The 57,133-nt window shown below is 60.4% G+C and carries 55 protein-coding genes (2 of these 55 cut by a window edge); 35 read left to right on the plus strand and 20 right to left on the minus strand.

The window, feature by feature from the left end:
• A protein-coding gene (locus tag HGP16_RS02165; protein WP_004107124.1) for a DUF1153 domain-containing protein crosses the window boundary here: on the minus strand, positions 1-88 show its 5' portion. It extends 188 nt beyond the left edge of the window; the window shows 88 of its 276 coding nt (coding positions 1-88); the start codon lies at positions 86-88; its stop codon lies off the left edge, out of view.
• Between the two features lie 301 nt (positions 89-389).
• Positions 390-1,184 carry a 3'(2'),5'-bisphosphate nucleotidase CysQ gene (gene cysQ / locus HGP16_RS02170; RefSeq protein WP_168838369.1) on the minus strand — a complete coding sequence of 265 codons (795 nt, stop codon included), beginning with the start codon at positions 1,182-1,184 and terminating at the stop codon, positions 390-392.
• Between the two features lie 328 nt (positions 1,185-1,512).
• On the opposite strand from cysQ, the gene HGP16_RS02175 reads away from it, so the two are divergent.
• The 13 genes from HGP16_RS02175 to HGP16_RS02235 all read left to right on the plus strand — a co-directional run bounded on the left by HGP16_RS02175 (position 1,513) and on the right by HGP16_RS02235 (position 16,241).
• On the plus strand, positions 1,513-2,763 hold the full coding sequence (locus tag HGP16_RS02175; protein ID WP_168838370.1) for a sarcosine oxidase subunit beta family protein: 1,251 nt from the start codon (positions 1,513-1,515) through the stop codon (positions 2,761-2,763).
• A gap of 13 nt (positions 2,764-2,776) precedes the next feature.
• Positions 2,777-3,055, plus strand: a complete 279-nt coding sequence (locus HGP16_RS02180) for a sarcosine oxidase subunit delta (RefSeq protein WP_168838371.1) — start codon at positions 2,777-2,779, stop codon at positions 3,053-3,055.
• A complete protein-coding gene (locus HGP16_RS02185; RefSeq protein ID WP_168838372.1) occupies positions 3,052-6,009 on the plus strand; it encodes a sarcosine oxidase subunit alpha family protein in 2,958 nt (985 codons plus the stop codon). Before HGP16_RS02180 ends, HGP16_RS02185 begins: the two co-directional genes overlap by 4 nt.
• A gap of 7 nt (positions 6,010-6,016) precedes the next feature.
• Positions 6,017-6,571: a sarcosine oxidase subunit gamma gene (locus tag HGP16_RS02190; protein ID WP_168838373.1), complete on the plus strand. Its 555-nt coding sequence runs from the start codon at positions 6,017-6,019 to the stop codon at positions 6,569-6,571.
• Positions 6,572-6,579: 8 nt separating this feature from the next.
• Complete coding sequence (locus HGP16_RS02195) at positions 6,580-6,717, plus strand: hypothetical protein (RefSeq protein ID WP_168838374.1); 138 nt, start codon at positions 6,580-6,582, stop codon at positions 6,715-6,717.
• Positions 6,718-6,790: 73 nt separating this feature from the next.
• The gene (locus tag HGP16_RS02200) at positions 6,791-9,217 is read left to right on the plus strand and encodes an FAD-dependent oxidoreductase (RefSeq protein WP_168838375.1); all 2,427 of its coding nucleotides are present in this window, start codon (positions 6,791-6,793) and stop codon (positions 9,215-9,217) included.
• Positions 9,218-9,526: 309 nt separating this feature from the next.
• Positions 9,527-10,429, plus strand: coding sequence for a branched-chain amino acid ABC transporter permease (locus HGP16_RS02205; RefSeq protein ID WP_168838376.1), 903 nt, complete (start codon positions 9,527-9,529; stop codon positions 10,427-10,429).
• Positions 10,430-10,490: 61 nt separating this feature from the next.
• Positions 10,491-11,825 (plus strand): high-affinity branched-chain amino acid ABC transporter permease LivM, encoded by a 1,335-nt coding sequence (gene livM, locus HGP16_RS02210; protein WP_409526804.1) that lies wholly within the window; start codon positions 10,491-10,493, stop codon positions 11,823-11,825.
• Positions 11,825-12,700 (plus strand): ABC transporter ATP-binding protein, encoded by an 876-nt coding sequence (locus HGP16_RS02215; RefSeq protein ID WP_168838378.1) that lies wholly within the window; start codon positions 11,825-11,827, stop codon positions 12,698-12,700. The genes livM and HGP16_RS02215 overlap by 1 nt, the downstream gene beginning before the upstream one ends.
• Positions 12,700-13,428, plus strand: coding sequence for an ABC transporter ATP-binding protein (locus tag HGP16_RS02220; RefSeq protein WP_168838379.1), 729 nt, complete (start codon positions 12,700-12,702; stop codon positions 13,426-13,428). The genes HGP16_RS02215 and HGP16_RS02220 overlap by 1 nt, the downstream gene beginning before the upstream one ends.
• A 24-nt stretch (positions 13,429-13,452) precedes the next feature.
• Positions 13,453-13,806, plus strand: a complete 354-nt coding sequence (locus tag HGP16_RS02225) for a DUF6867 family protein (RefSeq protein ID WP_168838380.1) — start codon at positions 13,453-13,455, stop codon at positions 13,804-13,806.
• A 183-nt stretch (positions 13,807-13,989) separates the two neighbouring features.
• Positions 13,990-15,111: a branched-chain amino acid ABC transporter substrate-binding protein gene (locus tag HGP16_RS02230; protein WP_168838381.1), complete on the plus strand. Its 1,122-nt coding sequence runs from the start codon at positions 13,990-13,992 to the stop codon at positions 15,109-15,111.
• A gap of 158 nt (positions 15,112-15,269) precedes the next feature.
• Complete coding sequence (locus tag HGP16_RS02235) at positions 15,270-16,241, plus strand: 2-hydroxyacid dehydrogenase (RefSeq protein ID WP_168838382.1); 972 nt, start codon at positions 15,270-15,272, stop codon at positions 16,239-16,241.
• 137 nt (positions 16,242-16,378) lie between these two features.
• Here the strand turns inward: HGP16_RS02235 and HGP16_RS02240 are convergent, their stop codons facing one another.
• Together HGP16_RS02240 and HGP16_RS02245 are read right to left on the minus strand one after the other, a co-directional pair.
• Positions 16,379-17,302 carry a response regulator transcription factor gene (locus HGP16_RS02240; protein ID WP_168838383.1) on the minus strand — a complete coding sequence of 308 codons (924 nt, stop codon included), beginning with the start codon at positions 17,300-17,302 and terminating at the stop codon, positions 16,379-16,381.
• A complete protein-coding gene (locus tag HGP16_RS02245; protein WP_168838384.1) occupies positions 17,295-20,684 on the minus strand; it encodes an ATP-binding protein in 3,390 nt (1,129 codons plus the stop codon). Before HGP16_RS02245 ends, HGP16_RS02240 begins: the two co-directional genes overlap by 8 nt.
• 230 nt (positions 20,685-20,914) lie before the next feature.
• On the opposite strand from HGP16_RS02245, the gene urtA reads away from it, so the two are divergent.
• The 16 genes from urtA to ureG all read left to right on the plus strand — a co-directional run bounded on the left by urtA (position 20,915) and on the right by ureG (position 34,535).
• Positions 20,915-22,204, plus strand: coding sequence for an urea ABC transporter substrate-binding protein (gene urtA / locus HGP16_RS02250; RefSeq protein WP_168838385.1), 1,290 nt, complete (start codon positions 20,915-20,917; stop codon positions 22,202-22,204).
• A 72-nt stretch (positions 22,205-22,276) separates the two neighbouring features.
• Positions 22,277-23,902, plus strand: a complete 1,626-nt coding sequence (gene urtB, locus HGP16_RS02255) for an urea ABC transporter permease subunit UrtB (protein WP_168838386.1) — start codon at positions 22,277-22,279, stop codon at positions 23,900-23,902.
• Positions 23,899-25,059 (plus strand): urea ABC transporter permease subunit UrtC, encoded by a 1,161-nt coding sequence (gene urtC / locus HGP16_RS02260; protein ID WP_168838387.1) that lies wholly within the window; start codon positions 23,899-23,901, stop codon positions 25,057-25,059. The genes urtB and urtC overlap by 4 nt, the downstream gene beginning before the upstream one ends.
• Positions 25,060-25,063: 4 nt before the next feature.
• A complete protein-coding gene (urtD, locus tag HGP16_RS02265; protein ID WP_069613981.1) occupies positions 25,064-25,819 on the plus strand; it encodes an urea ABC transporter ATP-binding protein UrtD in 756 nt (251 codons plus the stop codon).
• A gap of 1 nt (position 25,820) precedes the next feature.
• A complete protein-coding gene (gene urtE / locus HGP16_RS02270) occupies positions 25,821-26,516 on the plus strand; it encodes an urea ABC transporter ATP-binding subunit UrtE (protein WP_168838388.1) in 696 nt (231 codons plus the stop codon).
• Between the two features lie 164 nt (positions 26,517-26,680).
• Positions 26,681-27,502 (plus strand): urease accessory protein UreD, encoded by an 822-nt coding sequence (locus HGP16_RS02275; RefSeq protein ID WP_168838389.1) that lies wholly within the window; start codon positions 26,681-26,683, stop codon positions 27,500-27,502.
• Between the two features lie 142 nt (positions 27,503-27,644).
• A complete protein-coding gene (locus HGP16_RS02280; RefSeq protein ID WP_168838390.1) occupies positions 27,645-27,947 on the plus strand; it encodes an urease subunit gamma in 303 nt (100 codons plus the stop codon).
• Between the two features lie 7 nt (positions 27,948-27,954).
• The gene (locus HGP16_RS02285; protein ID WP_168838391.1) at positions 27,955-28,209 is read left to right on the plus strand and encodes a DUF1272 domain-containing protein; all 255 of its coding nucleotides are present in this window, start codon (positions 27,955-27,957) and stop codon (positions 28,207-28,209) included.
• Between the two features lie 10 nt (positions 28,210-28,219).
• Entirely contained in the window at positions 28,220-28,525 is a 306-nt protein-coding gene (locus HGP16_RS02290; protein ID WP_168838392.1) for an urease subunit beta, read from the plus strand.
• Between the two features lie 22 nt (positions 28,526-28,547).
• A complete protein-coding gene (locus tag HGP16_RS02295; RefSeq protein ID WP_168838393.1) occupies positions 28,548-28,979 on the plus strand; it encodes a lysozyme inhibitor LprI family protein in 432 nt (143 codons plus the stop codon).
• Between the two features lie 17 nt (positions 28,980-28,996).
• The gene (locus HGP16_RS02300) at positions 28,997-29,620 is read left to right on the plus strand and encodes a Urease operon accessory protein (protein WP_168838599.1); all 624 of its coding nucleotides are present in this window, start codon (positions 28,997-28,999) and stop codon (positions 29,618-29,620) included.
• A gap of 3 nt (positions 29,621-29,623) precedes the next feature.
• The gene (gene ureC, locus HGP16_RS02305; RefSeq protein ID WP_168838394.1) at positions 29,624-31,336 is read left to right on the plus strand and encodes an urease subunit alpha; all 1,713 of its coding nucleotides are present in this window, start codon (positions 29,624-29,626) and stop codon (positions 31,334-31,336) included.
• Positions 31,337-31,612: 276 nt separating this feature from the next.
• Positions 31,613-32,473, plus strand: a complete 861-nt coding sequence (locus tag HGP16_RS02310; RefSeq protein WP_168838395.1) for a GGDEF domain-containing protein — start codon at positions 31,613-31,615, stop codon at positions 32,471-32,473.
• Between the two features lie 78 nt (positions 32,474-32,551).
• Positions 32,552-33,028 carry an urease accessory protein UreE gene (ureE, locus tag HGP16_RS02315; RefSeq protein WP_168838396.1) on the plus strand — a complete coding sequence of 159 codons (477 nt, stop codon included), beginning with the start codon at positions 32,552-32,554 and terminating at the stop codon, positions 33,026-33,028.
• 6 nt (positions 33,029-33,034) lie between these two features.
• Positions 33,035-33,715, plus strand: coding sequence for an urease accessory protein UreF (locus HGP16_RS02320; RefSeq protein ID WP_168838397.1), 681 nt, complete (start codon positions 33,035-33,037; stop codon positions 33,713-33,715).
• Between the two features lie 208 nt (positions 33,716-33,923).
• A complete protein-coding gene (gene ureG, locus HGP16_RS02325; protein WP_168838398.1) occupies positions 33,924-34,535 on the plus strand; it encodes an urease accessory protein UreG in 612 nt (203 codons plus the stop codon).
• Between the two features lie 41 nt (positions 34,536-34,576).
• On the opposite strand, the gene HGP16_RS02330 is transcribed toward ureG, so the two are convergent.
• The 7 genes from HGP16_RS02330 to HGP16_RS02360 form a co-directional block, all read right to left on the minus strand.
• Positions 34,577-37,900: an efflux RND transporter permease subunit gene (locus HGP16_RS02330; protein ID WP_168838399.1), complete on the minus strand. Its 3,324-nt coding sequence runs from the start codon at positions 37,898-37,900 to the stop codon at positions 34,577-34,579.
• 14 nt (positions 37,901-37,914) lie between these two features.
• Positions 37,915-39,105: an efflux RND transporter periplasmic adaptor subunit gene (locus HGP16_RS02335; RefSeq protein WP_168838400.1), complete on the minus strand. Its 1,191-nt coding sequence runs from the start codon at positions 39,103-39,105 to the stop codon at positions 37,915-37,917.
• A 391-nt stretch (positions 39,106-39,496) separates the two neighbouring features.
• The gene (locus HGP16_RS02340) at positions 39,497-40,465 is read right to left on the minus strand and encodes an ABC transporter substrate-binding protein (RefSeq protein ID WP_168838401.1); all 969 of its coding nucleotides are present in this window, start codon (positions 40,463-40,465) and stop codon (positions 39,497-39,499) included.
• A 56-nt stretch (positions 40,466-40,521) separates the two neighbouring features.
• Positions 40,522-41,655 carry an ABC transporter permease gene (locus tag HGP16_RS02345; protein WP_168838402.1) on the minus strand — a complete coding sequence of 378 codons (1,134 nt, stop codon included), beginning with the start codon at positions 41,653-41,655 and terminating at the stop codon, positions 40,522-40,524.
• Positions 41,652-42,539 (minus strand): ABC transporter permease, encoded by an 888-nt coding sequence (locus HGP16_RS02350; RefSeq protein ID WP_168838403.1) that lies wholly within the window; start codon positions 42,537-42,539, stop codon positions 41,652-41,654. Before HGP16_RS02350 ends, HGP16_RS02345 begins: the two co-directional genes overlap by 4 nt.
• Before the next feature lie 2 nt (positions 42,540-42,541).
• Positions 42,542-42,877, minus strand: coding sequence for a hypothetical protein (locus tag HGP16_RS02355; RefSeq protein ID WP_168838404.1), 336 nt, complete (start codon positions 42,875-42,877; stop codon positions 42,542-42,544).
• 204 nt (positions 42,878-43,081) lie between these two features.
• Complete coding sequence (locus HGP16_RS02360) at positions 43,082-43,873, minus strand: ABC transporter ATP-binding protein (RefSeq protein ID WP_168838405.1); 792 nt, start codon at positions 43,871-43,873, stop codon at positions 43,082-43,084.
• Positions 43,874-43,994: 121 nt separating this feature from the next.
• Between HGP16_RS02360 and HGP16_RS02365 the strand changes: the two genes are divergently transcribed.
• Complete coding sequence (locus HGP16_RS02365) at positions 43,995-44,408, plus strand: cupin domain-containing protein (protein WP_168838406.1); 414 nt, start codon at positions 43,995-43,997, stop codon at positions 44,406-44,408.
• A gap of 135 nt (positions 44,409-44,543) precedes the next feature.
• Here HGP16_RS02365 and hydA read toward each other — a convergent pair whose 3' ends face one another.
• Entirely contained in the window at positions 44,544-45,998 is a 1,455-nt protein-coding gene (gene hydA, locus HGP16_RS02370; RefSeq protein WP_168838407.1) for a dihydropyrimidinase, read from the minus strand.
• A gap of 48 nt (positions 45,999-46,046) precedes the next feature.
• Entirely contained in the window at positions 46,047-47,300 is a 1,254-nt protein-coding gene (locus HGP16_RS02375; RefSeq protein ID WP_168838408.1) for a Zn-dependent hydrolase, read from the minus strand.
• 297 nt (positions 47,301-47,597) lie between these two features.
• Here HGP16_RS02375 and HGP16_RS02380 point away from each other — a divergent pair, with 297 nt between their 5' ends.
• The 3 genes from HGP16_RS02380 to HGP16_RS02390 all read left to right on the plus strand — a co-directional run bounded on the left by HGP16_RS02380 (position 47,598) and on the right by HGP16_RS02390 (position 49,158).
• A complete protein-coding gene (locus HGP16_RS02380) occupies positions 47,598-48,248 on the plus strand; it encodes a TetR family transcriptional regulator C-terminal domain-containing protein (RefSeq protein WP_168838409.1) in 651 nt (216 codons plus the stop codon).
• A 147-nt stretch (positions 48,249-48,395) separates the two neighbouring features.
• Complete coding sequence (locus tag HGP16_RS02385) at positions 48,396-48,746, plus strand: hypothetical protein (protein ID WP_168838410.1); 351 nt, start codon at positions 48,396-48,398, stop codon at positions 48,744-48,746.
• A gap of 58 nt (positions 48,747-48,804) precedes the next feature.
• The gene (locus tag HGP16_RS02390; RefSeq protein WP_246703248.1) at positions 48,805-49,158 is read left to right on the plus strand and encodes a helix-turn-helix domain-containing protein; all 354 of its coding nucleotides are present in this window, start codon (positions 48,805-48,807) and stop codon (positions 49,156-49,158) included.
• Positions 49,159-49,215: 57 nt separating this feature from the next.
• On the opposite strand, the gene preA is transcribed toward HGP16_RS02390, so the two are convergent.
• The 4 genes from preA to HGP16_RS02410 all read right to left on the minus strand — a co-directional run bounded on the left by preA (position 49,216) and on the right by HGP16_RS02410 (position 54,373).
• Positions 49,216-50,529: an NAD-dependent dihydropyrimidine dehydrogenase subunit PreA gene (preA, locus tag HGP16_RS02395; protein ID WP_168838411.1), complete on the minus strand. Its 1,314-nt coding sequence runs from the start codon at positions 50,527-50,529 to the stop codon at positions 49,216-49,218.
• Between the two features lie 13 nt (positions 50,530-50,542).
• Positions 50,543-51,901: an NAD(P)-dependent oxidoreductase gene (locus tag HGP16_RS02400; protein ID WP_168838412.1), complete on the minus strand. Its 1,359-nt coding sequence runs from the start codon at positions 51,899-51,901 to the stop codon at positions 50,543-50,545.
• Positions 51,902-52,399: 498 nt separating this feature from the next.
• Complete coding sequence (locus tag HGP16_RS02405; protein WP_168838413.1) at positions 52,400-53,431, minus strand: sensor histidine kinase; 1,032 nt, start codon at positions 53,429-53,431, stop codon at positions 52,400-52,402.
• A 147-nt stretch (positions 53,432-53,578) separates the two neighbouring features.
• Positions 53,579-54,373: a response regulator gene (locus HGP16_RS02410; protein ID WP_112340415.1), complete on the minus strand. Its 795-nt coding sequence runs from the start codon at positions 54,371-54,373 to the stop codon at positions 53,579-53,581.
• Positions 54,374-54,632: 259 nt separating this feature from the next.
• On the opposite strand from HGP16_RS02410, the gene HGP16_RS02415 reads away from it, so the two are divergent.
• Positions 54,633-54,839 carry a NepR family anti-sigma factor gene (locus HGP16_RS02415; protein WP_168838414.1) on the plus strand — a complete coding sequence of 69 codons (207 nt, stop codon included), beginning with the start codon at positions 54,633-54,635 and terminating at the stop codon, positions 54,837-54,839.
• A gap of 12 nt (positions 54,840-54,851) precedes the next feature.
• The gene (locus HGP16_RS02420; RefSeq protein ID WP_168838415.1) at positions 54,852-55,403 is read left to right on the plus strand and encodes an RNA polymerase sigma factor; all 552 of its coding nucleotides are present in this window, start codon (positions 54,852-54,854) and stop codon (positions 55,401-55,403) included.
• Positions 55,404-55,553: 150 nt separating this feature from the next.
• Here HGP16_RS02420 and HGP16_RS02425 read toward each other — a convergent pair whose 3' ends face one another.
• The 3 genes from HGP16_RS02425 to HGP16_RS02435 form a co-directional block, all read right to left on the minus strand.
• Positions 55,554-55,958 (minus strand): hypothetical protein, encoded by a 405-nt coding sequence (locus tag HGP16_RS02425; RefSeq protein ID WP_168838416.1) that lies wholly within the window; start codon positions 55,956-55,958, stop codon positions 55,554-55,556.
• 9 nt (positions 55,959-55,967) lie between these two features.
• Complete coding sequence (locus tag HGP16_RS02430) at positions 55,968-56,318, minus strand: glycine zipper domain-containing protein (RefSeq protein WP_168838417.1); 351 nt, start codon at positions 56,316-56,318, stop codon at positions 55,968-55,970.
• A 171-nt stretch (positions 56,319-56,489) separates the two neighbouring features.
• On the minus strand, positions 56,490-57,133 hold the 3' portion of the coding sequence (locus HGP16_RS02435) for a heme ABC transporter ATP-binding protein (RefSeq protein ID WP_168838418.1). 148 nt of this gene lie beyond the right edge of the window; only the last 644 of its 792 coding nucleotides appear in the window; its start codon lies off the right edge, out of view; its stop codon occupies positions 56,490-56,492.

Raw genomic sequence — 57,133 nt, forward strand, 5'->3', positions numbered from 1 at the left:
TATTCGGCGGCGGAAGGTCTGCTATCGTCAGCGGGCTGCCATCGGGGCCGATGACATACTTCACTCGGGGACGTATCATTTCGGTCATTGGACTCTCTACACACACTCAAGACCACGAGAGGCACTCTATCTTGCCACATTTAAAAATTGCCTAAGCCCCTAGTAAGACTTTGCTAATAATTTTAATCAATGTGGCGGGCGGCTGATTTGCGTGTGTGCTGCCTGGGTGAAATGCCAGAAAGACTCTGTTATTTCAGGGGAAATCGCTTTCGTCCTATGATTTTTCGTCAGTAAAAACTTACGCTCCAGAACCGAAATTGCGAAGTTTGGCCTGCTGCCCTGAGGGTCAGGGCAGGCGCAAGAATTGCTTTTTACTTGCGAAAATAGACTTACGCCGACACGCCGTGCTTCTGTCCGCCCCAGCAGATGAAATGCGGATTGGCGAAATCGGCATCCTCATTCTGATCGGTCTTGCCATAGGTCAGAAGGCTGCCTGCAACCGTTACGGTCGTGCCGCCGGCGGCGCGCAGGACCGCGTCGCCGGCGGCCGTATCCCATTCCATGGTACGGCCGAAACGGGGATAGACATCGGCTTTGCCTTCGGCGAGGAGGCAGAATTTCAGGGAAGAACCGATCGACGTGCAGGCGGAAACTGCATTGTCGGTCAGAAAGTCCTCGGTCCTCGCGTTGCTGTTGCAGCGGCTTGCAAGCGCGGTCAGTTTGGCCGGGCGCTCACGCACGGCGATGGTCAAACGGTCGGAGACGGCAAAGTGCTCGTCGACGATCAGCTTGCGCGCCCTGCCGGGTTCGCCGGTAAAAGCTATTCCGAGTGCCGGTGCGTAGACGATGCCGGTCACGGGAATGCCGTTCTCGACATAGGCGATGTTGACGGTGAATTCGTCGCGATGCTCGATGAATTCGCGGGTGCCGTCGAGTGGATCGACGAGAAAGAAGGCGCGGCCGCGAACGTCCGGGATCTGGCCGGCGGAGACCTGCTCCTCGGCAATGGCCGGGATATGCGGGAAATCGCGTTCGAGATGCCTGAGAATAATGCGTTCGGCCTTCTCGTCAGCGAGGGTGACCGGGCTCATGTCCTGCTTTAAGGCAACCGCATAGCCGGCGCGATAGACCTCCAATATGGCCTGTCCCGCCTCGAGCGCCGCCTTTTCGAATGTTGCAAGCATCTGCCTGTTCGTCTTTCCGCGCCGTGTGCGCCTCAAGTCTCTGGACATTATAGATAAGAAGTCGCGCTTACAGAATTTAGACTTCCGATGCCTCGGTTTCTTTCGCCTTAACCTCTGGCTGAAGGTTTAGCAACAAAACTTGTCAGACTCTCAGTGCCGCCGACGTTTTCGGCATGCCCGCAGTGTGTTCGCCTGAAAATAAATCCCAGCCGCTCCTGCGCAATCGGGAAAGAATGTGTTCTGTTTGCGAAGCTTTTTCGTCCTTTCGGGACTTGTCGTTTTTATTGCATGTGCGAATGTGCGGCCGGATCGTGATCGGGATGAATGCATGCGTTATTCGGCTTATCAGCTTCTAAAACAGGCGTTTTCGGGCAATCGCCATTGGCGGCCGGTGTGGCGGACGCCGGAGCCGAAACCACATTATGACGTGATCATCGTCGGCGGTGGCGGTCACGGGCTGGCAACGGCCTATTACCTCGCCAAGGAATTCGGCATTACCAATGTCGCGGTGCTGGAAAAAAGCTACATCGGCTCTGGCAATGTCGGCCGTAACACCACGATCATCCGCTCCAACTATCTGCTGCCCGGCAACGAGCCCTTCTACGAGTTCTCGATGAAGCTCTGGGAAGGGCTGGAGCAGGATTTCAACTATAATGCTATGGTCTCCCAGCGCGGCGTCGTCAACCTGTTCCATTCCGACGGCCAGCGCGATGCTTATGCCCGGCGCGGCAATGCCATGCGCATGCACGGCGTCGATGCGGAACTGCTCAATCGCGAGCAGGTTCGGCGAATGATGCCTTACCTGAATTTCGACCATGCGCGCTTTCCGATCCTCGGCGGTCTCCTGCAGCGGCGCGGCGGCACGGCGCGACACGATGCGGTCGCCTGGGGCTATGCGCGCGGCGCCGATAACCGCGGCGTCGATCTCATCCAGCAATGCGAGGTGATCGGCATCCGCCGCGAGAACGGCGTTGTCACCGGCGTTGAGACCAATCGCGGCTTCATAGGCTGCAGCAGGCTGGCGCTCGCCGCCGCCGGCCATACGTCGATCCTGGGCAACATGGCCGATCTGGAGCTACCGATCGAAACGCATGTCCTGCAGGCCTTCGTTTCCGAAGGACTGAAGCCCGTCATCGATAACGTCATCACCTATGGCGCTGGACACTTCTATATCTCGCAGTCCGACAAGGGCGGCTTGGTCTTCGGCGCGGATATCGACTACTACAGCTCCTATGCGCAGCGCGGCAACCTTGCCACCGTCGAACATACGATGGAGGAGGGCGTGTCGCTCATTCCCGGCCTGTCGCGCGTGCGCGTGCTGCGCACCTGGGGCGGTGTCATGGATATGAGCATGGACGGCTCGCCGATCATCGATCGCACGCCCATCGAAAATCTCTATCTGAATTGCGGCTGGAACTATGGCGGCTTCAAAGCGACGCCGGCCTCGGGCTTCTGCTTCGCGCACCTGATCGCCAGGGGCGAAAGCCATGATGTCAGCCGTCTTCTGCGCCTTGACCGCTTCGAGCGCGGCTTCGCGATCGACGAGAGCGGCAAGGGTCCGCAGCCGAACCTGCATTGAGGGCACGAAACCAATGGCAAGCTTGATCAACTGCCCGCATTGCGGCGTGCGACCCAAGGAAGAATTCTCCATTCGCGGTACTGCTTCCGTCATTCGTCCGGCGCCGACCGCATCGGATGAGGACTGGAACCGCTATGTCTTCATCCGCGACAATGAGCGCGGCCGAATTCAGGAATATTGGCATCATGGCGCGGGGTGTCGCCGCTGGCTGGTCGTCGACCGCAGCAATGTCACCCATGAGGTCTTTTCCGTTATCGATGCCGAAGACAAGGCGAAGGAGGCGGCGCGATGACCGCCTATCGTCTGTCTACCGGCGGCCTCGTCAATCGCAGCCGTCCGCTTTCCTTCAAATTCGACGGCAAGGACATGAAGGGGCTGGAGGGCGATACGCTCGCCGCCGCTCTTCTTGCCAATGACCAGCTGCTCGTCGGGCGCAGCTTCAAGTATCACCGGCCGCGCGGGATCCTGACGGCGGGCTCGGCCGAGCCCAACGCGCTTGTTACGACAGGCAAGGATGGTCGCACCGAGCCGAATACGCGCGCAACCGTTGCCGAGCTCTATCAAGGCATGACGGCTACGAGCCAGAACCGCTGGCCATCGCTGAAGTACGATTTCGGCTCGATCAACGGCTTGCTGTCCCCCTTCCTCGGTGCCGGCTTCTACTACAAGACCTTCATGTGGCCGGCCGCCTTCTGGGAGAAGGTCTACGAGCCGATCATCCGGCGCGCCGCCGGCCTCGGCAAGGCGGTCATGCAGACCGATCCGGATCGTTATGAGAAAGCCTGGGCGCATTGCGACCTGCTCGTTATCGGCTCTGGTCCTGCGGGCCTGATGGCTGCTCTGACGGCTGCCCGCGCCGGCCTGCGCGTTGTCCTCGCAGACGAAGGATTCCGGTTCGGCGGCTCGCTGCTTTCGGAACGGCTGACGATCGGCGGCGCTTCCTCGGATGTTTTCGTCCAGGCGGTGTTGGAGGAGCTGCAGAGTTTCGACAACGTGACGTTGATGCCGCGCACGACCGTATTCGGCTGGTATGACGGCAATGTCTTCGGCGCGGTCGAGAAAGTGCAGAAGCATGTGGCGATGCCATCGCCCGACCTGCCGGTCGAACGTCTCTGGCGCATCGCCGCCAAGCGCGCCATTCTTGCATCGGGCGCCGAGGAGCGGCCGCTGGTGTTCGGTGGCAACGATCGTCCGGGCGTGATGATGGCCGGCGCCATGCGCAGCTACCTCAACCGCTATGGCGTCGTTGCCGGGCAGAAGGTGGCGGTTTTCACCAATGGCGGTTCCGGCTACCGCACCGCCGCCGATCTGGCCGCCGCGGGCGTCGAGATTTCGGCAATCCTCGATACGCGAGCCGCATCGGCCGACATTGCTCCGCAGGGTGTTCGCGTGGTTCATGCGGCCAGCGTCCACGCGACCAAGGGCAAGTATCGCATCGGCGGCGTCATCGCCGATCGCGGCGGGCTGGATGAGCTGATTGCCTGCGACGCGCTTGCCATGTCGGGCGGCTGGTCGCCGATCATCCACCTTGCCTGCCAGCGCGGCGCAAAGCCGGTATGGTCGGACGAAAAGCAGGCCTTCATGGCGCCGCTCATTGGCGGCGAACTGGAGATTGCCGGTTCTGCTGCCGGCATCGAGAGCGTTTCCGGCTGCCTTGCCGATGGGACGGAAAAGGCGCGGCGGGTCGTCGAAAGCCTGGGCCGCACGGCTCATGCGGCTGACCTGCCCGAAGTCGAGGGGGAGTATGATCCATCCTTCGCGGCGATCTGGCATGTGCCGGGTGCAAAGGACAAGGCATTCGTCGACTTCCAGAACGATGTCCATGCCAAGGATCTGGGTCTCGCGCTGCGCGAAGGCTTCGGCCATGTGGAGCATGCCAAGCGCTATACGACCAGCGGCATGGCGACGGACCAGGGCAAGCTCGGCAATGTGAATGCCGCCGGCATGATCGCCGGCATGCGCGGCGTCAGCCCCGCCGCTGTCGGAACGACGACATTCAGGCCGTTTTACACGCCGGTCTCCTTCGGTGCGCTGGCGGGCACGGCACGCGACAAACACGCGCAGCCGGTCAGGGAATCGCCGCTGCATGGCTGGGCGAAGAAGAATGGCGCGACCTTCGTCGAAGCAGGTCTCTGGTATCGCTCGTCGTGGTTTGCCCGGCCGGGTGAGAAGGGCTGGCACGACAGCGTCGACCGCGAAGTCCTGAACGTCCGCAACAATGTCGGCCTGTGCGATGTGTCGACGCTCGGCAAGATCGAGATCTTCGGCAAGGATGCGGCGGAGTTTCTCAACCGGCTCTATTCCAATGCCTTCCTGAAACTGCCGATCGGCAAGGCGCGCTATGGCTTGATGCTGCGCGAGGACGGCATGGTCTTCGATGACGGCACGACGAGCCGGCTGACTCCGGATCATTTTTTCATGACGACCACGACGGCGATGGCCGGCGAGGTGATGACCCATATGGAATTCGCAGCGCAGACGCTTTGGCCGCAGCTTGACGTTCGCTTTGTCTCCTCTTCCGATCAATGGGCGCAGATGGCGATTGCCGGCCCGAAGGCGCGGCTGGTTCTTGAGCAGATCGTCGAGGATGATATTTCTGACGCGTTCTTCCCGTTCCTCGCTGCCGCCGAAGTTCTGCTGAAGGGCGGCTTGCGGGCGCGTTTGTTCCGCATCTCCTTTTCGGGCGAGCTTGCCTATGAACTTGCTGTTCCCGCCGGCTACGGCGAGGCGGTGGCGGACGCGATCATGGAAGCCGGCAAGGTGCACGGCATCTGCGCCTATGGCGTCGAAGCGCTCAACGTGCTGCGCATCGAGAAAGGCGATGTCACCCATAATGAGCTGGATGGCCGCACCACGCCCGACGACGTCGGGCTCGGCCGGATGATGGCGGCGCAGAAGCCGGATTTCATCGGCAAGAGGCTATCGACCCGCTTTGGTCTTACGGCCGCTGATCGTGGGCAGCTCGTTGGCCTGAAGCCTCTCGATACGACGAAGGAAATCCATGCCGGCGCGCATCTTTTGAAGGAAGGCGCGAGGCCGTCGACCGTAAACGACCAGGGGCATGTCTCCTCGGCCTGCTTCTCACCGGTGCTGGGTCACTCCATCGCGCTGGCCTTCCTGAAATCGGGCCGTGAGCGGATCGGCGAGCACGTGGTCGTCTGGGATGGGTTGCGGGGCGAGGAAGTGCCTGCCGAGGTTTGCAGCCCCGTCTTCGTCGATCCTGATAACAAGAAGCTTTTGGGGTGAGGGATCTATGAGCGTCGCGTTTCAGAACAGGCATGTGCTGGAAGATCATATTTCCGGCTTCGAGGCTGCCGCCAATCCGAATCACCTTGCCGTCGTGCGCCGTCCCGCTATCTTTTCCGTGCTCGGCAGGGCCGGGGATCAGGATGGCGTTCTGGCGAGCCTGAAGGCGATCAAGGTGGTATCCGTCCGCGATGTCGGACCGAGGGAATGGCTTGTCGTGTCCGGCACGCTTGGCGCCGATAGCGTGGCGCGGGATCTCTTCGCGCTCGATCCGGCCCGGCTTTCCTTTTTCGAGCAGAGCGATGGCCGCGTGCTGCTTCGCATTTCCGGCCCCAATGTTCGCCGTATTCTCGCCAAATGCGTGGCCGTCGATCTGCATCCGCAGGTCTTTGCAGAGGGGCGGTCTGCCAGCATGCTGTGCTGCCATGTCGCCGCCAATGTCGCCCGCACCGGTCCCGACCGTTTCGAAATCATCGTGCCGCGCTCCTATGCCGGCCACGTGTTCGAAGAGGTCATGGAGATGGGGCGGGAGTTTGCGCTGACAGCTGGGTTTGCCGATTGAAAAGCCCCGTGACGGCGAAGATCGAGTGCCTCACTGGCTGGCCGGTGCCGCCGATCGCCAATGGCGCGATCCGAACAATCGCCATGGCGCAAACAGACATATCGGCTTCGCAGTTCGGGCTATTTGGCCTACCGGATAGTCTCTAGGTTTCCTCTCAAATGCGGTCGGTCGCGCGGGAAGACACCCGGCGGCTTCGTGCCGAAAACAGGGGATTCCCAGATGAAAAGCCATGCCAAGGTCGTCGTCATCGGTGGCGGTGTCGTCGGATGTTCGGTGCTCTATCATCTCACCAAATTCGGTTGGACGGATGTGGTGCTGCTCGAGCGCTCCGAGTTGACATCCGGATCGACCTGGCATGCTGCGGGCGGCATGCATACGATCAACGGCGATCCGAATGTCGCCAAGCTGCAGAAATATACGGTCGAACTCTACAAGGAAATCGAGGAATATTCAGGTCAGGACATCGGCCTCCACCTGACCTCCGGCCTGATGCTGGCGGCCACCCCGCAGCGCTTCGACTGGCTGAAGTCCATTCTCGCCAAGGGCCGCTACAACGGCTTGGAGGCGACGTTGCTGACGCCGAAGGAAGCGCATGAAATGATGCCGCTCCTCGATCCCGATCAGTTCGTCGGCGCGCTCTATGACCCCGTCGAAGGCCATCTTGACCCCTATGGCACCACCCATGCCTATGCCCGTTCGGCGAAGAAGAACGGCGCCGACATCTATCTGCACACCAAAGTGGAAGAACTGGTGCAGCGCGAGGACGGTTCCTGGCGCGTCATTACCAACCAGGGCGAGATCATCGCCGAGCACGTCGTCAATGCCGCCGGTCTTTGGGCGCGCGAAGTCGGCCGTATGGTCGGGCTGGAGCTTCCGGTACTCGCCATGGAGCATATGTACCTGATCACCGAGGACATGCCCGAGGTGATCGACTTCAACAAGACGACGGGCAGGGAGCTGATGCACTGCGTCGACTTCGATGGCGAGATCTATCTGCGTCAGGAGCGGCAAGGCATGCTGATGGGCACCTACGAGAAGGCATGTCGCCCATGGTCGCCGGTAACGACGCCATGGGATTTCGGCCACGAGCTGCTGGCCGAGGATATCGAGCGCATCACGCCGGAACTGGAGGTCGGCTTCCGCCATTTCCCGGCCTTCAACAATGCCGGCATCAAAAAGATCATCAACGGCCCCTTCACCTTCTCGCCGGATGGCAACCCGCTCGTCGGACCGGTCAGAGGCTTGCGCAATTACTGGTCGGCCTGCGCCGTCATGGCCGGCTTCAGCCAGGGCGGCGGCGTGGGGCTCGCGCTCGCCAACTGGATGATCTACGGCGATCCGGGTTTCGACGTCTTTGCGATGGACGTCTCCCGCTACGGCGACTACGCGACGCTCGCCTATACGAATGCCAAGGTGCGCGAGAACTATGCCCGCCGCTTTTCGATTCGCTATCCGAATGAAGAGCTGCCGGCGGCGCGTCCGCTGCTGACGACGCCAATCTACGACAGACTGAAGCAAGCAGGCGGCGTCTTCGGCGCTTATTATGGCCTGGAGCAGGCTCTGTGGTTCGCCCCGCAGGGTGAGGTCGACCAATTCTCCTGGCGCCGCTCCAACGATTTCGATGTTGTCGGTGCCGAAGCCAAGGCGGTGCGCGAGAGCGTCGGCCTGATGGAGACTTCGGGTTTTGCCAAGTATTTGGTCAAGGGGCCAGGCGCGGAAGCTTTCCTCGATAGGCTGCTGGCCTGCCGTATTCCGGCCGTGGGCCGCATGACGCTGGCGCCAATGCTGAAGCATGACGGCAAGCTCATCGGCGATTTCACGCTGGCGAAGCTGGGAGAAGGGGATTTTCTTCTTATCGGCTCGGGTATTGCCGAATCCTATCACATGCGCTGGTTCGAAAGCCTGCTGCCGAAGGATGGCTCGGTCGAACTGCAGGCCCTCGGTCTTTCGCTGCTCGGCCTTTCAATCGCCGGTCCGAACGCCCGCAAGCTCATGCAGAAGCTGACCCATCAGGATCTGTCGACTGCTGCCTTCCCCTTCATGTCGATCCGCCGCATGGATCTCGGCATGGCGCCGGCGATCGTCGGCCGGGTCTCCTATACGGGCGATCTCGGCTATGAAATCTGGATGAAGCCGGAATATCAGCGCTATATCTTCGATCGCCTGATGGAGGAGGGGGCCGAATTCGGCATCCGACTCTTTGGCCTGAGAGCATTGAATGCGCTGCGTCTCGACAAATCCTACGGCAGTTGGGCGCGCGAATATCGCCCGCTTTACGGACCGCTGGAAGCAGGACTGAACCGCTTCGTAGCGCTGTCCAAGGAGGCTGATTTCGTCGGCAAGGCGGCTGCAGCCAAGGAGAAGGCGGAAGGCGGGACGCTGCGGCTGCGCACCTTCATCCTTACCGCCAGGGATGCCGATGTCATCGGCGACGAGCCGATCTATCATAACGGCGCCGTCTGCGGCTGGGTAACGTCGGGCGGCTACGCCCACGGCTCCGGCCTTTCGGTTGCCGTCGGCTATGTGCCGAAGGAAATCGCCGACGAGACCCAGGGGTGGTCGATCGAATTGCTCGGCGAGCTTCTGCCGGCAAAGTTGCAGGCTGAACCGCTGTTCGACGCCGACGGCGCCCGCATGCGCGCCTAGCAGTCATTATCGAGAGTAAGGACGGCAGGCCCAATCTCGGGTCTGCCGCTGATAAAAGCTTTTCAGCGGACATTCCCAACTTGATCGCTTTGGCTATTTTTGAGCCAGAAGCTGCCGCTTTTGTGTCATTTTTGGTCGGATTCGCATCAGCGCACAGCGATTTGAAAAGAATTTGTCAATTTCTTGCCTTTTTGGCTTCACATTTCCCTCGAAAGCGGTATGGAATCGGGGCCGCGGGCCTTCGCGAAGGAACCTAAAAAAGTAATAAGAGATGCGGTGGACTGACGCCGCATCCAGGGGAAATGACATATGGATTATTTTATCCAGCAGCTCTTGAACGGGCTGACTCTCGGGTCGATCTATGGCCTGATCGCCATTGGCTATACAATGGTTTACGGCATCGTCGGCATGATCAATTTTGCCCATGGCGATGTCTTCATGCTCGGTGGCTTTGCCGCTCTTATCACCTATCTGGTTCTCGTATCGCTCGTCGCCGGCTTGCCGGTTGCGGTCTTGCTTCTGGTGATGCTCATCGTCGCCATGTTGATGACGAGCCTTTGGAACTGGGTGATCGAGCGTGTCGCCTACCGGCCGCTGCGCGGTTCGTTCCGCCTTGCGCCGTTGATTACCGCGATCGGCATGTCGATTGTGCTGTCGAACTTCATCCAGGTCGCTCAAGGCCCGCGTAACAAGCCGATTCCGACGCTGGTAGGCGATGTCTACAATTTCGGGGCCGTATCGCTGTCGCTGAAGCAGATTATGGTTTTCGTCATCACTGTCGTCCTGCTCGCGGCCTTCTGGTATCTGGTCAACAAGACGGCGCTCGGCCGCGCTCAGCGCGCCACCGAGCAGGATCGCAAGATGGCGGCATTGCTCGGCATCAATGTCGATCGCACTATCTCCGTCACCTTCATCATGGGTGCGGCATTGGCTGCCGTCGCCGGAACGATGTATCTGATGTATTATGGTGTCGCCAACTTTTCGGACGGTTTCGTGCCGGGCGTCAAGGCCTTCACCGCAGCGGTTCTCGGCGGCATCGGTTCGCTGCCGGGGGCGGTCCTTGGTGGGCTGATGATCGGCCTGATCGAGTCGTTCTGGTCGGGCAATTTCGCCATCGCGTATAAGGATGTCGCAACATATGGCATCCTGGCCTACGTGCTGATCTTCAAGCCGACGGGTATTCTCGGACGGCCGGAAGTCGAAAAGGTATAACGTCATGGCAAATTCAAATTTCGTTGCAGGCAAGACCCCTCCCGGCCTTGTCCAAAAAGGGATTACCGACGCCTTCTGGACTGCGCTGATCGCCTTCGGCATGTTCGTCCTCTATATCGGCCTGAAGACCGATCAAAACATCGACAACAAGCTGGTCATCGTCCAGCGCTGGGGCTTGCTGGCCACCATCGTCGCCATCGCGGCGGTCGGGCGCTTCGTCATGACGGTGTTCGTGCAGCCCCTTTTGGACGCGAGAAAGGCTGAGAAGGCCAAGGCTGCGCCCGTTGTCGCCGAACAGGGCTTCGTCGGCAAGAATTTCAATATGATGGCGCTGGTTTTCCTGCTCATCTATCCGATGCTGGCGCTGGCGCTTTTCGGTCCGCAGGGGTCGCTGACCTATGTCGACAACTTCGGAATCCAGATTCTTATCTACGTGATGCTGGCCTGGGGCCTGAACATCGTCGTCGGCCTCGCCGGCTTGCTGGACCTTGGCTACGTCGCCTTCTACGCGGTCGGCGCCTATTCCTACGCGCTGCTGTCGACGCATTTCGGCTTGTCGTTCTGGATCCTGTTGCCGCTCTCCGGTATCTTCGCCGGTCTTTGGGGCATGATTCTCGGCTTCCCGGTTCTGCGTTTGCGCGGCGACTATCTGGCGATCGTGACACTGGCCTTCGGTGAGATCATCCGCATCGTTCTGACCAACTGGACTGATGTGACGAAGGGCAGCTTCGGGATTTCCAACATCACCAAGGCATCGCTGTTCGGCATCTATACCTTCGACACCAAGGATCCGCACAACTTCATCCGCACCTTCGGTCTGCCGTTCTCATCGGCCTGGTACAAGATCTTCCTCTTCTACGTCATCCTGGCGCTCTGCATGCTGACGGCCTATGTGACGATCCGGCTGCGGCGCATGCCGATCGGCCGTGCATGGGAAGCGCTGCGTGAAGACGAGATCGCCTGCCGTTCGCTCGGCATCAACACGGTGACGACGAAGCTGACGGCTTTTGCCACCGGTGCGATGTTCGGGGGATTTGCCGGCTCCTTCTTCGCGGCCCGTCAGGGCTTCGTTTCACCGGAATCTTTCGTCTTCCTCGAGTCCGCTGTGATCCTAGCGATCGTCGTCCTTGGCGGCATGGGCTCATTGAAGGGCATCGCGATCGCGGCGATCGCCATGATCGGCGGCACCGAACTGCTGCGTAACATGGGTTTCCTCAAGCTTTTCTTCGGGGCCGATTTCACCCCTGAACTCTATCGCATGCTCATCTTCGGGCTTGCGATGGTTGTCGTGATGATCTTCAAGCCGCGCGGCTTCGTCGGCACCCGCGAGCCGACCGCCTTCCTCAAGGAGCGAAAAGCGGTCTCCGGCAGCTTTACCAAGGAGGGCCACGGCTGATGAACGCTGTGACCACAACCCCCGACAACGACATCCTGCTGAAGGTCGATCACCTGTCCATGAGGTTCGGTGGCCTGATGGCGATCAACGACTTCTCCTTCGAGGCGAAGCGTGGCGACATCACAGCGTTGATCGGACCGAACGGCGCCGGCAAGACAACGGTGTTCAACTGCATAACCGGTTTCTACAAGCCGACGATGGGCATGATAACGCTCAACCAGAAAAGCGGTAAGGACTATCTGCTGGAACGGCTTCCGGATTTCCGGATCACGCGCGAAGCCAAGGTGGCGCGCACCTTCCAGAACATCCGCCTGTTTTCGGGCCTTACCGTGCTCGAGAACCTGCTGGTGGCGCAGCACAACAAGCTGATGCGGGCATCCGGCTACACGATCCTCGGCCTGCTTGGCGTCGGCCGCTATCGTTCAGAGGCGAAGAACGCGATCGAGCTGGCGCGCTTCTGGCTCGAAAAGGCCGATCTCATCGATCGCGCCGACGATCCCGCCGGTGATCTTGCCTACGGCGCCCAGCGTCGTCTGGAGATTGCCCGCGCCATGTGCACAGGCCCCGAACTGCTTTGCCTGGACGAGCCGGCTGCCGGTCTCAACCCTCGCGAGTCCCTGGTTCTTAACGAGTTTCTACGCAGCATCCGCAAGGATACCGGCACCTCGATCCTTCTGATCGAACATGACATGTCGGTGGTCATGGAAATCTCCGACCATGTCATCGTGCTTGAGTACGGGCAGAAGATCGCCGACGGCACGCCGGATGAGGTCAAGAATGATCCACGGGTGATCGCCGCCTATCTGGGTGTCGAGGATGAAGAAGTGGAAGAGGTGATTGCCGAAGTCGAACACCTCCAAGAGGGTGAAAATTGATGACGGGGCAACCGCTTCTGAAGGTCCAGGGTGTCGAGACCTATTACGGCAATATCCGCGCTCTTGCCGGTGTCGATATCGAAGTCAACAGCGGTGAGATCGTCAGCCTGATCGGTGCCAACGGCGCTGGCAAGTCGACGCTGATGATGACGATCTGCGGCAGTCCGCAGGCACGCAGCGGTTCGGTCACGTTCGACGGCCGCGATATTACCCGCATGCCGACGCATGAGATCGCAAGGCTTCGCATCGCCCAGTCGCCTGAAGGGCGGCGCATCTTTCCGCGCATGACGGTCCATGAAAACCTGCAGATGGGCGCGAGCCTGGACAAGCTCAAATATTTCAACGAGGACGTCGAGAGGATCTTTACGCTCTTCCCGCGCCTCAAAGAGCGCCAGTCGCAGCGCGGCGGCACGCTTTCGGGCGGCGAGCAGCAAATGTTGTCGATCGGCCGAGCACTGATGGCGCGTCCCAAGCTGCTGCTGCTGGACGAGCCTTCGCTCGGTCTTGCGCCCCTGATCGTCAAAGGTATCTTCGAGGCCATCAGGGATCTGAACAAGACCCAGGGGCTGACGGTCTTTCTGGTCGAGCAGAATGCCTTTGCGGCGCTGAAGCTTTCCGATCGCGCCTATGTGATGGTCAACGGCCGGGTGACGATGACCGGTTCGGGCAAGGAGTTGCTTGCCAATCCGGAAGTACGCGCCGCCTATCTCGAAGGTGGGCATCATTGAGTCTCGTTCCGCGGAGAATTTGATATGCAGGGACTTTTCTTCGACAGCGATAGCGGCGGACGCATGGTCATACGCGCGGTTATCGTCATTCTTGGGCTCTGGACCGCATGGCGCGCCGGCCGTGCCGTGGCTTCCAATTGGGACTCCTACCCGCTGGCGGTCATCTACAGCTTCCTGATCGGCCTTGGGTTGCAATTCCTGCACCACGCGCTGTTCAACGGACCGGTGTTCGATCCGACGATCTACATCATCGACGTCGTTCTCCTGCTCGTGTTCTCGATGGCCGGATATCGCTACCGGCGCACCGACCAGATGGTGAATAATTATTACTGGCTCTATGAAAAGACCTCGGCCTTTTCTTGGAAGAAGAAGAATTGACAGTGTGCTTAAACTAGGCTCAGTCTGCGTGCAGCATAGGCGTCATCCTGCCTCATAAAAGTAAGTGATAATGGCAGGATCATGCTTCCAGAGTTCGGAAATATAAGCGTTACCGGCGTGATGATTGGTGGGTATCGCGCAGGGTAAATCAACGGAACCCGCTTAAAAATTGGGAGTAACAATATGAAGAAGTATCTTCTGTCGGCGGTGGCTTTGTCGGCGATGATCGCGTTTGGCGGCGTTGCCAAGGCCGACATCATTATCGGCGTTGGCGGTCCGTTGACCGGCCCGAATGCTGCGTTTGGCGCGCAGCTCCAGAAGGGTGCGGAACAGGCTGCTGCCGATATCAATGCGGCCGGCGGCATCAACGGGGAAAAGGTCAAGATCGAACTCGGCGACGACGTGTCCGATGCCAAGCAGGGCGTTTCGGTCGCCAACAAGTTCGTCGCTGACGGCGTGAAGTTCGTTATCGGTCACTTCAACTCGGGCGTTTCCATCCCGGCTTCGGAAGTTTACGCCGAAAACGGCATCTTGCAGATCACTCCCGCTTCGACCAATCCGCAGTTCACTGAACGCGGCCTGTGGAACACTTTCCGCACTTGCGGTCGTGATGACCAGCAGGGCGAGGTTGCCGGCAAGTATATCGCCGACAATTTCAAGAGCGCCAAGGTTGCCGTCGTTCACGACAAGACCCCGTATGGTCAGGGCCTGGCCGATGAAACAAAGAAGAACCTCAACGCCGATGGCGTAAAGGAAGTTCTTTACGAAGGCATCACCCCCGGCGACAAGGACTACTCCGCCCTCATCGCCAAGATGAAGCAGGCTGGCGTCGACTTCGTCTATTACGGCGGTCTGCATACCGAAGCCGGCCTCATCATGCGTCAGATGGCCGACCAGGGCGTAAAGGCTCACTTCATGTCCGGTGACGGTATCGTCTCGAACGAACTGGCTTCGATCGCCGGCGATGCGGTTGACGGCACGCTGATGACCTTCGCGCCGGATCCGCGCAAGAACCCGGCTTCCAAGGATCTGGTTGCCAAGTTCCGCGCTGCCGGCTACGAGCCGGAAGGTTACACGCTCTATTCCTATTCGGCTCTGCAGGTTATCGCCGACGCCGCCAAGGCTGCCGGCTCCAACGATCCGATGGCTGTAGCGGACGCACTGAAGGCAAAGGGTCCGTTCAAGACCGCCATCGGCGAGCTTGGCTTCAACGCCAAGGGCGATATCACCCGCCCGGACTACGTGATGTACAAGTGGGCCAAGGGTTCTGACGGCAAGTACAACTACGACGAAATCTCGAAGTAATCTTTGCACTGCCTTTTTAGGCATTGCTGGTGATCTGAGGAGCCCGGCCATCGGCCGGGCTTTTCTCATGTCGTTTTCATAACCGCAAAGTCGGTTCGCCGTTCCCTTCGCGCAAGAGCTGCTTTAAATCTGCCTTGTATCGGCAGGAGGAAGACAGCATGAGCAAACCCCGTATTCTCGTTACCCGGCGCTGGCCGGCCGCGGTCGAGGCGGTGCTTTCGGAGCGTTTCGACGTCACGCTGAACAAGGATGACGTCGCGCTCGATTTGGCGCAGTTGCGCGAGGCGCTGCTGGCCTATGATGCGGTTCTGCCGACCGTATCCGACAAGCTTCCGGCCGCGCTCTTCGAAGGTCAGGCGATCCGGACGAGGATCCTCGGCAATTTCGGTGTCGGCTTCAATCACATCGATATCGCCGCCGCCAAGGAAAAGGGCGTCGTCGTTACCAATACGCCTGGCGTGCTGACGGACTGCACGGCGGATATCGCCATGCTGCTCCTGCTTTCCGTTGCGCGACGCGGCGGAGAAGGGGAGCGCGAGCTGAGAGCCGGGGCATGGACCGGCTGGCGGCCGACGCATCTGGTCGGCACCAAAGTCACCGGCAAGACAGTCGGCATCATCGGCTTCGGCCGCATCGGCAGGGCGTTCGCGCAGCGCTGTCATTTCGGCTTCGGCATGGATGTCGTCTTCCATAATCGCTCCGCCATCGATCCGATGGAAGCCGCGCGCTATGGCGCCGTGCAATTGCAGAGGGTGGAGGATGTTCTCGAAGTCTCGGACTTCGTCTCCCTGCATTGCCCGGGCGGCGCCGAAAACCGCCATCTGATGAATGCGGCCCGTTTCGCAGCCATGAAACCCGGCGCTTTCCTGATCAATACGGCAAGGGGAGATGTCGTCGACGAGGAGGCGTTGATTTCCGCGCTGGAGCAGGGGACGATCCGCGGCGCCGGCCTCGACGTCTATGAGGCCGAGCCGCATGTTCCCGAGCGCCTGCGGGCGATGAACAATGTCGTGCTCGTGCCGCATCTCGGCAGCGCCACGGAAGAGACGCGCACGGCCATGGGCATGAAAGTGGTGGACAATATCACGGCCTTCTTTGCCGGGCGCCAGCCGCCGGATCGGGTTGCCTAGAGCAATTCCAGGAAAAGTGCGGTTTTCCGTCCGGAATTGCGGGACAACAAAGAGCTAGAGCGGTTCAGCGATTCCGTGAAAAGCTGAACCGCTCTAGAATTCTTCACCCCGCAAGCGGGGAGAGGGAACAATTTCGCTTACACTTCGTGCAGAACATGCGCCGCCTTGACGGCAGCTGATGCCCGGTTCTCGACGCCAAGCTTCACATAGATCTGTTCCAGATGCTTGTTCACCGTGCGGGCCGATAGCCCGAGGATTTCGCCGATGTCGCGGTTCGATTTACCCTTGGCGAGCCACAGCAACACTTCGGATTCGCGTTGCGTCAGCGCAAAGTGCTGGCGCAAGGCTTCGTCGTCGGCGCGCTGGCTGGTCGCCGTCAGGCGAAAGAGATATTCGTCTGGGCCGATGGCGCCGAGGAAGGTGAATTGCAACGCCGCCTGGCCGCCATTGCTGATCGAAAGAAGATTGTCGCGCGCCAGCCCGAGCCGCTCGCGTTCCAACATGAAGGCGGCGATATGTTTCGAGGCGAGATCGAGGCCATCGTCGCTGCCGGTTGCGGCATTGATGAGGCGGGTCGCCTGCGGTGTCGACCAATGGATGGCGCCGTTGCCCTTGACCGCCAGGAGATGGCGGCCGGCGGCGTCGAGCGCCACCCGCGCGCTCTGGGCGGAGCGGGCATTGCGCAGGTGAACGCGGATGCGGGCGCGTAGCTCGTCGATATTGATCGGCTTGGTCAGGTAGTCGACGCCGCCCGATTCCAGCGCATGCACCACATGCTCCGTCTCGGTCAGCCCGGTCATGAAGACGACGGGAATCTGGGCGATGCCGGCATTGGCCTTCAGCCGGCGGCAGGTCTCGAAACCATCCATCGCCGGCATGACCGCATCGAGCAGGATGAGATCGGGCGTGATGCGCTCGACAATGTTCAGCGCCGCCGATCCGGAGGTGGCGATCAACACGGAGAAGCCGGACTGCTCGAGCGCATCCGTCAGGAAGCCGAGTGCCTCGGGGGAATCGTCCACCAGCAAGACTATGTCGCGGGGAAGGGTGGGCTCAGCCAATCTGTTCTACCTTTTCAGTGTCGAAGGTATGCAGCATGTCTAAGAAGCCGTCGAGATTGAAGGCCTGGACATGAGCGCGCAAAGCCTCGGTGAAGGGCCTGTTCTCGTCGAGCTTGGCGAGATCCGCAAGCTTCGCCTCGATACCCCTGATATAGCCGATTTCGCCAAGCCGCATCAGCTCCCGGACATGTTCTATCCCCGGGCTCTTCAGGGGTGGTGGCGGCTTCGGGGCCACCGGAGCGGAGGCATCGGCATAGATCCATTTCAGCCCGAGATGCAGCGCAAGTTTATCGCGAAGCTGGCGGATATCGACCGGTTTGGAAATGGCGTCATTGTGGCTGTCGTCGCTGTCGGTCGCGGCGGCGGCGTCGCCTATATTGGCCGACAGCATGAGGATGGGCGCCGTCTGGCCGTTTTCGCGGAGGCGCGAGACGAGCTGCCAGCCGTTCATGCCGGGCATGGAGATATCGACGAGGAACAGATCCGGCTTGATGCCTTCGATCAGTGTCAGGCAGTCGGGGCCGCCGGCGGCGGTCAGCACGATGAAATCGAGCGGCGACAGGATCTCGCGCATCAGCTCGCGATGATCTTCGTTGTCGTCAACGACGACGACGGTCCGACGCGGTCCCTCGTAGCCGGCGATGCGCTGTTCCTGCGCCGGCGGCTTCATCGGGCGGATCACGGCCGACAGCATCAGGCGTACCTTGAACGTCGAGCCTTGGTCCTTCTCGCTCGCGACGGAAATTTCGCCGCCGAGCGTGTTCGTCAGCAGTTGTGTGATCGTCAGCCCGAGGCCGAGGCCGGGCATCGGCCTTACGCTGTCGGCTTCGCCACGCTGGAAGGGCTCGTAGATGCGGGTGATGTCCTTTGCGGCGATGCCGCGACCGGTGTCGGAAACAGTGAAGGTGGCGACCTGGTTGCGATAGCCCACCTCGAAGCGAACGGTTCCGGTATCCGTGAACTTGATGGCGTTGGACAGCAGGTTGACGAGGATCTGGCGCAGCCGCTTCTCGTCGGTGCGGACATAGTCGGGCAGGGCTCCGGAGCGTTCATGGATGAAGGTCAGCCCCTTGGCCTGCGCCTGGGGATGGAACATGTCGATGATCTGATCGAGGAAATCCCGAATGTTGATCTCATTGGAATAGACTTGCAGGCGGCCGGCCTCGATCTTCGAAATATCGAGCAGCCCATCGATAAGGCCAGAAAGATGCTCGGCACTGCGGCGGATGACCTTCAGCGAGGATTGTCGGGGTGCCGGAATGGTCTCGTCTCGCTCCAGGATCTGCGCGTAACCGAGCACGGCATTGAGCGGCGTGCGCAGTTCGTGGCTCAGGCCGACAACATAGCGGCTCTTGGCGCGGTTGGCGGCTTCGGCGGCTTCCTTGGCGCCCTGCAGGGCGGCGTCCGTCTTCTTGTGGGCGGCAATTTCCTTCAAGAGCAGCGTGTTCTGGCGCGAGGATTCCTCCTCCGCGACCACGCGGCTGTCATGGGCCAGTACATAGAACCAGCAGACGACACCGGCGATGACGGCAAAGACGAAGAAGACGATCAGGATCGTGCGGTTGACCACGGAGGCCGTCTCGGGAGAGGCGGCGCCGACCTGATGGGCGATCATTGCCAGGATCGCACCCACGGCAGTCAATGCCACGGCGACGGCAATGCCGTAGCGGCCGAGGCGCGTGGCGAGCTTGGCGACGATGCTTTCCGGCAGCAAGGTCTTTGCGACGGTGGCGACCTGCGTATTGAGCCGCGCCTTCGGCTTGCACATGTCGTGACAGCGGCTGTCGAGCGAACAGCAGAGCGAGCAGATCGGTGCGGCATAGGCCGGGCACCAGGCCATGTCCTCCGGCTCGAATGGGTGCTCGCAGACGGAGCAGGTGATGGTGGTCAGGTTCTTCCAGCTTTGGCGCGGTTTGCGGGCGAGATAGTATTTGCCCTCGGTGGCCCAGGCGATGGCGGGTGAGGCGATGACCGCGACGATCAGGGTGATGTAGGGCGCAAGTGATGCCGCGATCGAGCCGAAAGCACCGAAATGCGCAATCAGGGCGATGGTTGCCGAAAGCGCCATGGCGCCGAGGCCGACCGGATTGATGTCGTAAAGATGCGCGCGCTTGAATTCGATGCCGGGTGGTGCCAGCCCGAGCGGCTTGTTGATGAAGAGATCGGCGGAGATGGTGCAGAGCCAGGCCATGGCGATGATCGAGAAGATGCCGAGCGTCTCCTCCAGCAGCCGGTAGATCCCGAGCTCCATCAATAGCAGCGCGATGGCGACATTGAAGACGAGCCAGATCACCCGGCCGGGATGGCTATGTGTCAGCCGCGAAAAGAAGTTCGACCATGCGAGCGAGCCGGCATAGGCATTCATGACGTTGATCTTCAACTGCGAGATCATCACGAAGGCCGCCATCAACAGCAGCGCGGCATTGTGCCAGGGGATCATGTAACCGAAGGCGGTCAGATACATCTGCGCGGGATCGGCGGCACGATCGGCCGGCACGCCCGAGGTCAGCGTCAGAACGACGAGAAAGGAACCGGCCAGCAGCTTCGGCGCGCCGATGATGACCCATCCCGGTCCGGCAAGGAAGATGGCCAGGCGATGGCGCCATTTGCGGTGACCATCAGGCGGCAGGAACCGCAGGAAGTCGGCCTGCTCGCCGATCTGCGACATCAAGGCGAGGATGACGGCGGAGGCGGCGCCGAATTCCACCAGATCGAAGGGGGCGGCGCTCCCCGGCGCGCTTGCTGCATGATGAATGCCGGCAAAGGCACGCCAGAGATCGAATTTTCCCCAATCGGCAAAGGCGATGAAGACGAAGGGCAAGATGTTGAGAACGATCCAGAAGGGCTGGGTCAGCAGCTGGAAGCGGCTGATGAGACGGACGCCATGCGTGACGAGCGGGATCACCATGACGGCGCTGATGATATAGCCGATCCACACGGGTATACCGAGCGTCAGCTCCAGCGCCCCGGACATGATCGACGCCTCGATCGCAAACAGCATGAAGGTGAAGCTGGCGTAGATCAGCGAAGTGATGGTCGAGCCGATATAACCGAAGCTCGCGCCGCGCGTCAGCAGGTCGATATCGACGCCGTGGCGAATAGCATAACGGCTGATCGGTAGCCCTATCCCGAGCATGACAAGGCTCGCGACGATGATGGCGTAGAAGGCGTTGGTCGTGCCATAGGAGAGCGTGATCGAGCCGCCGATCGCCTCCAGCGCCAGGAAGGAAATGGCACCAATCGCGGTCTGCGAGATGCGTTGCGAGGAAAATTGGCGCGCGCTCTTGGCGGTGAAACGCAGGGCATAGTCTTCCAGCGTCTGGTTTGCGACCCAGCGATTATACTCGCGTCTTACCGGAATGATGCGTTGCCGCGCAGCCATGCTTGCCCTTCAGTGGTCCTGCCATAGTAATTCCGGCAGTTCAGCGATGTCGTAACATGGATCGATACGGTGCTTAAGGGCATGCGGGTGCCCAAAGCTGCACATTTCGCCCCGATGCCTACGTCATATTACGTATGTGGTTTCCCCAGGCGCTGCCGGATAGTCGCGAAAGGCAACGGTTCATCTTCGTTTACCGGCCGTTGCGGCAGACAAAAAGAGGGGAACCACGGATGAAATTCAAGACAATCGTCTCCGGCGCGCTGCTTGGCGCCATCATGTCCACGACCGCATTCCACGGCGCTTTCGCAGCCGACGACACCATCAAGGTCGGCGTGCTGCATTCGCTTTCCGGCACCATGGCGATCTCGGAAACGACGCTGAAGGACGCCATGCTGATGCTCATCGACGAGCAGAACAAGAAGGGCGGCGTTCTCGGCAAGAAGCTCGAACCCGTTGTCGTCGATCCGGCCTCCGACTGGCCGCTGTTTGCCGAAAAGGCTCGTGAGCTGATCCAGAAGGACAAGGTCTCCGCCGTGTTCGGCTGCTGGACTTCGGTGTCGCGCAAGTCGGTTCTGCCCGTCTTCAAGGAACTGAATTCGATCCTGTTCTATCCGGTGCAGTTCGAAGGCGAGGAATCCGAGCGCAACGTCTTCTATACGGGTGCCGCTCCCAACCAGCAGGCCATCCCTGCCGTCGACTACCTGATGAAGAACGAAGGCGTGCAGCGCTGGGTGCTTGAAGGCACGGACTATGTCTATCCGCGCACGACGAACAAGATCCTCGAGGCCTATCTGAAGTCCAAGGGTGTCAAGGACGAAGACATCATCATCAACTACACGCCGTTCGGCTTCTCCGACTGGCAGACGGAAGTCTCGAAGATCAAGGCTTTTGGCGCTGGCGGCAAGAAGACTGCCGTCGTCTCCACCATCAACGGCGATGCCAACGTGCCCTTCTACAAGGAACTGGGCAACCAGGGCGTCAAGGCCGAGGATATCCCGGTCGTCGCCTTCTCCGTCGGCGAAGAAGAGCTTGCCGGCGTCGATACCAAGCCGCTTGTGGGACATCTCGCTGCCTGGAATTACTTCCAGTCCGTCGATACGCCCGCCAACGCCGCCTTTATCAAGGAATGGCATGCCTACACCAAGAACGACAAGCGCGTGACCAACGACCCGATGGAAGCCGCCTATATCGGCTTCAACATGTGGGTGAAGGCTGTCGAGAAGGCCGGCACCACCGATCCGGACAAGGTGATCGACGCGCTCGTCGGCGTTTCGGTTCCGAACCTCACCGGCGGCACCGCCACCATGATGCCGAACCACTACATCACCAAGCCGGTTCTGATTGGCGAAGTGCAGGAGAACGGCCAGTTCGACGTCGTGTCGCAGACCCCTGCCGTGGTCGGCAAGGAATGGTCCAATTATCTGCCCGACAGCAAGGACCTGATCTCGGATTGGCGCATGCCGATGAACTGCGGCAACTTCAACGTTTCCACCGGCAAGTGCGGCGGCAAGGGTTCCTGATATCAGCCGAAATGACGCAAGACCGCCGCGGGCAGGCTTTTCTGCCCGCGGCAGCTTGAGGGGACAAGCCCAATGTTCGACAAATTCGTTTACCGCATAGCCCTGGCGCTCGTCGCCGGTTTCTGCCTGATGCTGGCGCTGACGGCGACGAGCCTGCGTGCCCAGGAGGATGCGCATGGCCTGATCAATTCGCTCGGCCAGGCCAATTTCCAAAAGGCCGGAGAGATCGTTCAAAATCTGGCAAAAACAGGCGATCCCAAGGTCGTGCCGGCGTTGCAGGCCTTTTCCGACGGCGATCTTTATATAAGGAGATCAGACAACCAGGTGTTCATCGCCAAGTCCTCAGGCGAAATGATGGACCTGGCGGACCCTCTGACCGGGCAGGCCGCAGGCCAGGAAGCCAAGGACAATCTCGGCAAGATCAAGATCAACAACAATCTGCGCCGTACGGTTCGCGCGGCTCTCGGCGGTCTGACGCTGATGAGCCCGGATCGCGCGACGCGGCTGGAGGCGGCGCAATCCATCCTGAAGGCGCCGAGCGCGGATTCGCTGGAAGCCGTCGAGACCGCGCTGAAGAGCGAGAAGGACGGAGAAATTCGCGGCGTGCTCGAAAGGGCAAGGGCCGTTGCAATACTTGGCTCTGACCGTCCGGTGGAAGACAAGAAGGCGGCGATCGAGACGATCAAGAACGAAGGCGGTCGGGATGCGATCGGCATTCTATCTTCGGTGTCGGTGGACGATAGCCTCAAGCCTGATATCGCTGCCGCCATTGCCGGCATTCAGGAGCAGTTGAAGTTTTGGGATGCGGTGCAGAACGTCTGGTACGGGCTGTCGCTCGGCTCGGTACTGCTTCTGGCCGCCATCGGCCTTGCCATCACCTTCGGCGTCATGGGCATCATCAACATGGCGCATGGCGAGATGGTGATGCTCGGCGCCTATTCGACCTTCATGGTCCAGAGTGTCATCCGCAGTTCCTATCCTGTGCTGTTCGACTGGTCGCTGGCGATCGCGCTGCCGGTTGCCTTCATTGTCACCGGCGCCGTCGGTCTCGTCATCGAGCGCGGCGTTATCCGCTTTCTCTATGGCAGGCCGCTGGAAACATTGCTCGCCACCTGGGGTATCTCGCTGATCCTGCAGCAGGCGGTACGCTCGATCTTCGGACCGACCAATCAGGAGGTCGGCAATCCCTCGTGGATGTCGGGTTCGTTCGACCTCGGCTATCTCTCGATCACCTGGAACCGTCTCTGGATCATCGTCTTTGCGCTCGCTGTCTTCGTGGCGCTCCTGCTTCTCCTCAAGCGCTCGGCGTTTGGGCTGCAGATGCGGGCGGTGACGCAGAATCGGCGCATGGCCTCTTCGATGGGGATACGCACGTCCTGGGTCGACGCCTTCACCTTTGCGCTGGGGTCGGGCATCGCCGGCATGGCGGGTGTGGCGCTCTCGCAGATCGACAACGTCTCGCCGAACCTCGGCCAGAGCTACATCATCGACAGTTTCATGGTCGTGGTGTTCGGTGGTGTCGGCAATCTTTGGGGGACGCTCGTCGGCGCCTTTTCGCTCGGCATTCTCAACAAGTTCCTCGAACCCTATGCGGGAGCGGTGCTCGGCAAGATCCTCGTCCTCGTCCTCATCATCCTCTTTATCCAGAAACGTCCGCGCGGCCTCTTCGCGCTCAAGGGCAGGGCGGTGGAAGCATGATCACGGCCTTTATCCTCCGCTCGCTCGACCGGCGTATCAGCATTGCCATCGCGATATTGATCGCCATCGCCTTTCTCCTGCCGTTGTCGAACCTGCTGTTGCCCGAAACCAGCGCGCTGCATGTGCCGACCTACCTGATGTCGCTATTCGGCAAATATCTGACCTATGCGCTGCTCGCCTTGGCGCTCGATCTCGTCTGGGGTTATTGCGGCATTCTCTCGCTTGGCCACGGAGCGTTCTTCGCGCTCGGCGGCTATGCGATGGGCATGTATCTGATGCGTCAGATCGGCTCGCGCGGCACCTATGGCAATCCGATCCTGCCCGACTTCATGGTGTTCCTGAACTGGAAGGAGCTGCCGTGGTTCTGGTATGGCTTTGACCATTTCTGGTTCGCCATGATCATGGTTTTGGCGGCACCCGCTCTGCTGGCCTTCGTGTTCGGCTGGTTTGCCTTCCGCTCGCGCGTCAACGGTGTCTATCTGTCGATCATCACGCAGGCGATGACCTATGCGCTGCTGCTTGCCTTCTTCCGCAACGATATGGGTTTCGGCGGCAATAACGGCCTCACCGACTTCAAGGATATTCTCGGCTTCAACATCCAGGCCGATGGCACCCGCGCCGTGCTTTTCGCTGTCACGGCGGTGTTCCTGGCGCTGGCGCTGATGCTGTCCTCGGCGATCGTGCGCTCGAAGTTCGGCAAGGTGCTGGTGGGCGTGCGGGATGCGGAAAGCCGCACGCGTTTCCTCGGCTATCGCGTCGAGCACATGAAGCTCTTCGTTTTCGTCGTCTCGGCCATGATGGCAGGGATTGCCGGTGCACTCTACGTGCCGCAGATCGGCATCATCAATCCCGGCGAATTCGCGCCCGCCAATTCGATCGAAGTGGTCATCTGGACGGCCGTCGGCGGCCGCGCCACCTTGATCGGCCCGATCATCGGCGCCGTGCTCGTCAACGGCGGCAAAACAGTCTTTACCGGCCTGTTTCCCGAGTTCTGGCTGTTTGCGCTCGGCGGCCTGTTCGTCGCGGTGACCTTGTTCCTGCCCAAGGGCATCGTCGGCACCATCGCGCAATATCTCGGCAGCAAGCGTAGGCCGGACAATCCGCCGCCGAAGGCTGCGAAGGATGACGCCCAACAGTCCGTGCAGGCTGCGGAGTAGGACCATGATCCCGGACATCAAACCCAACAGCATGCTCTATCTCAACAATGTTTCGGTATCCTTCGACGGGTTCAAGGCTTTGAACTCGCTGTCGATCGTTATTGAGCCGGGCGAGCTTCGCGCCATCATCGGCCCCAACGGCGCCGGCAAGACGACGATGATGGACATCATCACCGGCAAGACGCGGCCCGACGAGGGCGAGGTATTCTTCAACGGCCAGGTCGACCTGACGAAGAAGGACGAGGCTGATATCGCCCAGCTCGGCATCGGACGAAAATTCCAGAAGCCGACCGTTTTCGAAAGCCATACGGTCTGGGACAATCTCGAGCTGGCGCTCAACCGCAATCGCGGGGTCTTCGCGACGCTCTTCTACCGGCTGACGCCTGCCGATCGCGATCGCATCGAGGAGATTCTGGAGACGGTACGGCTCTCGCATCGGCGGGACGAGCTGGCGGCCAATCTTTCCCACGGTCAAAAGCAGTGGCTGGAGATCGGCATGCTGCTCGCGCAGGAGCCGAAGCTCTTGCTGGTCGACGAGCCGGTGGCGGGCATGACGGATGCGGAGACGGCGGAAACCGCCGTGCTGCTGAAGGAGATCGCCAAGACGCGCTCGGTCGTGGTGGTCGAACACGACATGGGCTTCATCCGCGACCTCGGCGTCAAGGTGACGTGCCTGGCGGAAGGATCGGTTCTGGCGGAAGGGTCGATCGACTTCGTCAGCAGCGATCCGAAGGTGATCGAGAATTATCTGGGGCGGTGAGATGCTGACAGTCGAAAACGCAAATCTCCATTATGGCGCCGCACAGGCGCTGCGCGGCATCTCCGTCGAGGCGGAAATGGGCAAGATCACCTGTGTCCTCGGGCGCAACGGCGTCGGCAAAAGCTCGCTCTTGCGCGCCGTCACCGGACAGCACGCCTTGTCGGCCGGCACGGTTGCCTTCAACGGCGTGACGCTGAACGGCATGGCACCGTTCGCGCGCGCCAAGCAGGGGATCGGCTATGTGCCGCAGGGACGCGAGATCTTTCCGCTGCTGACCGTGAAGGAAAATCTCGAGACCGGCTACGCGCCGCTTTCCCGCCGCGACCGCAGCATTCCCGATGACATCTACAGCCTGTTTCCGGTGCTGAAATCCATGCTGTCGCGCCGCGGCGGCGATCTCTCGGGCGGCCAGCAGCAGCAATTGGCGATCGGGCGGGCTATGGTGACGCGGCCGAAGATCCTGGTGCTGGACGAACCGACCGAGGGTATCCAGCCGTCGATCATCAAGGATATCGGCCGCGCGATCCGTTATCTCAGGGATTCCACCGGCATGGCGATCCTGCTCGTCGAACAGTATCTCGATTTCTGCCGCGAGCTTGCCGATTATGTCTACATCATGGATCGCGGCGAGATCGTGCATGAGGGGCTGGCGGAGACGCTGGACACTCCAGAGGCTCGCCGGCATCTGACTGTCTGAGACGATTGCCTTTCTTTTCGGCGTTTGACGAAAAATGCGGCTGATGCGGCTGATAATGGGCCGATATCGCGTGGCGTCGCATAAGGCACAGAAATTGCTTGCGTTTATTCCTTGCCGGGTTTCAATGATCTGACTTCGGCATGGTGTGATGTGTGGAGAAGCGAATGGTAATGGCGGCGGCAGGCACAAGACCGCAGAGAGCGCGTGGTCGCGGCCATCTTGCGGCCAAATCGCTTGGCGGCCGCACGCGCCTCGCCGAGCTTTTTCAGGAAGGGGCGGCCAAGATCAGGCTGCCGGAGACCTTCGATCATTCCATGGAAGCCGTCATCATCAACACCGCCGGCGGCCTTACCGGTGGCGACCGGATGGATTGGAGCGTCGCCGCTGCGCCGGGTACGCGCATCGATGTGACGACGCAGGCCTGCGAGAAAATCTACAAGGCTTCGGCCGGTACGGCCGAGGTGGAGACATCCATAAGGATTGGCGCGGGCGCGCGGGTCGATTGGCTGCCGCAGGAGACGATCCTGTTCGACCGAGCCTCGCTTTCGCGTGCGTTGAATGTCGAGCTTGACGACACGGCCGAATTCCTCGCCGTCGAAGCGATCCTGCTTGGACGGAAAGCCATGGGTGAGGTTATGGCGCAGGGGCTGTTCCGGGATCGCTGGTGCATCCGTCGCGGCGGACGGCTGGTTCATGCCGAGGAGCTGCGCCTGGATGGCGATGTGGCCGCATTGACGGCCAAGGCGGCGGTCCTGAGCGGCCAGGTTGCCTTCGCGACCCTGCTTTATATCGGGCCGCAGGCCGAGACCTATCTCGGCCGGATCAGGCCGCTCCTCGAAACGCATATGGGAGGCGCCAGCCATTGGGGCGAGAAGCTCGTTGTGCGGCTCGCCGCCGCTGATGGTTTCGCGCTCAGAAAAATCCTCATCCCGATCATTTCCGCCTTGCGCAATGGAGCGCCTGTGCCGAAAGTCTGGAACCTGTAGTCCCTGGAGCCGGATGATTTTAGGCTTGCATGATCTAAAATCACCCGGCTCCAAAATCAAAAAAGTAGAGCATGATGTCCTCCGAAAACCGCTCATACTTTTCGGCATCATGCTCTGGAAACAGCAATCACATAGGTAGGCGATGAACCTCACTCCGAGAGAAAAAGACAAGCTGCTGATTTCCATGGCGGCGATAGTGGCGCGGCGGCGGCTCGAACGCGGCGTCAAGCTCAACCATCCCGAAGCCATCGCGCTGATCACCGATTTCGTGGTCGAAGGCGCGCGCGACGGCCGCCCGGTCGCCGAGCTCATGGAGGCCGGTGCCCATGTCATTACCCGCGATCAGGTGATGGAGGGCATCGCCGAGATGATCCACGACGTTCAGGTCGAGGCGACATTTCCCGACGGCACCAAGCTCGTGACCGTCCACGAGCCGATCCGGTGAGGCTGCCATGCTGGAGCTGAGGCCAAATTGCGAATGCTGTGACAGGAATTTGCCGCCGGAGAGTACGGTAGCGATGATCTGCACCTTCGAATGCACGTTCTGCGCCGATTGCGTCGATACGGTATTGGGCGACGTCTGCCCGAATTGCGGCGGTGACTTCGCGCGGCGTCCCATCCGTCCAGCTGCCTTGCTTGCCAAATATCCCGCTTCGACCAAGCGTGTTCTGAAAGCTGAGGGATGCGCGCCCGTCCGGGCTGCATGAGGAGAGAACCATGATCCCAGGTGAAATCATCGCTGCAGGCGACGACATCGAACTCAATGCCGGAGCGCCGACCGTGACGCTCGAGGTTTCCAACACCGGCGACCGGCCGGTGCAGGTGGGAAGCCACTATCACTTTGCTGAGACCAATGCCGGGCTTGCCTTCGACCGCGACAAGGCGAAGGGAATGCGGCTCGATATTCCCGCCGGAACCGCCGTGCGTTTCGAGCCGGGGCAGACACGCTCGGTGACGCTGATCCCGCTGTCGGGCAAGCGCGAAGTCTACGGTTTCCGCCAATTGGTCATGGGCAAGCTTTAGATCTCGGGGAAGTTTAATGTCGATGAAATTTCTTGCATCTGCCGCGGCTCTTGCCGCAATCCTGGTCTGCGGTCCTGCCTTTGCGTTGAAAACTACGCGCGAGCCGAAGGCCGACTGCGCCAATGCACAGACGCAGACGGACCTGAATGTTTGCGCGGTGCTCGATTTCGGTACGGCCGACAAGGCGTTGAACGCGCAATGCACGAAAACCAGGGCCGCGATGGTCGCCATCGATGCGGATCTCGACAACAACATGAAGGGCGCGGAAAAGGCGCTCATCAAGGCACAGCGTGCTTGGGTGGATTATCGCGACGGCGAGTGCGAGGCGCAGGGGTTCCAGGCGCGCGGCGGCTCCATGGAACCAATGCTTGTTTCCGGTTGCAAAGCTGATTTGACTAAGAAGCGAACGAAGGAATTGAAGGATCTCGCCGCTGGGCCGGAGGGCAATCAGTGAGCCTGAGGCGCACCGTGATGATCGTCGGCAATGGTGAGATCGCGGCAGGCGCCGCGGATGTCATCGATGTCGCCGATCTCGTGATCCGCTTCAACGATTGTCGCTCGATGGGGGCCGGCGGCAGCCGCACCGATGTTGTCGCTGTCTGCAACACGGGCCGGCCGGCGCGCGCAATGCTCGGCTCGGCCGAGTGGCGCAAGAGCACCGCCGTTGCCTCCGCGTCGGAAATCTGGAGCGTGCGCGATCCAAGAAAATTCGCCGCACTGCGCGCGCCACTGGCGACCTCGCATCCGGAACTCGACGACTTCTGCGATGATTATACCGACCAGTTTGCTGCCTTTTGCCGTGCGACGGGCAAGCGGCATGTCGTGATCGATCAATCCGTTCACGAAGGCGTTGACACGGCGCTGGCGGGTTACGATCCCGGCTCCTTCGTGGTGCCGAGCAGCGGCATGATCGTGATTGCCGATGTGCTGTTGCGCCATCCCGACGACGACATCGCCATTACCGGTTTCAGCCACACGGGCTGGGACGAACATCCCTTTGCCGCCGAAAAACGGTTGGTGGACGCCTACGTATCCCTTGGCCGCCTGCGGCGCCTTGCCGACACGAACCTCATCTCTGCCTCCCAAGGAGACTGATCCATGCCCTACAAGATTTCCCGTGCCGCCTACGCCAACATGTTCGGACCGACCGTCGGCGACAAGGTTCGGCTGGCCGATACCGAATTGTTCATCGAGGTGGAGAAGGATTTCACCACCTATGGCGAGGAAGTGAAATTCGGCGGCGGCAAGGTCATTCGTGATGGCATGGGACAGAGCCAGGTGACGCGCGCCAACGGTGCCGTCGACACCGTTATCACCAATGCGCTGATCCTCGACCATTGGGGGATCGTGAAAGCGGATATCGGCTTGAAGGACGGCCGCATCGTCGCGATCGGCAAGGCCGGCAATCCGGATATGCAGCCTGATGTCAACATCATCGTCGGACCGGGCACGGAAGCGATCGCGGGCGAGGGCAAGATCGTCACCGCCGGCGGCATGGACAGCCATATCCATTTCATCTGCCCGCAGCAGATCGAGGAAGCCCTGATGTCGGGCATCACCACCATGCTTGGCGGCGGCACCGGGCCGGCCCATGGAACGCTGGCAACGACCTGCACGCCCGGCCCCTGGCATCTGGCGCGCATGATCGAGGCTTTCGACGCCTTCCCGATGAATATCGGCCTGTCGGCCAAGGGCAATGCGTCCTTGCCCGCCGCCTTGGAGGAGATGGTACTCGGCGGTGCCTGCTCACTCAAGCTGCATGAGGACTGGGGCACGACGCCGGCGGCGATCGACTGCTGCCTCAGCGTTGCCGACGAATACGACGTTCAGGTGATGATCCACACGGATACCTTGAACGAAAGCGGCTTCGTCGAGGATACGATCGGCGCCATCAAGGGTCGCACGATCCATGCATTCCACACTGAAGGCGCGGGCGGCGGGCACGCGCCCGATATCATCAAGATCTGCGGTCAGTCGAACGTCATTCCCTCTTCGACCAATCCGACGCGGCCCTATACGGTTAATACGATCGCCGAGCATCTCGACATGCTGATGGTCTGCCATCATCTGTCGCCGTCAATCCCGGAGGATATCGCCTTTGCCGAGAGCCGAATCCGCAAGGAGACGATCGCCGCGGAGGATATTCTTCACGATATCGGCGCCTTCTCGATCATTTCATCCGACAGTCAGGCCATGGGCCGCGTCGGTGAAGTGGCAATCCGCACCTGGCAGACCGCCGACAAGATGAAGCGGCAGCGTGGCCGCCTTGCACAGGAGATCGGCAACAACGACAATTTCCGCGTAAAGCGTTATATCGCCAAATATACGATCAACCCGGCGATTGCGCACGGCGTCAGCCATGAGGTCGGCTCGATCGAGGTTGGCAAGCGTGCCGATCTGGTACTCTGGAATCCGGCCTTCTTCGGTGTGAAGCCGGAGATGGTGGTGCTTGGCGGCTCGATCGCTGCTGCTCCCATGGGCGATCCGAATGCCTCGATCCCGACGCCGCAGCCGATGCATTACCGGCCGATGTTCGGCGCCTATGGCAAGAATCGGACGAATTCCTCGGTGACTTTCGTTTCCCAGGCCGCGTTCGATGCCGGGCTTGCCGGCAAGCTCGGTATCGCCAAGGCGCTGCTGCCGGTCAGGAACACCCGCGGTGGCATCTCCAAGGCATCGATGATCCATAACAGCCTCACGCCGCATATCGAGGTGGATCCGGAAACCTATGAAGTGCGCGCCGATGGCGAGCTCCTGACCTGTGAGCCGGCGACGGTGCTGCCGATGGCGCAGCGCTATTTCCTCTTCTGAGGACGCTTCCAAGCTTAACCATCGGTGGGTATGAGAAAATCCCGGTTTTCCGGGGTTTTCCGATGTTGCGCACCGAGTTCGGTTTTGTCGAAGGCGTGGTGTGGCGGTGCTCGCGCGTCGCATTTCCATCCGCAACCCTGATTTTGCGGATGGGGCGCCCTTGGTTGTTCACAACTTGGGAAATGCAACGCATTTTAATCATTACATTAAAGACCTGGAAGCGCCTTCACCCCTATCTCACATGATCGAAACGGTAGGCTGAGGAAGGTGAATCGCATGAGACGATGGATTTCGCTGCAGGCCGAGCTCGGTAACTTTCAGCAGCGACGTGCGATTTTTATTTTCGCGCTTAAGATGAGTTTTGTCGCCGTCATCATGTCGCTTGGCATCATCGTGGCGATGCTTTTCCTGCTGCAATGGTTCGATCTCCTGCCGTTACCGATTCTGGAGGCGATGCGCTTCGGCGTTCTCCTGGCGTGGATCATCGGCGGCACCGTTTCCGGCGGGGTGGCTGTGCTGGCGGGCTTTTCGATTCACCGGCTTGCCGTCTCCCGCGCCGAGTTCGAGCGGCTGAGCCGCACCGACACGCTGTCCGGCCTGCTCAATCGCCGCGCTTTCACCGAAGCGCTGAATACGGCCGGAGACTGCGCCTCGTTGGTCATCTTCGACCTCGACCGGTTCAAGACAGTCAACGATCGCTTCGGACACGCATCCGGCGATGCCGTGATCGTTGCGGTGTCGCAGATATTTTCCGGCGTCTTTACGGGAGATGACGTGATTGCCCGGCTCGGCGGCGAGGAATTCGGCGCCATCGTTTATGGGGGTGACACCGCCGAACGCATTGCCCGCATCGAGGAGATCAAGGAACAGATCGCCGCGCACTCGATCGCCGTCGACGGCGGTTCGGTGAAGATCACCGTTTCCGCGGGGATTGCCGACATAGACAGGGATCGCAAGACGGAGATCGTCTATGCCGCGGCCGACAAGGCGCTTTATCTTGCCAAAACGCTCGGCCGCAATCGTGTCATGCACGAGCGCGAGCGGCTGTCCCAGGTCTGGCATCGCTGCGCCACCGAGCAGGAACAGGAAGCGACGACCGATCCCCGGGAACTGCAGCGCTATGTGCAGCGGATGTAGCGTATAGGCGCGTCATTGATGCTTGCACAGCAGGTGACTATTTTGCATGGTCTGACAAAGTCATAATTTGGAACCGCCATGCAACGCGTTACTTCCTATCTACCTGCCGGCACCCCTTCTTCTAATCCGATCGATCGTGTCGTCCTGCCGCATGATCTCCGGCATCTGCGCCGCAAGCTGCTGCATCTCGAAAATGGTGACATGGTCATGCTCGACCTCAAGGAGCCGGTGCTGTTTGCCAGCGGCGATCTGCTGGTGCGCGAGGATGGTGAGCTGATCGAAATCGTCGCGGCCGACGAAAAGCTCTTCGAAATCCGCCCGCGCGACCGCAGGCATCTGATCGAGCTCGCCTGGCATCTCGGCAACCGGCATCTGTCCGCGCAGATCGAGGAAGAGCGCATCCTGATCCTGCGCGATCACGTGATCCGCTCCATGCTCGAAGGATTGGGGGCTGCCGTGACCGAGGTGAGCGAGCCTTTTCAGCCGGCTCGGGGTGCCTATCACTCGCATGGCGGCCATTCGCATGGGCATGACCATCATCACTCGCATGATTGAGCATCGATGACCGATACGACGGAAGATCGCGATCTGCAGGCACTCCTGCGGCTGATGGCCTGGCTGTCGCCGGCCTTTCCGGTGGGGTCCTTCGCCTATTCCGGCGGTCTCGAGCGTGCGGTACACGACGGTCTGGTGCGTGACAGCGCCGGGCTGGGAGATTGGATTTCCGCCTTGATCCAGAATGGTTCGGTGTGGAATGACGCGGTCCTGCTGGTCGAGGCTCATCGAGCAGACGGGGACATGCCGCGGCTTGCAGCAGTTGCGGAACTGGCGGAGGCGCTGGCCGGCTCGAAAGAGCGGCACAACGAGACCATGCTGCTCGGCGATGCCTTTCTTTCGGCCGCTACCGCCTGGCCGCACGAGATCTTCTCCATGCTTCCGGCAAGGACAGCCTACCCGGTTGCGGTCGGGGCGATCGCTGGCGCCCATGGCATCCCAGCTGAAAAGGCGGCCGCTGCCTTCCTGCATGCGCTGGCCTCGCAGATGGTGTCAGCCGGCATCCGGCTCGGTGTCAGCGGACAGAAGGACGGCGTCGCCATTCTCGCGCGACTGGAGGGTCTTTTTGCCGCTATGGCGCGGCGGGCGGCGCACTCCAGCCTCGATGATCTCGGTTCGGCGAGTGTGCAAGCGGATATCGCCAGTCTGCGCCATGAAACCCAGGGCACGCGGCTTTTCCGTTCGTAATGCGCGCCATCGGGAAAATATCACAATCGAGGCTTCACCTACGTCATTCGCCGCTGTGCGGCGGCCGACCGCTTCGCTATGCTAGAGCAATTCCAGGAAAAGTGCGCAGCGGTTTTCCGTCCGGAATTGCGAGAAAACAAAGAGATAGAGCGGTTCACAGATTCTGCGAAAAGCCGAACCGCTTTAGCGCTTTATCGGAGTTGCAAGCATGAAATCGAGACATGGACCCTTGCGCGTCGGCATCGGCGGCCCAGTCGGATCCGGCAAGACGGCGCTGACCGAGAAGCTGTGCAAGGCGATGCGCGACGACTATTCCGTCGCCGTCATTACCAACGACATCTATACGACGGAGGATGCGGAAGCGCTGGTGCGGATGCAGGCGCTGACCTCGGACCGCATCGTCGGCGTCGAAACGGGCGGATGCCCGCACACCGCGATCCGCGAGGATGCGACGATCAATCTGCAGGCCATTGCCGGCCTGAACGAGCGGCTTCCCGATCTTGACGTGGTCTTCATCGAATCCGGTGGAGACAATCTGGCGGCGACCTTTTCGCCCGATCTTGCCGATATCACCATCTATGTGATTTCGGTGTGCCAGGGGGAGGAAATCCCGCGTAAGGGCGGTCCCGGCATCACCAGGTCCGACCTCCTCGTCATCAACAAGAAGGATCTGGCGCCCTTCGTCGACGTGGATCTCGAGGTTATGGATCGTGACGCCAACCGGATGCGCCAGGCGCGGCCCTTCGTGTTTTCCGACATGAAGCGGGGCGAGGGCGTCAGCGCGATCGTCAGTTTCCTAAAAGAACAGGGCGGCCTTTAAGCCGCCCCGTCATCATCGGTTTTGCTCGGTCAAGAGGACCGCTATTCGGCCGCGAAGGGCGGCAGTTTCAGCACATTCGTGCCTATAGACTTTGTGCCCCTGACATTCCTGTCTTCAATAGCTTCCAGACGCTCTTCCAGGGTGGCGAGCGATTGGCGGTTTTCATTGACGGCGGCTGCCAGGCCTTCCTTGGTCACCACCTCGTCATCCGCATCCTTCCGGCCGACAAGCTTTCCGAAGAGGAAGCCGAGCAGGCGCGACAGGTCATCCATGATCAGGAAGAAGGAGGGGACGACCACCAGGCTAAGCACGGTGGAAACGATGATGCCGCCGATCACGGCAATCGCCATCGGCGCGCGGAAGGAGCCGCCTTCGCCGACACCGAGAGCGGATGGCAGCATGCCGGCCGACATGGCGATCGAGGTCATGATGATCGGGCGGGCGCGCTTGCGACCGGCCTCGACGACGGCCTCCAGGCGCGGCATACCCTGATGCATCATCTCGATGGCGAAATCGACGAGAAGAATGGCATTCTTCGTCACGATGCCCATCAGCATCAGGATGCCGATCATGACGGGCATCGAAAGCGCATTGCCGGTCATGATCAAGGCCAGTGCCACGCCGCCGATCGCCAGCGGCAGCGACAGCAGAATGGTGAAGGGCTGGATCACGTCCTTGAACAGCAGGATCAGCACGGTCAGGACGAGCAGAAGGCCGAGCAGCATAGCGTTGCCGAAGCTTTGCTGCATTTCCTTCTGGATCTTGGTGTCGCCGCTTTCCGCCAGATGCACGGTTGCCGGGATCTTGGCGCTGTTGACGATATTGAGGAAATGTTCCGATGCCGTATCCAGCGCCACGCCCTGCGGCAGGTCAGCGCCGATGGAAACGACGCGGTAACGGTTGTTGCGCTTGATGGACGACAGTCCTTCCGAATAGTCGATGTCGGCGACGCTCGACAGCGGCACCGTGATGCCCGAAGCGGTCTTGATGCGAAGCGCCCGGATCGCCGAGAGATCGCGACGCATGCCGAGCGAGGCCTGCACGCGGATCGGGATCTGGCGATCGTCGAGCGAGATCTTCGCAAGCGAAGCGTCGATATCGCCGATGGTTGCCACGCGAATCGTGTCCGAAATCATCTGCGGCGTGATGCCGAGGCGTGCCGCCTCGTCCTTGCGCGGATAGATCTGTAGTTCGGGACGCGGCAGGGCACCGTCGGCGCTGACATTGGCAAGCGCCGGATCGGTGCGAAGCTTGGCCTCCAAAATGCCCACTGCCCGGTTCAGATCCTTCTCGCTGCGCGAGAGGAAGTTATAGGTCAGGTCGCGGTCGCCACGGTCGTTCAGTTTGGTGATGCGGACGTCGGGGATCGAGTGAAGCTTGGCGAAGACTTCCTTTTCCACGTCCCATTGCGGGCGCTCGCGGCCATGCACGGTGACCTTCGGCAGGTAAGGTCCGATGACGGGCAGCGAGCCAAGGACGTCGTTCACCAACTTCTTCGTCAGCGACTGATCGAGCTTGCCGAGCGTCAGCGTCACGGTGGCGCGGCGCAGTTCCAGATCGCCCTTCGGCGAAGCGCCGCCAAGAACGAAGACATTTTCAACGCCGTCGATGCCCTTGACGCGCCGGTAGATCTCATTGGTCGCCTGCTCGGTATCGTCGAGCCGTGCGTTCGGCGGCAGTTCGGCCGAGAGCACGATGCGCGAGGAATCGTCAGGCGGAATGAAACTGCCGGGAACGAATATCACTAGGGCGGCGACGGAGGCGATCGAGAAGGCGAAGGCGGCAAGCAGCGTCGGATAGCGCGTGTACCAGCGCTTCGTCGTCTGCCGCACCAGCCAGCTATAGCCGCGCATGAAGCGGCCGTCATTGTCGTGATGATCGTCGACACCGTCTTCGGCACGCATCAGATAGGCAGCCATCATCGGCGTGATCAGACGCGCCACCAGCAGCGAGAAGAACACCGAGAAGGCGACGGTCAGGCCGAACTGAATGAAGTACTGGCCCGGGATACCAGGCATGAAGGAGACCGGCACGAAGACCGCGATGATGGTGAAGGTCGTCGCGATGACGGCCAGGCCGATCTCATCGGCGGCGTCGATGGAGGCGCGATAGGGCGTCTTGCCCATCTTGATATGGCGGGCAATATTCTCGATCTCGACGATGGCGTCGTCGACGAGGATGCCGGTCGCCAGCGTCAGCGCCAGGAAGCTGATAAGGTTCAGCGAGAAACCGATCTGGCTCATGATCCAGAATGTCGGGATCGCGGACAGCGGCAGCGCAACCGCTGATATCAGCGTCGCGCGCCAGTTCCGCAGGAACAGGAACACCACGATGACGGCGAGTATGGCGCCTTCGAGCAGCGTATGCATCGCGGACTCGTAGTTGCCATAGGTGTAATAGACGGAATCGTCGATCATCTCGATCGAGACGTTCGGGTTTTCGGTCCGCACCTTGTCGAGCGTATCGCTCACCGTCTTTGCGACGGTCACTTCGCTGGCGCCCTTGGCGCGGAATACGCCAAAGGTGACGACGGGCGTGCTGTTGAAGCGGGAGAAGGATTTCGGCTCCTGATAGGTATCCTTGATCACGCCGAGAGCGGAGAGCTTGACGAAGCGGCCGTTGGTGAGCGCGATCGTCGTGTCGGTAAGCTGGGCGACATCGCGGGCGTCGCCGAGCACACGGATCGCCTGCTCGCTGCCGGCTACCTGGCCACGGCCGGAGCCAAGGTCGATATTGGTGCTGCGCAGCTGCTGGCTCACCGAAAGCGCTGTTATGCCGTAGGCGTTCAGCTTGTTGGGGTCGAGTTCGATGCGCACTTCGCGGTCGGCGCCGCCATAGCGGTCGACGCGGCCGATGCCCGCCTGACCCTGCAGGGCGCGCTTGACCGTATCGTCCACGAACCAGGACAGCTCTTCCAGCGTCATGTTCGGCGAGGAAACGGCAAAGCTCTGGATCGCCTGTCCTTCGACATCGACCTTGGAAACGATAGGTTCATCGATCGTCGACGGCAGGTTGCCGCGGATGCGGTCGATGGCGTCCTTGGTGTCCTGAACCGCCTGCTGCGTCGGCACTTCCAGGCGGAAGATGACGACGGTCTGCGATTGGCCGTCCGTGACGGTCGACTGGATCTCGTCGATGCCGTTGATGCTGGCGACGGCGTCTTCGATCTCCTTCGTCACCTGCATTTCGAGTTCGGCCGGGGAGGCGCCGCTCTGCGTCACGGTGACATTGACCACAGGCACGTCGATATTCGGGAACCGGGTGATGGGCAGGTTGAAGAAGGCGTGTGCGCCCACCACCATCAGCAGGAAGAAGCCGAGGAGCGGGGCGACCGGATTTCGGATTGACCAGGCGGAGAAGTTCATCTTGCCGTTCTCGCTCAGTTGGAGGCTTGCGACGCATCGCGGACGGGCGTGATATGGTCGCCGTCGCGAACATAGGCACCGGCCTTGGCGACGACCTCGTCACCGGCCTTCAGGCCCTTGAGAATCTCGACATAACCTGCGTCCTGAATGCCGGTCTCGACATTCACGAACTTGACCACGCCGTTCTCGACCTTGCGGGCGGAGGAGCCGTTTTCCTCGCTGTTGACTGCCGTCAGCGGCAGGGCGACGCCATCCTCCTGGCGAATGATGATCTCGGCGCTGCCATACATGCCGGCGCGCGCCTTCTCGCCGTCGTCGATCGAGATGTGCACCGCGCCGAGGCGGGTGAGGGAATCCACGATGGGGGCGACGAGGCGGACGGTTCCGGTAAGCTTCTCGCGGCTGCCGGAAAGGGCGATGAGAGCCTTCTGGCCGATGACGATCTTGGTGATATCGCTTTCGGACACATCGACCACCAGTTCGAGCCGGCTGTCGCGGATGATGGTGAAGAGCGGATCGCCGCTGCCGTTGGCGATCGCGCCGACGCGGGCGTTGCGCGAGGCGACGGTGCCCGCGACAGGCGTCTTGATGCCGGTGCGGGCAAGCTTCAGGTCGGTGTCGGCGATCTGGCTGTCGGTGACCTTGAGATCCGCTTCGGCAACGGCGATTGCCTGCTCTGCTGAAACCACGCGTGCCTTGTTGGCGGCGGCGGACGCATTCGCCTGTTCGACGGAGGAGGTCGACATTGTGCCCTTGGCACCCATTGCGACGGCACGGACGCGCTGTAGTTCCGCTTCTTCAGCGTTGGCGTGCGCCTCGGTCAGCTGCGCGCGCAATTGTGCAAGACTGGCCTCGCCCTTTGCTCTTGTCGCTTGCATCTGGCTCTTCTGAAGGATCAATGCATCGTCGTTCAGCGTGGCAAGCGTGCTGTTCGCCTCGACTTTGTCGCCGACATCGGCATTGAGCGAGCGGATCGAGAGACCATCCACCTGCGGCTGGATGTAAACCTCCTCGACGGCCTTGACCGTGCCGGTCGCAACGACCTTGTCGGTCAGGTGGCGCATCGTAGCTTTGGTGATGACGATCGCCGGCAGGTTCTGCTTCGGCGTCGTGACGGCGGATTGCTCGGCCAGCGCGGCGGGTGCCGCCAGCAGGGAAAGCAGGATGGCGGTCGTGCTTAGAAGTCTAAACGGCGTGGGGGCCATGCGTCCAGTTCCAGTTCAGCGTTGGCAAAATGGATTTCGCTGTTTTCCGTCGCGAACACGGGGATCGATGCATGCGTGCCGGCTTCTCCGGCGGATCAATATCCGTCTGTCATGCCTTGCAGGTCCCTCATCCTAAAATCGCACCTATAGATGGGAGCGTTTTTCAATTCTCACAAGATCACGAGAAAATGATTTCGCGGGTATTTCTATCCTTCGCAACCTTGCGAAGCAATCACGGCATTGTGATGTCAGCATTCGAATAGTTGATAACCGAGGGCTTTTCCGCCAAGTTTTGCGCGAAAGCCAGCCTTTTGTTGCCGCTGTTACAAAATGAAAAAAACGCGCGGGGCCTGAAACCCCGCGCGTTTTAGTCTCTAAGAGTACTCCGGGCTTATTTCAGAGCAGCGTCCGTGACCTCATGCGTATAGGCGCCGGACGGTTTCTTGTTGATGATCTTCTGGTCGAGCAGGGCTTCGACCGTGCGGTCGTAAAGCTTCGTGTCGAGCTTGCCGTTGCCGATCAGCTTGGCGACTTCGCCCATCATGCGCTTCTGGTGGTTTTCGTCCTGGCCGCCATTGTCCATCACAATCCCGGCGGCCTCATCCGGATGCTCGACGGCATATTTCCAGCCTTTCATCGAGGCGCGGACGAACTTGACCATATCGGCCTTGAACTTCGCATCCTTCAGCTTGTCTTCCTTGACATAGAGGCCGTCTTCCAGAAGGTCGACACCGAGCTTGGTGTAATTAAAGACGGTCAGGTCTTCCTGCTTGAAACCGGCATCGATTGCCTGCCAGTATTCATTGTAGGTCATGACAGAGATGCAGTCGGCCTGCTTCTGGACGAGCGGCTGCACGTCGAAGCTCTGCTTGAGCACGGTGACGCCGTCCTTGCCGCCATCGGTCTTCAGGCCGATCTTGTGCATCCAGGCGAAGAAGGGATATTCGTTGCCGTAGAACCAAACGCCGAGCGTATGCCCCTTGAAATCCTTCTCCGTCTTGACCGAGCCATCCTTGGGGCAGATCAGTTCGAGGCCGGATTTCTCGAAGGGCTGGGCGATGTTGACCAACGGCACGCCCTTTTCGCGGGCAACCAGCGCGCCACCCATCCAGTCGACGATGACATCGGCGCCGCCGCCGGCGATCACCTGTTCCGGGGCGATATCCGGGCCGCCCGGCTTGATGTCGACGTCAAGGCCTTCTTCCTTGTAGAACCCCTTGTCCTTGGCGACGAAATAGCCTCCGAACTGACCCTGGGCCACCCATTTCAGCTGCAAGGTCACCTTGTCGGCGGCCATCGCGGCCTGCGTAGCAGCCAGCGTCATCGTACTTGCCATCAATGCGAACATCAGTTTTTTCATGTTCTTTACCCTTTTCCCTCTGAAGTTATGCCTTGATCCCTTGAGGAGACCCCGGATTACGTCTGCCCACCGCGGATAGACGGATGCCAGAACGTCACCATTCTCTCGACAATGGCGACGATACCGTAGAAGACGGAACCTGCAACCGCTGCAATCGCGATCTCGGCCCAGACCATGTCGAGGTTCAACCGACCATTTTCGGTCGAGATGCGGAAGCCCATGCCCGACATGGGAGTGCCGAAGAACTCCGCCACGATGGCACCGATGAGGGCCAAGGTCGAGTTGATCTTCAGCGCATTGAAAATAAAGGGAGCGGCGGCCGGCAGGCGCAGCTTGAACAGCGTCTGCCAGTAGCTCGATGCATAGGTGCGCATCAGGTCACGCTCCATGTTGCCCGCCGCGGCAAGGCCCGCCACAGTGTTCACCAGCATCGGGAAAAAGGTCATGACGACGACGACGGCCGCCTTCGATTGCCAATCGAAACCGAACCACATGACCATGATCGGCGCAACGCCGATGATCGGCAGAGCGGAGACCAGATTGCCGATCGGCAGCAGGCCGCGGCGCAGGAAGGCGAAGCGGTCGGCAAGGATGGCGACGATGAAGCCGCTGGAGCAGCCGATGATGTAGCCGATCAGAACCGATCGGAAGATCGTCTGCTGAACATCCGTCCAGAGGATCGATATGGAGCCGGCAATGCGGGCGCCAATGGCGCTCGGCGGCGGCAGGAGGATGAATGGAATACCGGCCCCGCGTGTCACCGCTTCCCAGATGATGATGATCCAGACCCCGAAGATCACCGGGATCAGCAACCGTAATGTATAGCTGTCGGCGGTCGATTTCACCCGAATGGCCGACAGGATGGAAACGCAACGCCAGGCAAGCAGCCACGCCGCGGCGAGGAGGATAAAGAATGAGGCCGCCGCACTGCCTTCGTTGCCCGATATTCCAGCCAGCAACAGCCAGGCGGCCGCGTGCGCGGCGAAGAAGAGGATCGCCGCGCAGAGGGTTGCAGGCAGGTTCATGAAGGAAATCGTGGCTGCGGCGGCAATAAGAATGAAAATGACGAAGGTGGTGCCGCTACTGAAGGGCGTGGCGGCATCGGCGGCGAGCAGCGGCAGCATCGGAAGCGCAGCGAGGCAGAGAAGCAGGGAGAGCGTACCTTGCCACGACGAATGAAAATTCCTCATGCCGCACGGCCTCCCATGGCACGATCGACGATGCGCGCCGCGATGCTGACGGCGGCAACCAGCGCGGCCGCCAGGATCGAGCCGGCGACGAGCGTCGCCCATATGTCGATCGTCAGGCTCTGATACGAGCCTGCGAGAAGTTTGGCGCCGATGCCGGCGACTGCGCCTGTCGGCAATTCACCAACGATCGTGCCGGTGAGGCTCGCGGCGATTGCGACTTTCATCGAGGTAAAGAGGAAAGGGATCGAGGCGGGCACGCGCAGTTTCCAGAAAGTCTGCGTGGCGCTGGCATTGTAGGTACGCATCAGGTCGAGATGCATGACCTCCGGCGATCGTAATCCCTTGACCATGCCGACGGCGACGGGGAAGAAGGAGAGGTAGGTCGAGACCAGTGCCTTGGGAATGAGGCCGGTAACGCCGATCGAACCCAATACGACAACGACCATCGGCGCGATCGCAAGGATCGGTATGGTCTGCGAAGCGATGATCCATGGCATCAGGCTGCGATCCAGAGCGACCACATGCACGATGCCGACCGCGATCAGGATGCCGAGAACGGTACCGAAGGCGAAGCCGACAGCGGTCGAGGACAGGGTCACCCAGGCATTGTAGACGAGGCTGCGGCTGCTTGTGGGAGCGCGAAGGAAGGTGTTTTCGAAAACATTCTGGGCCACTTGGTGCGGTGCCGGCAGGATCGGCTTTGGCTGCGACAGCGTCTTGCCAATGAATTCCATCGCCGTCGGGGAGAGATTGCCGCGCCTGTCGAGATCGCGCTGGAACGGCGAATTGAGGATGACCGCGAAGACATACCAGAGAACCAGGATTGCCAGGACGATGGTCGTGACGGGCAGGAACTTGTGCTTGAAGAACTGTTCCCTTTCCATGATCATGCCCTGCCTTGCGCAGGAAACAGCATCAAGACCATGGCGACGATGCCGAGACCCACGCCGGCGAGCTGCTGCAGGCTTAGTCGCTCGCCGAAAATAATGAAGGCGATGACGTTGACGACGACGAGCTGGGCGATGGAGGAGGCGGAGATCGCCAAGCCAAGCCCGCCCTCGCGCATCAGCCGCACCATCATCAGATTGCCGATGCAATAGAGGATAAGCGCCAGGATCAGCACCAGAACGTTGTTGTTGATGACATAGGCGCGCGAGGCTGTGGCACCACTGATGAAGATCGCCATGGCGCCGGTAAGCCAGAGGAGGAATTGCGGGTTCATGATGCCCCTCCCGTTGTGGCAAAGCCCCTCATCCGGCCTGCTGGCCACCTTCTCCCCGTCATGACGGGGAGAAGGGGATAGTAGCGCCCACAGCCTTCCCTCCAGCGAACGAGATTGGCGGTCGTGTCGAGGTCGTTCCCTCTCCCCGTGCACGGGGAGAGGGCTAGGGTGAGGGGCTGCCGTGCGACGGAGCTATCCATGGTCCTATTCCTCATAGCTATGTCCGGCCCGCAAGCCTTCGCGGACGCGATGGGCGATTTCCAGGAATTCCGGCGTTTCGCGAATGCCGAGCGGGCGTTCGAGCGGCAGCGTCGATTCGATGACATCGGTGACGCGGCCCGGACGGGGCGACATGACCACGATCTTGGTGGAGAGATAGACCGCCTCCGGGATGGAGTGGGTGACGAAGCAGATGGTCTTGTTCGTCTGCTTCCACAGTTTCAGCAGCTGTTCGTTGAGGTGGTCGCGGACGATTTCGTCAAGCGCGCCGAAGGGTTCGTCCATCAGCAAGAGGTCGGCATCGAAAGCCAGCGCGCGAGCGATCGAGGCACGCTGCTGCATGCCGCCCGAAAGCTGCCAGGGGAATTTCTTCTCGAAGCCGCTGAGATTGACGAGTTCCAGGGTCCGGGCAATGCGCTTGGCCTGCTCTTGCCTGTCGTAACCCATGATTTCGAGCGGCAGCGCAATGTTTTTCTCGATGGTGCGCCAGGGATAGAGTGCGGCGGCCTGGAAGACATAGCCATAGGCGCGGGCCTTGCGTGCTTCCTCCGGCAACATGCCGTTGACGGTAATATCGCCTGAACTCTTCCGCTCGAGATCGGCGATGACACGCAGGAAAGTGGTCTTGCCGCAGCCCGACGGGCCGATGAAGGAGATGAAATCACCCTTGCGGACATCGAGATCGACATTGCTCAGCGCATGCACCGGCCCGTCATTCGTATCGTAGGTGAGACAGAGATTCCGCGCGGAGACGACGGAGGAAGCGGATGACGTCATTAACACCTACCAGTCCTGATTTCGCCGCATGGTTGGGGCGGATTGCGTGTTATCCTGCTTGGCATTGCTGCAGCTCGAAGGGGCGAGGGTGCCTTGCTGCTGGATCCAGGGGAGCAATGCCATGAGTGTTTCATCGAACCCCACCTGCCGTGTCGTGCGGCCCGGCGGCGCCTATGCCGGAAAACAGGGCTTCAGCTATTTTGAAGGGATTGCTGCCGAGACAGTGGGCTCGACGGGGATTTGCATGCATCTCCTGACGATACCGCCGGGTGCTCGCGCCAAGGCGCATCTTCACGTCTCGCACGAGACGGCGATCTATGCGATTTCCGGCGAGACACATTGCTGGTTCGGCGATGAACTGGAAGAACACGTCATCGTTCGCGAAGGCGAGATGTTCTATATTCCGGCCGGCGTTCCGCATCTTCCAGCCAATCTCAGCGATCGGCCGGCGATAGCGGTCATCGCCCGCACTGATCCGAACGAACAGGAAGGCGTCGTCCTGCTGCCGGATCTGGAGCGGTACGTGCCGCGCTAGAGCCGTTTCGCTTTTCTTCGAATCGCGAAAATGATCTATCTCTTTGTTTTTACGCAATTCCGGATGGAAAACCGCTTCGCACTTTTCCTGGTATTGCTCTAGGCGGCCGATGAGCCGAAGCGCCGTGCCCAAGCGTCATACCCCGCTGGCGGGGATGCCGCTGCGCTGCACCTTGCGCGGCGCTGTGACTTCTTTCCAAGTCGAAAGCGCGCGGTTGACGGCGGTGAAGGGATCGCGCCTGACGAACTCGCCATGGCCCTCCTTCGTCTTCACCGTGCCTTCCTCGATGGCGACGACGCCCCGCGTCAGCGTATAGCGCGGCAGGCCGGTCACTTCCTTGCCTTCGAAGACATTGTAGTCGATCGCCGACTGCTGTGTCTTGGCGGCGATGGTCTTCGAACGCTTCGGATCCCAGACGACGATATCGGCATCGGCGCCTACAAGGATGGCGCCCTTTTTCGGATAGACGTTGAGGATCTTGGCGATGTTGGTCGACGTGACGGCGACGAATTCGTTCATCGTCAGGCGGCCGGTGTTGACGCCATGGGTCCAGAGCATCGGCATGCGGTCTTCAAGTCCGCCGGTGCCGTTCGGGATCTTGGTGAAATCGTTAAGACCGAAGCGCTTCTGCTCGGTCGTGAAAGCGCAATGGTCGGTCGCGACCACCTGCAGCGAGCCGGATGCGAGGCCGGCCCAGAGGCTGTCCTGATGCTGCTTGTTGCGGAAGGGCGGTGACATGACGCGGCGGGCGGCATGATCCCAATCCGCATTGGCATATTCGCTTTCGTCGAGCGTCAGGTGCTGGATCAGCGGTTCGCCATAGACGCGCATGCCCTTCTGGCGGGCGCGGCGGATGGCTTCATGCGCCTGTTCGCAGGAGGTATGGACGATATAGACCGGCGAGCCAGCCATGTCGGCGATCATGATGGCGCGGTTCGTCGCTTCGCCTTCGACCTCGGCCGGGCGGGAATAGGCATGCGCTTCCGGGCCGTTATTGCCTTCGGCCAGCAGCTTCGCCTGCATCTGCGCGACCACGTCGCCGTTTTCCGCATGGACGAGCGGCAACGCACCGAGCTCGGCGCAGCGCTGGAAGGAGGAGAACATCTCGTCGTCATCCACCATCAATGCGCCCTTATAGGCCATGAAATGCTTGAAGGTGTTGATGCCCTTGTCGCGGACGATGGCCTCCATCTCGTTGAAGACCTGCTCGCCCCACCAAGTAATCGCCATGTGGAAGGAATAGTCGCAGTTTGCTCGCGTCGACTTGTTGTCCCACATGGTCAGCGCCTCGAGCAGTGACTGGCCGGGCGAGGGAAGCGCAAAATCCACCACCATCGTCGTGCCGCCGGCAAGAGCCGCGCGGGTGCCGCTCTCAAAATCGTCGGAAGAATAGGTGCCCATGAACGGCATTTCGAGATGCGTATGCGGATCGATGCCGCCGGGCATGACATAACAGCCGGAGGCATCCAGCACTTCGCTGCCCGCGAGATTCTGCCCGATCTCGACGATCTTGCCGCCTTCGACCTTGACGTCCGCCTTATAGGTCAGGTCGGCCGTAACGATGGTTCCACCCTTGATGACTGTGCTCATGGTGCGTGCTCCAGATGTGTGAGGTTCCGATGTTGGGAATCGTGGCCGTCAAGCCACGATCTCCGCCGTCTCGACGACTGCGTGGAACAGCACATCCGCGCCGGCGGTCGCCCATTCCTTGGAGATTTCTTCGGCTTCGTTGTGCGAGAGGCCGCCGACGCAGGGGCACATGACCATCGTGGCGGGAGCGACCTTGGCAGCCCAGCAGGCATCGTGGCCCGCACCGGAGATGAGGTTCATGTGGCTGTAGCCGAGCCTTTCGGCGGCGTCGCGCACGGAGGCGACGAGCTTGGGATCGAAGGTCACCGGCTCGAAATGGCCGATGGCTTCCACCGAGCAGCCGACGCCGAGGGCGTCACAGATCTCTTTCGCTTCCGCTTCGATCCTGGCGCGCATGCGGTCCAGCTTTTCCTTGTCGGGCGTGCGGATGTCGACGGTGAAGACCACTTTGCCGGGCAGGACGTTGCGCGAATTCGGCGAGAAGAAGACCTGGCCGACGCCGCCGACGGCGCCCGGCTGGCTTTCCATCGCCACGCTCTGCACCATCTCGACGATCCGCGACATGGCAAGACCGGCATTCACGCGCAGGTTCATCGGCGTCGAGCCGGTATGTGCTTCCTTGCCGGTCAGCGTGAATTCCAGCCACCACAGGCCCTGACAGTGCGTGACGACGCCGATGGTCTTGTCTTCGGCTTCGAGGATCGGACCCTGCTCGATATGATATTCGAAATAGGCGTGCATCCTGCGGGCGCCGACTTCTTCATCGCCCAGCCAGCCGATGCGCTTCAGCTCCTCGCCATAGGTCTTGCCGTCCGGATCCTTGCGGCCATAGGCGAATTCCAGCGAATGCACGCCGGCGAAGACGCCGGAGGCGAGCATGGCGGGCGCGAAGCGCGCACCTTCTTCGTTGGCCCAGTTGGTGACCACGATCGGGTGCTTGGTCTTGATGCCGAGGTCGTTCATCGTGCGGACGACTTCGAGGGCGGCGAGCACGCCGAGGACACCATCATACTTGCCGCCCGTCGGCTGGGTATCGAGGTGCGAGCCGACATAAACCGGCAGCGCGTTCGGGTCGGTGCCGGCGCGGGTTGCGAACATCGTGCCCATCTTGTCGACGCCGACGGTCAAGCCGGCCTTGTCGCACCATGTCTTGAAAAGGCTGCGTCCCTCGGCATCGGCATCCGTCAGGGTTTGACGATTGTTGCCGCCGGCAATGCCGGGACCGATCTTTGCCATATCCATCAGCGTATCCCAAAGGCGATCGCCATTGATACGCATGTTTTCTCCTGGCGCTGCCACCATGATGCAATCCTCACCTGTTTGTCCCGAAGCATGCAAGGCGCATGCCCGATTGTTCCCGTGGTCTATTCAGAGCGGTGTCTTGTTTTTCTCGCCCGGAAAATCCCCAGTTGCCTTTAAGAAACATCTGACGGATAATTTGACCGATTGGTAAACATTACAACTTCCGTGGCGCGGCTCAAGACGAAAAGCACGAAAATTTCCGATAAAATTTCAGGCGATTGCTTAAATCCGATGCATCGGCAGGGTGGATGAGGGCGCGGCCGAAAGGCTTGGATTTCAAGGAGAAACAGAGCACACATGGCCATCCCGAGAGCCGCCAAGACGCAGCGCCGCACCCGTATCCAGGAAGAGAAAGAGGAAATCATACTGGAAGCCGCGCTGGACGTATTTTCTGTCAGCGGCTTTCGTGGCTCGACCATCGACCAGATCGCCGAAGTCGCCGGCATGTCGAAGCCCAATCTACTTTATTATTTCCGCACCAAGGAGGCCATGCATCGGGCTCTGATCGACCGGGTGCTGTTTACCTGGCTGGAACCACTGCGCGCCTTCGACGCCAATGGCGATCCCGAAAGCGAGATTCGCTCCTATATCCGCCGTAAGCTCGAGATGGCCCGTGATTTCCCGCGCGAAAGCCGGCTCTTCGCCAATGAGATGCTGCAGGGCGCGCCGCATGTGGAGGACGAGCTGCGTGGACCGTTGAAAGCCCTTGTCGACGAAAAGGCGGAGGTCATCCGTGTCTGGGCCAGGAACGGCAAGATCGCCAAATGCGATCCCTATCACCTGATCTTCTCGATCTGGTCGACCACGCAGCATTATGCGGATTTCGACGTGCAGGTGCGTGCGGTCTTGGGGCCGGAACATTCGGGCGAGGGGCGTTTCGAGGACGCCGCCCGCTATCTGGAGCAGCTTTTCGTCGATGGGCTTCGCATTCGAGGACCACACGGCTAGAGCGCCGCATGTCCAAACGGCGCTGATTTTATTGGATTTTTCCAAATTCTTAGAATTTTTCTCGCGTTAAGGGTGTGGTATCGATTCGCACCCTATATGGCTGGTTGCTGCATAACATAGATATTGATTTTAGTCGGTCATTGGCCTATGAAAAAGATAGGGATCAAGACGGATGTTGCTTTTCGTTTTGTGAATGAAGCCACATTTCATCCCGTATGCACGGTCGAAATTCAAACGCCGGATGGTGTGATTTCGGTGATGGCTGAGCCTCAGATGGTCGGGAACGCGCTCTATCTTCGCGGCTTCCATATCCAAGGCGAGGACATTTTAATGAACGACCTTGGAGCGCATCGTCTCAGAAATCTGGCGGAGATCGCTATGGAGGAAATGGAGTGTCATGAACTCGTCGTTGAAGGAGCGGTTCGAACGACTGGGGCCGGTCGAGGACGTACGCTGCGGCCAATCCGGTTCACCCGTCGCGATATCCCTGCATTTTGACCAACCCGTAAAGGGTTTCCGATCTATTTCCGCGGTCCATGCCTTGGTGAAAGGCGGAATGTCCATGCTGGCGGCGAAGAAAGCTATCGAGCGAGCGATGGAAAAGGGACAGGCGACCATGCTCGTCCCGCATGTCGACAGCCAGGCCGATCTTGCACGCGAACTGGAGGAGACTGGGCTCGTCGTGAAGGCGGTCGCCTTCCGTCCGATCGATGTCAGGGAAATTCGCCGGAAACTCGGTCTAACCCAGGAGCAGTTCGCGCTTCGCTTTGGCATCGATCTGGAAACGCTCCGCAATTGGGAGCAGGGCAAACGGTCGCCGGACAAAACAGCGCAAAGCTATCTGCGCGCCATAGAACGGATGCCGGAAGAAATCCAGGCGGCTCAGGAAGACCGTATTCTCAAGTTTTAACAACGGAAACACCCGCCCGGACGTGCCGGACGGGTATGCTTTTCGCATCTGCCGCTATTACTCCGCCGCCTGCCGCGCCATTGGATTGTTCGGATGGGTCGTCCAGTTGGCGTAGTTCGGGTCGACGATCTTGCCGGTGCGCTTGTCGAGGGCGCCGGCCGGCAGTTCTTCCATGGTGATGCAGTTCTCGACGGGGCAGACGTTGACGCAGAGATTGCAGCCAACGCATTCCTCTTCAATCACCTCGAAGCGCCTGACGCCATCGACGAAGTTGGTGATTGCCTGGTGCGAGGTGTCCTCGCAGGCGATGTGACAGCGGCCGCACTTAATGCAGGCATCCTGATCGATCTTCGCCTTGGCGATGTAGTTGAGGTTGAGATATTGCCAGTCGGAGACATTCGGCACGGCGCGGGCGATAATATCGTCCAGAGTGCGGTGCCCTTTTTCGTCCATCCAGTCGGAAAGGCCCGTGATCATCTCCTCGACGATCTTGAAGCCGTAGGTCATCGCAGCGGTGCAGACCTGCACGTTGCCGGCGCCGAGCACCAGGAATTCCGCCGCATCGCGCCAGATCGTGATGCCGCCGATGCCTGATATCGGCAGGCCGTAGGTATCAGGATCGCGAGCAATCTCGGCCACCATGTTGAGTGCGATCGGCTTCACCGCCGGACCGCAATAGCCGCCATGGCTGCCCTTGCCGCCGACCGTCGGATTAGGGGCGAAATTGTCGAGGTCGACCGACACGATCGAGTTGATCGTATTGATCAGCGACACCGCGTCGGTGCCGCCGGCCTTGGCGGCGCGGGCGGGTTTGCGGATATCGGTGATGTTGGGCGTCAGCTTGGTGATGACGGGCATGCGGGTGTACTGCTTGCACCAGCGCACGACCATTTCGATATACTCGGGCACCTGTCCCACAGCGGAGCCCATGCCGCGCTCGGACATGCCGTGCGGACAGCCGAAATTGAGCTCGATGCCGTCGGCTCCGGTTTCTTCCACCAGCGGCAGGATGGCTTTCCAGGCCTCTTCCTCGCAGGGAACCATGATCGAGGCGATCAATGCGCGATCCGGCCAGTTCATCTTCACCTGCTTCATCTCGCGCAGGTTGGTGTAAAGGTCGCGGTCGGTGATCAGCTCGATATTGTTGAGGCCGAGCAGGCGGCGGTCGGCGCCCCAGATCGCGCCATAGCGCGGGCCGTTGACGTTGACGACCGGCGGTCCTTCTTCGCCCAAGGTCTTCCAGACCACGCCGCCCCAGCCCGCCTTGAAGGCGCGCTCGACATTGTAGGCCTTGTCGGTCGGCGGCGCGGAGGCCAGCCAGAACGGGTTCGGGGATTTGATACCAACGAAATTATTGCGGAGATCAGCCATGTCGGTTCTCCTTTCAGGCGACTGCAGCGGCCGGCTTCACGGAGCCAAGCGCGCGGTTGATGGATTCGGCCGCGTCGCGACCCTGCGCTACGGCCGAGACTGTCAGGTCATCGCCGCCGAGCACGCAGTCGCCGCCGGCCCATACGCCTTCGATCGAGGTCCGGCCCTCGCCATCGATGGCGATGCGGCCGGATTCCATGCGCAGGGCGCCAAGGCCTGATGCCTCGAACGTCTGGCCGATCGCCTTGAAGATCTGATCGGCGGCAATGACACCGACATCGCCGGTGCCGGCAAGCTTGCCGTCGCGCAGCTCGGTATATTCGACCTCGATGCCGGCGACCTTTCCGTCCTTGTCGAGGATGCGCTTCGGGGCCAGCCAATGGCGGATGATGACGCCCTTCGAGGCGGCGAGATCCTGCTCGAACTCGGAGGCGTTCATATGCTCCTTGCCGCGGCGATAGCAGATCGTCACCTCTTCGGCGCCAAGCAGCTTGGCCTGTACGGCCGCGTCGATCGCGGTCATGCCGCCGCCGAGGACGACGACGCGGCGGCCGATGGCGATATCGGCCTTGCTGCTTGCCTGGCGGAGCTCGGCGATATAGGCGACGGCGTCTGCAACGCCATCGAGATCTTCGCCTTCGGCGCGCAGCGCGTTGACGCCGGCAAGGCCGAGGCCGAGGAAGATGGCGTCATATTGCTGGGAGAGGTCGGAAAGGCTGAAATCGCGGCCAAGCGCCTGGCCGTTCTTAACTTCGATGCCACCGATGGCGAGAACGTAGTCGACTTCCTTCTGGGCGAAATCGTCGACCGTCTTGTAGGTGGCGATGCCATATTCGTTGAGACCGCCGGCCTTTTCGCGGGCGTCGAAGATGGTGACGTCATGACCCTTCACGGCAAGACGATGGGCGCAGGCGAGACCGGCAGGTCCGGCGCCGATGACGGCGATCCTCTTGCCGGTGGATTCGGCGCGTGAATAGAACTGCTTGTTCTCGGCCATCGCCGTGTCGGTCGCATAGCGCTGCAGCCGGCCAATCTCGACCGGACGCTCTTCGGCAGTGTTGCGCACGCAAGCCTGCTCGCAGAGCTGCTCGGTGGGACAGACGCGGGCGCACATGCCGCCGAGGATATTCTGATCGAAGATCGTCTTGGCCGAACCGATCGGGTTGCCCGTCGAGATCTGGCGGATGAACATCGGAATGTCGATGGAGGTGGGACAGGCCGTCATGCACGGCGCGTCGTAGCAGAAATAACAGCGGTCGGATGCGACCAGCGCCTCGTGTTTGTTCAGGCGCGGATGAAGATCGGAAAAATTCGCATCATATTCGGCTGGCGTGAGCCTGCCTTTATGAATCCCAGTTTCCAGTCGTCCCATTGAAGTTCCCTCTTATAGTAAACGGCTAGTACTGAAACGGTAACTCAGGTTAAAAAATTTATCAAACGGTAAATTTTTGTCGTCGCACGAGGTGTCCAACGTGTGCTGAGCCGCGCGAGGAAGCATGCGGTTTCGATCGATCGCAGTCGTTCAACTATATGTTTTTAATGGATTTTATTCTGCTGCCGGAGGAGGATTCCGATGAGGCGGCCATGTCGCTGCGACAGCAGGCATCGACCGAGGTGCGACCCTCGCCGCGCGGGCATTCCGGAGAATATGAAGAACAGGTGAATTTTTTCGCGGCGGCATGGAACCAAGGGTCCGCAGCGTCGTTATGACCGTATCCTGACGATGATCGCATCTCCTGATGCACGCCCAATAACATCTCAGGATTATACTCACGGTCCCCTCCCGATGAGTGCAAAGCAGCCAGTGCGCCGCCCTCGCACTGGCTGTTTTCCTTTGTCTCCTGCATAATTTCCAAGGCGTTACAGCGCCTCAGCGGCGTCGCAGGATCTCGTATTCAGTCTCAGGAATGGTGAGGCGATAGCCGATGCTGCCGTCCGTGATGGCGAAATCGGCGTGGCCGTTCATCGAGGTCGGCACGACGCGCTCGAGCACGGTGCGGCTGAAGCTGTTATCTTCGAATTCATGATCGGAGGGCGTATAGAAGCGCTCCGACCAGGCCACCTCGATTGCCTTCTTGCCGTCGAGTTCGGCCTCCTTGCAATTCAGTGTGATGCTGGTGGCGCCCGTCGAAATCGCGCCATGCGAGGCGGAATTGACGATCAATTCATGCAGCGCCAGTCCCAGGTGCACTGCGGCATTGGGCGTCAGATGGGCATTGATGCCATAGATCGGCAACGGCACGCCGGCATCGGGCCAGTAGGGAGCGAACTGCTTTTCCGCGAGTTCGAACAAATATGCACCGCGCCAGCTCGAATCCGTGATGAGATCCTGCGAATTCGAGAGGGATTGCAGGCGCCCACGGAACTTGATGAGAAAATTGTCGACGGAAAGCGTGTGGCGCGCAGTCTGCGTGGCAATGCCCTGTATGATCGCCAGCAGGTTCTTGGAGCGATGCGACAGTTCGCGCAGCAGCGATTTCAGGACTTTTTCGCGATGGCGGCTCTCGGTGATTTCGGAAATGACCGAGAGCACGCCTTGCGGCTTTCGCCCGCCGATGCGCTCCATCTTCAGCTCGTAGATGCGAGCGCCGTCGCCGCTTGCCATCTCAACTTCGGCGGTCGCGGACTTGCCGCTTTCGAGCACGCCCTGCTTCAGGCGCAAAAGATGCTCGCCGTCCTTTTCGCCGAACAGATGCGAGTCGTTGCCTCCGACGACAAGGGACGGCCGCAGCTGGTCCGGCAGGTTGTCGGCGAAACGGATTGCTAGATTCACGTCCTGAAACAGGATCGACACGTTGGCGCTTGTAAGCGCCCGCTCCATCAGAGCCGCTTTGCCTTCCAAACTCAAAGGCGCGCCGGGTAATGGTTCAGACGTATTCACCGGCTTGCCTTTCACTCGCATTTTGAGAAGCCCGCCGATAGGGCATTCTCATTCCCAAGAACTCGAGCCGACCTATAAAATGACCCTGCATAACAGTCGGTAAACCGGCCGTTCTGTACGCCAACGTCCGGTCGTTATCTTTGTTCCGCTTCGGAGGGGGGACTTCGATCAGGCAGCCACCTTTGTGGTTTCGTTAAAGAAAAGGGCCTGGCTGATCAGGGCCTTAACCATATCGGGATTGAACGGCTTGGTTACGAGGAAGGTCGGCTCCGGCCGCTCGCCCGTCAGCAGCCGCTCCGGGAAGGCGGTGATGAAGATCACCGGTATGCTGGCCGTCTTGAGAATGTCGTTGACGGCGTCGATACCCGAACTGCCGTCGGCAAGCTGGATGTCGGCAAGCACCATGTTCGGCTTTGTCGCATTATAGAGAGCGACGGCTTCGGCGTGCGTGCGGGCAATGCCGGTGACGCGATGCCCCAGGCTTTCCACCATCTGCTCGATATCCATCGCGATCAGCGGTTCGTCCTCGATGATCATGATATCCGTCGCCACCTGGCGCGAGATTTCCTGGGAGGCCGTGTCGAGAAGATGCATGGCTTCGCTTTCCGAGACGTCAAGGATATCGGCGATCTCGCCGAGGCGGAAACTTTCAACGGAGGCAAGCAGGAACGCCTGGCGGGCAAGCGGCGACACCTTGGAAAGGTTCACCGAGGCACGCTGTTCCCAGGCAAAGGGCGACATTGGCTCGGGAATCTGAAGCGTCACGGAACCGAACAGCTTCGTGAACAGTTTATATAGGGCGACACGGTCGCTGTCCGTGTCGGGAAAGATGGAGATGTCAGCGATGATGGCTTCCAAAACCGCAGCAACATAGGCGTCCCCCGACGTCTGCGTTCCGGTCAAAGCACGTGAATAACGCCGCAAATACGGAAGATGCGGCGCAATGCGTGTGGAAAGTGTCATCAATGGCTCCCGCCTTTTATCAAATTCTAATTAAATACAGCGCGGACGCTGCAATGACTAATAAACGTCAGTTGAGTAAAAAAGTTCCTCTTTGGCGGAACTTTTTTTAGGCAGTCGCATTACAATGCTTACAATCTGTAGACCTCATCCTTTACGATTCGTTAGGCAACAGATTTGAATGAGGTCAATCGCTCTCCTGACGGAGACAAAGGTGCGCTTATCCATGAACGCGAGACAATTGAGAAGCGAGCGGGCTATAATGACTATCCAAAATCACGAGGACGCAGACAAGAAGGCATCCGACCTGCGCGCGGTAGATATCCTCGACCCTAATAATCAAATCGGCAACCGGCTGCGTTCGTTCTATGCTACCATGCAGGACGAAGCCATTCCCGATCGCTTTCTCGATCTGCTCGAGAAGCTTGATCAGGCCGAACGCCTGGCTTCCGCAAAGGTCTCCGAATAGGAGGTGGGCGTCATGGAAACCCAATCGAGCTTCAAGCGCGAACTTCTCGCGGCCCTTCCGAGCCTGCGTGCCTTCGCTATTTCCCTGACCGGCCGCCACGATCGCGCCGACGATCTTGTCCAGGACACGATCATGAAGGCATGGGCCAAGCAGGATCATTTCGAGATGGGCACGAATATGAAAGCCTGGCTCTTCACCATCCTGCGAAACGAGCTCTATAGCCAGATGCGCAAGAGCGGCCGCGAGGTGCAGGATACCGACGGCGTGTTTACCGAATCCATGGCAACTCACCCCTCTCAATATGGGGCGGTCGACCTGCAGGATTTTCGCAAGGCACTGGAGCAGTTGCCGCCGGATCAGCGTGAAGCCATCATCTTGGTGGGTGCGTCCGGATTCTCCTATGAGGAAGCCGCCGAAATTTGCGGCTGCGCGGTCGGTACCATCAAGAGCCGCGTCAACCGCGCCCGCCAGCGCCTGCAGGAGCTGCTGGATATTTCCGGCGAGGCGGATTTCGGTCCGGATGCCACGTCAGCGCCGCTGACCTCCAAGGCATTCGCCTTCTGACAAGAAACCCGGTCTCTCGACCGGGTTTCTTTCATTGAATCATTTCACACGGGGATTTGTGCTTCCCTTTGCCCAACCGAGGCGTATTGCTCCCGATTTTCTTCAATCCTACTTGCAGGCTTTGAAGGGCAGGCTTTGAAGGCCGGCGGATCAATCCTCGTCGTCTTTCGTCGCGAAGACGTTGCCGAATACGAGGGCTGCTGCGATGGCTGCTGTCAGCAGCGGCTGCTTGCGCACAAGGCCGAGGGCCGCTGCCGCCATCGACTCCATTGCCAGCCGGCGTTCGCGCGCCCGGCGCTGCTCCTGCTGGTTGATGATGGCCATGATGACAAGGACGATGAGCCCGAGGAGCAATGCGCCCGCCGCAATCAGCAGTGCCGAGACGGCTGCGCCGTAGATCGTCGCAAGCCAGATGGCTGCGGAGATCAGCGCGAAGGCATAGGCCGTCAACAACAGGAGGGCCGCAATGGCGATGAAAATACCGTTGCGCTTAGTCCGCGCAACGGTGCGGTTGAAGGTGCCCGACAGAAGCAGGCCAAGGATCGGAGCGATCATCCCGCCACCCTAGCGGCGAGACAGAAGCAGGGCGACGGCAAGGCCGAATGCAGCAGCCGCGCCGATGGTGGCGACTGGATGCTGACGCACAGTTCTGCGCATTTCGCGCGAGCCCCTTGCATAGCCGCGCTGGAGATCCCGCAGCAGTTCCTCGCCACGAACCGTCAGGTCATCGAAACCGGACTCGGCGCTGGCGCGCAGTTTCCTGCTCTGCTTGGCGCTGTTGTCACTAACCAGCTTGGCGAAAGCTGCAACTTCCTCGCGCAGCGATTCGATCTGCTGCTCAATGCTTGCCTCGACATCCTGCAGGCTGCTGCCATTGCGCTTGCCGCGCACCGAATGGAGAATGGATGTAGCCATGTTCAGCTCCCTTTCGCTTTGCTTGGGCGCCCTGTCGGACACCTATAGTTCGCGGTGATCGGAGGTCATCCAACGGACCAGACGATCGAGCGTTCGAAACATCGATTCCGATCGCATGGTTTCAACGCGCGGATGCAACAAAAAGTTCCAGAATGCGCGATGGAAGCAAGGTCAGTCGATCAGCGCGCTGTGGGCTAGAACGAAGGGGGCGCCATCGGCCGGAATGCGGTTGACCTGCAGGTTGCAGCCGAAGACGTCCTGAAGATGCCGGTCCGTCAGCACGTCCTTGACAGCGCCCTCGGCCTGCAGCCGGCCGTTCTTGAGCAGAATCATCCGGTCGGCAAAGAGCGCAGTCAGGTTGAGATCATGCATCACGGCGATGACGCCGCCGCCGCGCCGGCAGAATTGCCGGGCAAGCGTCATGATGGTGAGCTGGTGGCTGATATCGAGGCTGGAGACCGGCTCGTCGAGAAGCAGCCAGCAGGGCATGCCGTCGATGACGGGTTCCGGGATCTGGCAGAGCACGCGGGCAAGCTGCACGCGCTGCTGTTCGCCGCCGGAAAGCTCCTGGTAGAAGCGCCCTTCGAAGCCGCCAAGATCGACGGCGGCAAGGGCCTCGGCGGCCGTGCGGTCTGCCTGTTCCGGCTGACGGTTGCGTCCGCTGGTAAGGCCCATTCGTACGATTTCACGGACGGTGAAGGGGAAGGAGATGGAGCTTGCCTGTGGCAGGACGCCCCGCATTTCGGCAAGCTGCCAGGCTTCCAGCTTGCCGATTTCGGTGCCGTTTATCTGCACGGAGCCGCGATAGGCCAGTT

Source organism: Rhizobium sp. P40RR-XXII (assembly GCF_012641405.1).
Lineage (GTDB): Bacteria > Pseudomonadota > Alphaproteobacteria > Rhizobiales > Rhizobiaceae > Rhizobium.

Coding starts and splice junctions, on each gene's coding strand:
- cysQ (WP_168838369.1), bottom strand. CDS start 1,184: ATGCTTGCAACATTCGAAAAGGCGGCGCTCGAGGCGGGACAGGCCATA.
- HGP16_RS02175 (WP_168838370.1), top strand. CDS start 1,513: ATGCGTTATTCGGCTTATCAGCTTCTAAAACAGGCGTTTTCGGGCAAT.
- HGP16_RS02180 (WP_168838371.1), top strand. CDS start 2,777: ATGGCAAGCTTGATCAACTGCCCGCATTGCGGCGTGCGACCCAAGGAA.
- HGP16_RS02185 (WP_168838372.1), top strand. CDS start 3,052: ATGACCGCCTATCGTCTGTCTACCGGCGGCCTCGTCAATCGCAGCCGT.
- HGP16_RS02190 (WP_168838373.1), top strand. CDS start 6,017: ATGAGCGTCGCGTTTCAGAACAGGCATGTGCTGGAAGATCATATTTCC.
- HGP16_RS02200 (WP_168838375.1), top strand. CDS start 6,791: ATGAAAAGCCATGCCAAGGTCGTCGTCATCGGTGGCGGTGTCGTCGGA.
- HGP16_RS02205 (WP_168838376.1), top strand. CDS start 9,527: ATGGATTATTTTATCCAGCAGCTCTTGAACGGGCTGACTCTCGGGTCG.
- HGP16_RS02215 (WP_168838378.1), top strand. CDS start 11,825: ATGAACGCTGTGACCACAACCCCCGACAACGACATCCTGCTGAAGGTC.
- HGP16_RS02220 (WP_168838379.1), top strand. CDS start 12,700: ATGACGGGGCAACCGCTTCTGAAGGTCCAGGGTGTCGAGACCTATTAC.
- HGP16_RS02225 (WP_168838380.1), top strand. CDS start 13,453: ATGCAGGGACTTTTCTTCGACAGCGATAGCGGCGGACGCATGGTCATA.
- HGP16_RS02230 (WP_168838381.1), top strand. CDS start 13,990: ATGAAGAAGTATCTTCTGTCGGCGGTGGCTTTGTCGGCGATGATCGCG.
- HGP16_RS02235 (WP_168838382.1), top strand. CDS start 15,270: ATGAGCAAACCCCGTATTCTCGTTACCCGGCGCTGGCCGGCCGCGGTC.
- HGP16_RS02245 (WP_168838384.1), bottom strand. CDS start 20,684: ATGGCTGCGCGGCAACGCATCATTCCGGTAAGACGCGAGTATAATCGC.
- urtA (WP_168838385.1), top strand. CDS start 20,915: ATGAAATTCAAGACAATCGTCTCCGGCGCGCTGCTTGGCGCCATCATG.
- urtB (WP_168838386.1), top strand. CDS start 22,277: ATGTTCGACAAATTCGTTTACCGCATAGCCCTGGCGCTCGTCGCCGGT.
- urtC (WP_168838387.1), top strand. CDS start 23,899: ATGATCACGGCCTTTATCCTCCGCTCGCTCGACCGGCGTATCAGCATT.
- urtD (WP_069613981.1), top strand. CDS start 25,064: ATGATCCCGGACATCAAACCCAACAGCATGCTCTATCTCAACAATGTT.
- urtE (WP_168838388.1), top strand. CDS start 25,821: ATGCTGACAGTCGAAAACGCAAATCTCCATTATGGCGCCGCACAGGCG.
- HGP16_RS02275 (WP_168838389.1), top strand. CDS start 26,681: ATGGTAATGGCGGCGGCAGGCACAAGACCGCAGAGAGCGCGTGGTCGC.
- HGP16_RS02280 (WP_168838390.1), top strand. CDS start 27,645: ATGAACCTCACTCCGAGAGAAAAAGACAAGCTGCTGATTTCCATGGCG.
- HGP16_RS02285 (WP_168838391.1), top strand. CDS start 27,955: ATGCTGGAGCTGAGGCCAAATTGCGAATGCTGTGACAGGAATTTGCCG.
- HGP16_RS02290 (WP_168838392.1), top strand. CDS start 28,220: ATGATCCCAGGTGAAATCATCGCTGCAGGCGACGACATCGAACTCAAT.
- HGP16_RS02295 (WP_168838393.1), top strand. CDS start 28,548: ATGAAATTTCTTGCATCTGCCGCGGCTCTTGCCGCAATCCTGGTCTGC.
- HGP16_RS02300 (WP_168838599.1), top strand. CDS start 28,997: ATGATCGTCGGCAATGGTGAGATCGCGGCAGGCGCCGCGGATGTCATC.
- ureC (WP_168838394.1), top strand. CDS start 29,624: ATGCCCTACAAGATTTCCCGTGCCGCCTACGCCAACATGTTCGGACCG.
- HGP16_RS02310 (WP_168838395.1), top strand. CDS start 31,613: ATGAGACGATGGATTTCGCTGCAGGCCGAGCTCGGTAACTTTCAGCAG.
- ureE (WP_168838396.1), top strand. CDS start 32,552: ATGCAACGCGTTACTTCCTATCTACCTGCCGGCACCCCTTCTTCTAAT.
- HGP16_RS02320 (WP_168838397.1), top strand. CDS start 33,035: ATGACCGATACGACGGAAGATCGCGATCTGCAGGCACTCCTGCGGCTG.
- ureG (WP_168838398.1), top strand. CDS start 33,924: ATGAAATCGAGACATGGACCCTTGCGCGTCGGCATCGGCGGCCCAGTC.
- HGP16_RS02330 (WP_168838399.1), bottom strand. CDS start 37,900: ATGAACTTCTCCGCCTGGTCAATCCGAAATCCGGTCGCCCCGCTCCTC.
- HGP16_RS02335 (WP_168838400.1), bottom strand. CDS start 39,105: ATGGCCCCCACGCCGTTTAGACTTCTAAGCACGACCGCCATCCTGCTT.
- HGP16_RS02340 (WP_168838401.1), bottom strand. CDS start 40,465: ATGAAAAAACTGATGTTCGCATTGATGGCAAGTACGATGACGCTGGCT.
- HGP16_RS02345 (WP_168838402.1), bottom strand. CDS start 41,655: ATGAGGAATTTTCATTCGTCGTGGCAAGGTACGCTCTCCCTGCTTCTC.
- HGP16_RS02350 (WP_168838403.1), bottom strand. CDS start 42,539: ATGGAAAGGGAACAGTTCTTCAAGCACAAGTTCCTGCCCGTCACGACC.
- HGP16_RS02355 (WP_168838404.1), bottom strand. CDS start 42,877: ATGAACCCGCAATTCCTCCTCTGGCTTACCGGCGCCATGGCGATCTTC.
- HGP16_RS02360 (WP_168838405.1), bottom strand. CDS start 43,873: ATGACGTCATCCGCTTCCTCCGTCGTCTCCGCGCGGAATCTCTGTCTC.
- HGP16_RS02365 (WP_168838406.1), top strand. CDS start 43,995: ATGAGTGTTTCATCGAACCCCACCTGCCGTGTCGTGCGGCCCGGCGGC.
- hydA (WP_168838407.1), bottom strand. CDS start 45,998: ATGAGCACAGTCATCAAGGGTGGAACCATCGTTACGGCCGACCTGACC.
- HGP16_RS02375 (WP_168838408.1), bottom strand. CDS start 47,300: ATGGTGGCAGCGCCAGGAGAAAACATGCGTATCAATGGCGATCGCCTT.
- HGP16_RS02380 (WP_168838409.1), top strand. CDS start 47,598: ATGGCCATCCCGAGAGCCGCCAAGACGCAGCGCCGCACCCGTATCCAG.
- HGP16_RS02385 (WP_168838410.1), top strand. CDS start 48,396: ATGAAAAAGATAGGGATCAAGACGGATGTTGCTTTTCGTTTTGTGAAT.
- HGP16_RS02390 (WP_246703248.1), top strand. CDS start 48,805: ATGTCCATGCTGGCGGCGAAGAAAGCTATCGAGCGAGCGATGGAAAAG.
- preA (WP_168838411.1), bottom strand. CDS start 50,529: ATGGCTGATCTCCGCAATAATTTCGTTGGTATCAAATCCCCGAACCCG.
- HGP16_RS02400 (WP_168838412.1), bottom strand. CDS start 51,901: ATGGGACGACTGGAAACTGGGATTCATAAAGGCAGGCTCACGCCAGCC.
- HGP16_RS02405 (WP_168838413.1), bottom strand. CDS start 53,431: ATGCGAGTGAAAGGCAAGCCGGTGAATACGTCTGAACCATTACCCGGC.
- HGP16_RS02410 (WP_112340415.1), bottom strand. CDS start 54,373: ATGACACTTTCCACACGCATTGCGCCGCATCTTCCGTATTTGCGGCGT.
- HGP16_RS02415 (WP_168838414.1), top strand. CDS start 54,633: ATGACTATCCAAAATCACGAGGACGCAGACAAGAAGGCATCCGACCTG.
- HGP16_RS02420 (WP_168838415.1), top strand. CDS start 54,852: ATGGAAACCCAATCGAGCTTCAAGCGCGAACTTCTCGCGGCCCTTCCG.
- HGP16_RS02425 (WP_168838416.1), bottom strand. CDS start 55,958: ATGATCGCTCCGATCCTTGGCCTGCTTCTGTCGGGCACCTTCAACCGC.
- HGP16_RS02430 (WP_168838417.1), bottom strand. CDS start 56,318: ATGGCTACATCCATTCTCCATTCGGTGCGCGGCAAGCGCAATGGCAGC.